Annotated in this window: 72 protein-coding genes, 1 tRNA gene and 1 pseudogene (2 of these 74 cut by a window edge); 45 read left to right on the top strand and 29 right to left on the bottom strand. The window is 41.0% G+C overall.

Features of this window, described 5'->3' with window-relative positions:
• The 4 genes from ADH67_RS00940 to ADH67_RS13385 form a co-directional block, all read left to right on the top strand.
• On the top strand, positions 1-365 hold the 3' portion of the coding sequence (locus ADH67_RS00940; RefSeq protein ID WP_066590804.1) for a thioredoxin fold domain-containing protein. The gene continues 238 nt to the left of window position 1, outside the view; 365 of the gene's 603 nt are visible here — the last part of the coding sequence; its start codon lies beyond the left edge, outside the window; it ends in the stop codon at positions 363-365.
• A gap of 276 nt (positions 366-641) precedes the next feature.
• Positions 642-1,088: a DUF3597 domain-containing protein gene (locus ADH67_RS00935; RefSeq protein WP_066590802.1), complete on the top strand. Its 447-nt coding sequence runs from the start codon at positions 642-644 to the stop codon at positions 1,086-1,088.
• A 53-nt stretch (positions 1,089-1,141) separates the two neighbouring features.
• Positions 1,142-1,429, top strand: coding sequence for a hypothetical protein (locus tag ADH67_RS00930; RefSeq protein ID WP_066590800.1), 288 nt, complete (start codon positions 1,142-1,144; stop codon positions 1,427-1,429).
• A gap of 134 nt (positions 1,430-1,563) precedes the next feature.
• On the top strand, positions 1,564-5,166 hold the full coding sequence (locus tag ADH67_RS13385; protein WP_236578433.1) for a sbcc family protein: 3,603 nt from the start codon (positions 1,564-1,566) through the stop codon (positions 5,164-5,166).
• On the opposite strand, the gene ADH67_RS00920 is transcribed toward ADH67_RS13385, so the two are convergent.
• Genes ADH67_RS00920 through ADH67_RS00895 form a run of 6 tightly spaced genes read right to left on the bottom strand, consistent with a single transcriptional unit; the run spans position 5,163 to position 10,458 of the window.
• Positions 5,163-5,807, bottom strand: coding sequence for a YigZ family protein (locus tag ADH67_RS00920; RefSeq protein WP_066590796.1), 645 nt, complete (start codon positions 5,805-5,807; stop codon positions 5,163-5,165). The genes ADH67_RS13385 and ADH67_RS00920 overlap by 4 nt on opposite strands.
• Before the next feature lie 9 nt (positions 5,808-5,816).
• The gene (locus ADH67_RS00915) at positions 5,817-6,752 is read right to left on the bottom strand and encodes a M14 family metallopeptidase (RefSeq protein ID WP_066590795.1); all 936 of its coding nucleotides are present in this window, start codon (positions 6,750-6,752) and stop codon (positions 5,817-5,819) included.
• Complete coding sequence (locus ADH67_RS00910) at positions 6,749-7,696, bottom strand: M14 family metallopeptidase (RefSeq protein ID WP_066590794.1); 948 nt, start codon at positions 7,694-7,696, stop codon at positions 6,749-6,751. The genes ADH67_RS00915 and ADH67_RS00910 overlap by 4 nt, the downstream gene beginning before the upstream one ends.
• A 2-nt stretch (positions 7,697-7,698) precedes the next feature.
• Positions 7,699-8,469 carry a transglutaminase family protein gene (locus tag ADH67_RS00905; RefSeq protein ID WP_066590792.1) on the bottom strand — a complete coding sequence of 257 codons (771 nt, stop codon included), beginning with the start codon at positions 8,467-8,469 and terminating at the stop codon, positions 7,699-7,701.
• 13 nt (positions 8,470-8,482) lie between these two features.
• Positions 8,483-9,160: an alpha-E domain-containing protein gene (locus tag ADH67_RS00900; protein ID WP_066590790.1), complete on the bottom strand. Its 678-nt coding sequence runs from the start codon at positions 9,158-9,160 to the stop codon at positions 8,483-8,485.
• Positions 9,142-10,458, bottom strand: a complete 1,317-nt coding sequence (locus tag ADH67_RS00895) for a circularly permuted type 2 ATP-grasp protein (RefSeq protein ID WP_066590788.1) — start codon at positions 10,456-10,458, stop codon at positions 9,142-9,144. Before ADH67_RS00895 ends, ADH67_RS00900 begins: the two co-directional genes overlap by 19 nt.
• A 247-nt stretch (positions 10,459-10,705) precedes the next feature.
• On the opposite strand from ADH67_RS00895, the gene ADH67_RS00890 reads away from it, so the two are divergent.
• Together ADH67_RS00890 and ADH67_RS00885 are read left to right on the top strand one after the other, a co-directional pair.
• Positions 10,706-10,792 (top strand) — tRNA-Leu (locus tag ADH67_RS00890).
• 160 nt (positions 10,793-10,952) lie between these two features.
• Complete coding sequence (locus tag ADH67_RS00885; RefSeq protein ID WP_066590785.1) at positions 10,953-12,242, top strand: tyrosine-type recombinase/integrase; 1,290 nt, start codon at positions 10,953-10,955, stop codon at positions 12,240-12,242.
• On the opposite strand, the gene ADH67_RS00880 is transcribed toward ADH67_RS00885, so the two are convergent.
• From ADH67_RS00880 to ADH67_RS00780, 20 genes are all read right to left on the bottom strand, one after another.
• Complete coding sequence (locus ADH67_RS00880) at positions 12,239-12,472, bottom strand: MerR family transcriptional regulator (RefSeq protein ID WP_066590783.1); 234 nt, start codon at positions 12,470-12,472, stop codon at positions 12,239-12,241. The two genes, ADH67_RS00885 and ADH67_RS00880, sit on opposite strands and share 4 nt — an antisense overlap.
• Positions 12,466-12,855: a DUF3310 domain-containing protein gene (locus ADH67_RS00875; protein ID WP_066590781.1), complete on the bottom strand. Its 390-nt coding sequence runs from the start codon at positions 12,853-12,855 to the stop codon at positions 12,466-12,468. Before ADH67_RS00875 ends, ADH67_RS00880 begins: the two co-directional genes overlap by 7 nt.
• Positions 12,845-13,201 (bottom strand): nucleoside triphosphate pyrophosphohydrolase family protein, encoded by a 357-nt coding sequence (locus tag ADH67_RS00870; protein ID WP_066590779.1) that lies wholly within the window; start codon positions 13,199-13,201, stop codon positions 12,845-12,847. The genes ADH67_RS00875 and ADH67_RS00870 overlap by 11 nt, the downstream gene beginning before the upstream one ends.
• Positions 13,194-13,580 (bottom strand): hypothetical protein, encoded by a 387-nt coding sequence (locus ADH67_RS00865; RefSeq protein WP_066590777.1) that lies wholly within the window; start codon positions 13,578-13,580, stop codon positions 13,194-13,196. Before ADH67_RS00865 ends, ADH67_RS00870 begins: the two co-directional genes overlap by 8 nt.
• Complete coding sequence (locus tag ADH67_RS00860; RefSeq protein ID WP_066590775.1) at positions 13,561-13,968, bottom strand: hypothetical protein; 408 nt, start codon at positions 13,966-13,968, stop codon at positions 13,561-13,563. Before ADH67_RS00860 ends, ADH67_RS00865 begins: the two co-directional genes overlap by 20 nt.
• Positions 13,969-14,083: 115 nt before the next feature.
• Positions 14,084-14,425, bottom strand: coding sequence for a hypothetical protein (locus ADH67_RS00855; RefSeq protein WP_066590773.1), 342 nt, complete (start codon positions 14,423-14,425; stop codon positions 14,084-14,086).
• A gap of 169 nt (positions 14,426-14,594) precedes the next feature.
• A complete protein-coding gene (locus tag ADH67_RS00850) occupies positions 14,595-15,026 on the bottom strand; it encodes a hypothetical protein (RefSeq protein WP_066590771.1) in 432 nt (143 codons plus the stop codon).
• 412 nt (positions 15,027-15,438) lie between these two features.
• Complete coding sequence (locus ADH67_RS13220) at positions 15,439-15,609, bottom strand: hypothetical protein (protein WP_157108084.1); 171 nt, start codon at positions 15,607-15,609, stop codon at positions 15,439-15,441.
• 107 nt (positions 15,610-15,716) lie between these two features.
• Positions 15,717-16,244, bottom strand: a complete 528-nt coding sequence (locus ADH67_RS00840) for a Rha family transcriptional regulator (RefSeq protein ID WP_066590767.1) — start codon at positions 16,242-16,244, stop codon at positions 15,717-15,719.
• An 11-nt stretch (positions 16,245-16,255) separates the two neighbouring features.
• On the bottom strand, positions 16,256-16,465 hold the full coding sequence (locus ADH67_RS00835) for a hypothetical protein (protein ID WP_066590766.1): 210 nt from the start codon (positions 16,463-16,465) through the stop codon (positions 16,256-16,258).
• A 274-nt stretch (positions 16,466-16,739) separates the two neighbouring features.
• A complete protein-coding gene (locus ADH67_RS00830; protein WP_066590765.1) occupies positions 16,740-17,102 on the bottom strand; it encodes a hypothetical protein in 363 nt (120 codons plus the stop codon).
• Positions 17,103-17,368: 266 nt separating this feature from the next.
• Entirely contained in the window at positions 17,369-18,079 is a 711-nt protein-coding gene (locus ADH67_RS00820) for a hypothetical protein (RefSeq protein ID WP_066590762.1), read from the bottom strand.
• The gene (locus tag ADH67_RS00815; RefSeq protein WP_066590761.1) at positions 18,072-18,293 is read right to left on the bottom strand and encodes a hypothetical protein; all 222 of its coding nucleotides are present in this window, start codon (positions 18,291-18,293) and stop codon (positions 18,072-18,074) included. The genes ADH67_RS00820 and ADH67_RS00815 overlap by 8 nt, the downstream gene beginning before the upstream one ends.
• A complete protein-coding gene (locus ADH67_RS00810) occupies positions 18,290-18,577 on the bottom strand; it encodes a hypothetical protein (RefSeq protein ID WP_066590759.1) in 288 nt (95 codons plus the stop codon). The genes ADH67_RS00815 and ADH67_RS00810 overlap by 4 nt, the downstream gene beginning before the upstream one ends.
• Positions 18,564-18,803, bottom strand: a complete 240-nt coding sequence (locus tag ADH67_RS00805) for a hypothetical protein (RefSeq protein ID WP_066590757.1) — start codon at positions 18,801-18,803, stop codon at positions 18,564-18,566. The genes ADH67_RS00810 and ADH67_RS00805 overlap by 14 nt, the downstream gene beginning before the upstream one ends.
• 4 nt (positions 18,804-18,807) lie before the next feature.
• Complete coding sequence (locus ADH67_RS00800) at positions 18,808-19,413, bottom strand: hypothetical protein (RefSeq protein ID WP_066590755.1); 606 nt, start codon at positions 19,411-19,413, stop codon at positions 18,808-18,810.
• A gap of 61 nt (positions 19,414-19,474) precedes the next feature.
• Positions 19,475-20,467, bottom strand: coding sequence for a DUF2303 family protein (locus ADH67_RS00795; RefSeq protein ID WP_066590753.1), 993 nt, complete (start codon positions 20,465-20,467; stop codon positions 19,475-19,477).
• 53 nt (positions 20,468-20,520) lie between these two features.
• Positions 20,521-20,895, bottom strand: a complete 375-nt coding sequence (locus ADH67_RS00790) for a hypothetical protein (protein WP_066590751.1) — start codon at positions 20,893-20,895, stop codon at positions 20,521-20,523.
• Between the two features lie 70 nt (positions 20,896-20,965).
• Positions 20,966-21,214, bottom strand: coding sequence for a hypothetical protein (locus tag ADH67_RS00785; protein WP_066590749.1), 249 nt, complete (start codon positions 21,212-21,214; stop codon positions 20,966-20,968).
• 11 nt (positions 21,215-21,225) lie between these two features.
• Positions 21,226-21,765, bottom strand: a complete 540-nt coding sequence (locus ADH67_RS00780) for a hypothetical protein (protein WP_066590747.1) — start codon at positions 21,763-21,765, stop codon at positions 21,226-21,228.
• Positions 21,766-22,180: 415 nt separating this feature from the next.
• Here ADH67_RS00780 and ADH67_RS13695 point away from each other — a divergent pair.
• From ADH67_RS13695 to ADH67_RS00605, 35 genes and pseudogenes are all read left to right on the top strand, one after another.
• Positions 22,181-22,348, top strand: a pseudogene (locus ADH67_RS13695) (DUF2213 domain-containing protein); the annotation flags it as partial.
• A gap of 30 nt (positions 22,349-22,378) precedes the next feature.
• A complete protein-coding gene (locus tag ADH67_RS00775) occupies positions 22,379-23,305 on the top strand; it encodes a hypothetical protein (RefSeq protein WP_066590745.1) in 927 nt (308 codons plus the stop codon).
• 26 nt (positions 23,306-23,331) lie between these two features.
• Positions 23,332-23,841: a structural cement protein Gp24 gene (locus ADH67_RS00770; RefSeq protein ID WP_066590743.1), complete on the top strand. Its 510-nt coding sequence runs from the start codon at positions 23,332-23,334 to the stop codon at positions 23,839-23,841.
• Positions 23,842-23,866: 25 nt separating this feature from the next.
• Positions 23,867-24,925 carry a major capsid family protein gene (locus tag ADH67_RS00765; RefSeq protein ID WP_066590742.1) on the top strand — a complete coding sequence of 353 codons (1,059 nt, stop codon included), beginning with the start codon at positions 23,867-23,869 and terminating at the stop codon, positions 24,923-24,925.
• A 101-nt stretch (positions 24,926-25,026) separates the two neighbouring features.
• The gene (locus ADH67_RS00760; RefSeq protein ID WP_066590741.1) at positions 25,027-25,509 is read left to right on the top strand and encodes a hypothetical protein; all 483 of its coding nucleotides are present in this window, start codon (positions 25,027-25,029) and stop codon (positions 25,507-25,509) included.
• Between the two features lie 25 nt (positions 25,510-25,534).
• Positions 25,535-25,963 (top strand): DUF4054 domain-containing protein, encoded by a 429-nt coding sequence (locus ADH67_RS00755; RefSeq protein ID WP_066590740.1) that lies wholly within the window; start codon positions 25,535-25,537, stop codon positions 25,961-25,963.
• Between the two features lie 90 nt (positions 25,964-26,053).
• Positions 26,054-26,617 (top strand): hypothetical protein, encoded by a 564-nt coding sequence (locus ADH67_RS00750; protein ID WP_066590739.1) that lies wholly within the window; start codon positions 26,054-26,056, stop codon positions 26,615-26,617.
• A gap of 2 nt (positions 26,618-26,619) precedes the next feature.
• Positions 26,620-27,099: a hypothetical protein gene (locus ADH67_RS00745; RefSeq protein ID WP_066590737.1), complete on the top strand. Its 480-nt coding sequence runs from the start codon at positions 26,620-26,622 to the stop codon at positions 27,097-27,099.
• Entirely contained in the window at positions 27,047-27,664 is a 618-nt protein-coding gene (locus ADH67_RS00740) for a phage neck terminator protein (RefSeq protein WP_236578432.1), read from the top strand. The genes ADH67_RS00745 and ADH67_RS00740 overlap by 53 nt, the downstream gene beginning before the upstream one ends.
• A gap of 2 nt (positions 27,665-27,666) precedes the next feature.
• Positions 27,667-28,416, top strand: coding sequence for a hypothetical protein (locus tag ADH67_RS00735; RefSeq protein ID WP_066590735.1), 750 nt, complete (start codon positions 27,667-27,669; stop codon positions 28,414-28,416).
• 238 nt (positions 28,417-28,654) lie between these two features.
• Positions 28,655-30,151, top strand: coding sequence for a DUF3383 family protein (locus ADH67_RS00730; RefSeq protein WP_066590733.1), 1,497 nt, complete (start codon positions 28,655-28,657; stop codon positions 30,149-30,151).
• Positions 30,152-30,184: 33 nt separating this feature from the next.
• The gene (locus ADH67_RS00725) at positions 30,185-30,628 is read left to right on the top strand and encodes a phage tail fiber protein (protein ID WP_066590731.1); all 444 of its coding nucleotides are present in this window, start codon (positions 30,185-30,187) and stop codon (positions 30,626-30,628) included.
• Between the two features lie 2 nt (positions 30,629-30,630).
• Positions 30,631-31,026, top strand: coding sequence for a hypothetical protein (locus tag ADH67_RS00720; protein WP_066590729.1), 396 nt, complete (start codon positions 30,631-30,633; stop codon positions 31,024-31,026).
• A 226-nt stretch (positions 31,027-31,252) separates the two neighbouring features.
• Positions 31,253-32,968, top strand: coding sequence for a hypothetical protein (locus ADH67_RS00710; RefSeq protein ID WP_066590725.1), 1,716 nt, complete (start codon positions 31,253-31,255; stop codon positions 32,966-32,968).
• Between the two features lie 3 nt (positions 32,969-32,971).
• Positions 32,972-33,493, top strand: a complete 522-nt coding sequence (locus tag ADH67_RS00705; protein ID WP_066590723.1) for a phage baseplate protein — start codon at positions 32,972-32,974, stop codon at positions 33,491-33,493.
• A 30-nt stretch (positions 33,494-33,523) separates the two neighbouring features.
• Positions 33,524-33,841: a phage baseplate plug family protein gene (locus ADH67_RS00700; protein WP_066590721.1), complete on the top strand. Its 318-nt coding sequence runs from the start codon at positions 33,524-33,526 to the stop codon at positions 33,839-33,841.
• Positions 33,831-34,691 carry a baseplate hub protein gene (locus ADH67_RS00695; protein WP_066590719.1) on the top strand — a complete coding sequence of 287 codons (861 nt, stop codon included), beginning with the start codon at positions 33,831-33,833 and terminating at the stop codon, positions 34,689-34,691. The genes ADH67_RS00700 and ADH67_RS00695 overlap by 11 nt, the downstream gene beginning before the upstream one ends.
• Before the next feature lie 2 nt (positions 34,692-34,693).
• Positions 34,694-35,428: a phage baseplate assembly protein gene (locus ADH67_RS00690; RefSeq protein WP_066590717.1), complete on the top strand. Its 735-nt coding sequence runs from the start codon at positions 34,694-34,696 to the stop codon at positions 35,426-35,428.
• A 21-nt stretch (positions 35,429-35,449) separates the two neighbouring features.
• A complete protein-coding gene (locus tag ADH67_RS00685) occupies positions 35,450-35,821 on the top strand; it encodes a contractile injection system sheath initiator (RefSeq protein ID WP_066590716.1) in 372 nt (123 codons plus the stop codon).
• Between the two features lie 37 nt (positions 35,822-35,858).
• Positions 35,859-37,067, top strand: a complete 1,209-nt coding sequence (locus tag ADH67_RS00680) for a baseplate J/gp47 family protein (protein WP_066590715.1) — start codon at positions 35,859-35,861, stop codon at positions 37,065-37,067.
• A 28-nt stretch (positions 37,068-37,095) separates the two neighbouring features.
• Positions 37,096-37,725: a baseplate wedge 1 family protein gene (locus ADH67_RS00675; RefSeq protein WP_066590714.1), complete on the top strand. Its 630-nt coding sequence runs from the start codon at positions 37,096-37,098 to the stop codon at positions 37,723-37,725.
• Positions 37,726-37,741: 16 nt separating this feature from the next.
• Complete coding sequence (locus ADH67_RS00670; RefSeq protein WP_066590712.1) at positions 37,742-38,797, top strand: short-chain fatty acid transporter; 1,056 nt, start codon at positions 37,742-37,744, stop codon at positions 38,795-38,797.
• A 48-nt stretch (positions 38,798-38,845) separates the two neighbouring features.
• Positions 38,846-39,796: an alanine-zipper protein gene (locus tag ADH67_RS00665; RefSeq protein WP_066590710.1), complete on the top strand. Its 951-nt coding sequence runs from the start codon at positions 38,846-38,848 to the stop codon at positions 39,794-39,796.
• Positions 39,797-39,813: 17 nt separating this feature from the next.
• Positions 39,814-40,113 (top strand): Gp49 family protein, encoded by a 300-nt coding sequence (locus ADH67_RS00660; RefSeq protein WP_084081391.1) that lies wholly within the window; start codon positions 39,814-39,816, stop codon positions 40,111-40,113.
• Complete coding sequence (locus ADH67_RS00655; protein ID WP_066590708.1) at positions 40,113-40,718, top strand: phage tail assembly chaperone; 606 nt, start codon at positions 40,113-40,115, stop codon at positions 40,716-40,718. The genes ADH67_RS00660 and ADH67_RS00655 overlap by 1 nt, the downstream gene beginning before the upstream one ends.
• A gap of 426 nt (positions 40,719-41,144) precedes the next feature.
• On the top strand, positions 41,145-41,951 hold the full coding sequence (locus tag ADH67_RS00650) for a hypothetical protein (RefSeq protein WP_143597695.1): 807 nt from the start codon (positions 41,145-41,147) through the stop codon (positions 41,949-41,951).
• Positions 41,945-42,346, top strand: coding sequence for a hypothetical protein (locus ADH67_RS00645; protein WP_089275686.1), 402 nt, complete (start codon positions 41,945-41,947; stop codon positions 42,344-42,346). The genes ADH67_RS00650 and ADH67_RS00645 overlap by 7 nt, the downstream gene beginning before the upstream one ends.
• On the top strand, positions 42,339-42,698 hold the full coding sequence (locus ADH67_RS00640) for a hypothetical protein (protein WP_066590704.1): 360 nt from the start codon (positions 42,339-42,341) through the stop codon (positions 42,696-42,698). The genes ADH67_RS00645 and ADH67_RS00640 overlap by 8 nt, the downstream gene beginning before the upstream one ends.
• 21 nt (positions 42,699-42,719) lie before the next feature.
• A complete protein-coding gene (locus ADH67_RS00635) occupies positions 42,720-43,079 on the top strand; it encodes a hypothetical protein (protein WP_066590703.1) in 360 nt (119 codons plus the stop codon).
• A 212-nt stretch (positions 43,080-43,291) separates the two neighbouring features.
• Entirely contained in the window at positions 43,292-43,675 is a 384-nt protein-coding gene (locus ADH67_RS00630) for a phage holin family protein (protein ID WP_066590702.1), read from the top strand.
• A complete protein-coding gene (locus ADH67_RS00625) occupies positions 43,659-43,973 on the top strand; it encodes a hypothetical protein (RefSeq protein WP_066590700.1) in 315 nt (104 codons plus the stop codon). The genes ADH67_RS00630 and ADH67_RS00625 overlap by 17 nt, the downstream gene beginning before the upstream one ends.
• Entirely contained in the window at positions 43,954-44,469 is a 516-nt protein-coding gene (locus tag ADH67_RS00620) for a lysozyme (protein WP_066590699.1), read from the top strand. The genes ADH67_RS00625 and ADH67_RS00620 overlap by 20 nt, the downstream gene beginning before the upstream one ends.
• Positions 44,466-44,846 (top strand): MbeD/MobD family mobilization/exclusion family protein, encoded by a 381-nt coding sequence (locus ADH67_RS00615; RefSeq protein ID WP_066590698.1) that lies wholly within the window; start codon positions 44,466-44,468, stop codon positions 44,844-44,846. The genes ADH67_RS00620 and ADH67_RS00615 overlap by 4 nt, the downstream gene beginning before the upstream one ends.
• Before the next feature lie 23 nt (positions 44,847-44,869).
• Entirely contained in the window at positions 44,870-45,049 is a 180-nt protein-coding gene (nrdD, locus tag ADH67_RS00610) for an anaerobic ribonucleoside-triphosphate reductase (RefSeq protein WP_089275684.1), read from the top strand.
• The gene (locus ADH67_RS00605; RefSeq protein ID WP_089275683.1) at positions 45,034-45,420 is read left to right on the top strand and encodes a hypothetical protein; all 387 of its coding nucleotides are present in this window, start codon (positions 45,034-45,036) and stop codon (positions 45,418-45,420) included. Before nrdD ends, ADH67_RS00605 begins: the two co-directional genes overlap by 16 nt.
• 440 nt (positions 45,421-45,860) lie before the next feature.
• On the opposite strand, the gene ADH67_RS00600 is transcribed toward ADH67_RS00605, so the two are convergent.
• Positions 45,861-46,073 (bottom strand): hypothetical protein, encoded by a 213-nt coding sequence (locus ADH67_RS00600; RefSeq protein WP_143597693.1) that lies wholly within the window; start codon positions 46,071-46,073, stop codon positions 45,861-45,863.
• A gap of 368 nt (positions 46,074-46,441) precedes the next feature.
• On the opposite strand from ADH67_RS00600, the gene ADH67_RS00595 reads away from it, so the two are divergent.
• The 4 genes from ADH67_RS00595 to ADH67_RS00580 all read left to right on the top strand — a co-directional run bounded on the left by ADH67_RS00595 (position 46,442) and on the right by ADH67_RS00580 (position 50,657).
• Positions 46,442-47,671 (top strand): M20 metallopeptidase family protein, encoded by a 1,230-nt coding sequence (locus ADH67_RS00595; protein WP_066590692.1) that lies wholly within the window; start codon positions 46,442-46,444, stop codon positions 47,669-47,671.
• 66 nt (positions 47,672-47,737) lie between these two features.
• Entirely contained in the window at positions 47,738-49,006 is a 1,269-nt protein-coding gene (locus tag ADH67_RS00590) for an amidohydrolase (protein WP_066590690.1), read from the top strand.
• A 40-nt stretch (positions 49,007-49,046) separates the two neighbouring features.
• The gene (gene dinB / locus ADH67_RS00585; RefSeq protein ID WP_066590688.1) at positions 49,047-50,159 is read left to right on the top strand and encodes a DNA polymerase IV; all 1,113 of its coding nucleotides are present in this window, start codon (positions 49,047-49,049) and stop codon (positions 50,157-50,159) included.
• A gap of 270 nt (positions 50,160-50,429) precedes the next feature.
• Entirely contained in the window at positions 50,430-50,657 is a 228-nt protein-coding gene (locus ADH67_RS00580; RefSeq protein WP_066590686.1) for an AbrB/MazE/SpoVT family DNA-binding domain-containing protein, read from the top strand.
• Positions 50,658-50,711: 54 nt separating this feature from the next.
• On the opposite strand, the gene ADH67_RS00575 is transcribed toward ADH67_RS00580, so the two are convergent.
• Both ADH67_RS00575 and clpB read right to left on the bottom strand, forming a co-directional pair.
• The gene (locus ADH67_RS00575; RefSeq protein ID WP_089275682.1) at positions 50,712-52,361 is read right to left on the bottom strand and encodes a transposase; all 1,650 of its coding nucleotides are present in this window, start codon (positions 52,359-52,361) and stop codon (positions 50,712-50,714) included.
• Between the two features lie 212 nt (positions 52,362-52,573).
• A protein-coding gene (gene clpB, locus ADH67_RS00570; protein WP_066590683.1) for an ATP-dependent chaperone ClpB crosses the window boundary here: on the bottom strand, positions 52,574-54,458 show its 3' portion. 707 nt of this gene lie beyond the right edge of the window; the window shows 1,885 of its 2,592 coding nt (coding positions 708-2,592); its start codon lies off the right edge, out of view — the gene reads right to left on this strand; it ends in the stop codon at positions 52,574-52,576.

Genomic DNA, 54,458 nt, shown 5'->3' with positions numbered 1-54,458 from the left:
GAATTAAGCCGCTGGAGAAATACATTCACGTTATTTACTATCCGATTTCTTACTTGAACATCCATTCCGAACCACAGGCAACAACTATCTTGACTAGCCTGGATCCTTACAAAGTTTTCGAGCAACAGCATGAACACTTTAAAGATCCTGACTTCCGAGGCATCCGTTACGACATTTCCAAACTTCCGGAAAGCGTAAGAAGTAAAGTTTGGACAAATACCAAAATTCACAGAAGAGTCGGATGCAGAGCGGTCCCTTACGGCGTGTTCAAGACACCTGACGGAAAGTATCTTCCTTTCGATGAAAACCTGACGACAGCTGAATTAGCCAAACTGTTCGGCATCAAAAACTACAAAGAAGAATAAGAATCCATTCCTCGAGGCTCTTCAAGCCTAGGTAGAAAAACGGCTGAAAAAGCTTTGGCTTTCCAGCCGTTTTTCATTTGCTTCATCGCTTATTGAACCAATGCTTACAGGCTCCCTCCTTAAGCAAAACCGGCATCGCTTACTTTTCTAGGAAAATGTTTTCCTTCATATTCAAACTATTCTCCAAGTATCTTGAAACGGGCACCGGTTCCCTTTCGACATGACCTTTTAACTTATTATGTTTCTTAATATTTATTCATTTTTTGAGGAGTAGTTATGAGTATCTTTGGCACAATCATGGAAAAACTTGGTTTCATGAAGAAGAAAGCTGCCGATGCAGTTCTTGGTTCGGAAGCCCAGGCTGCAGAAGCTCCGGCCCCTACCTCTGAAGCTACACCCGCACCGGCGCAAGAACCGGCAGTTGTAGAAGCCGCAGCAGTTACAGAAACACCAAATCAAGAAGTTGACGTTGTCGCAGTCTGCGATGCGTTAGCCGCTAAGAATCCGGAAAAATTAAACTGGAAGAGCTCCATTGTGGATTTGCTTAAATTGCTTGGCCTCGACTCTTCTTTGGCACACCGCAAGGCTCTTGCTGAAGAACTCAACTGCCCGAAAGACTTAATCGGCGGAGACTATTCTCAGATGAATGTTTGGCTTCATAAAGAAGTTATGAAACAGCTTGCCGAAAACGGCGGCAAAGTTCCTGACGATCTTAAGAATTAATCAATAAGTAAACTTAGGCTGTTTTTCAGGAAACAGCCTTTAGCTCTCAGCCTATGTTTTCTTACGCTTGTCTGCTTATTTTTCTTATCGGATCGGGTTTCCTTATCGGGTACTCTGATTCTTCTTGGCTATGGGGAATCATCCCAACCTTAATCGGCGGTTTCTGGGGGAGCTTCAACAGTAGATTTGCCAAGCTTCTTCTCAATCCTCAGACCACTCCGACACAACGAGAAAAGCTGTTGGAAACAACACGTATCCTCACCATCATGTGGACATTGCTTTCCATTATCTTTGTTGCAATGGGTTACTCCTTTATCTATTTTTTAGGGCCTTCCCTCTGACCTCGACAAAGAAGATTTTTCAATCTGGCTATAATTAATTTTCGTTTTAGAAGTCAGGCTTTTTGCGCCTCAAAGAAATGAAAATTTTATCCTTAAGATTTGAAAACCTCTTCCCCTTCTCCGGATCGTATTCAATGAATTTTGATTCGGAAGACTTTTCGCAATCTAAAACATTCTCTATTTTGGAAAAACAAGGCGGTTCAGGGAAAATTATTCTGGACGCCATTTCTCTCAGCCTCTTCGGAAAAACTTTTTTTGAGGAAGGAAAAACTTCGGAAATTTCATTCTTCTCTGACAAGACCAGTCCTGCCACCGCTGAACTTAGCTTTACTTGCAGCGGCGTAAACTACAAAGTCTCTTGGAAGGCAGTGCCCTCTGCCGGCGGTTATTCTATTTACCGCGAACTTCGAAACGAAAACAACGAAATCGTAGATGACAACCTTCAAACGGTCTCGGACTCTGTATCTTCTCTTTTAGAACTTACTCCGGAGGCTTTTAACAAGCTCGTTTTCCTGGATCTGAAAAATTTCTCCCCGCTCCTTGGGGGAGACCGCGTGGCCAGAGAAAACGCTTTATCTAAAGTTTTCGGTCAGTTTGGTTTGAACAACCTGCCGGTCTTGGCCAAAGAAATCGCAAAACAAAAAAGAATTGCAGCGGACGTTTCCCGCAGAATGCTCAATGCTTTTGAAATTCTTCCGCCGGAAAAAGAAAATCAGCTGACATCTCAACTGGCAAATCTGAAACAGTCGATAATGGTTTTAAAGAGTTCCATTAACGACAATACTCAAGCCATTTCTTGGCTGCAGAAATTAGATTCTCTGAGAGAAGAGCTCCAAAGATTGCTCAAGGAAGAAAGCCTGCTCAAAGCAGATATCGCCCGCTTTGATATTAAGAAACCAGTTCTTGAAAAAGCCGTTCGTGCAGAGAATTTAACTTCTGAATTTATTGCCGTTAAAAATCTTCGTGAGCTTGTCAGTAAACAAAAGAAAGCTTACGAAGAAGTCAAAACAAAGGTTTCTCATTGCAGCGAACGTGTTAAGAACGCCCGTCAGAACTTTCAGGAAAAAGAAAAACTGCTTAGGAATGCTGAAGCTATCTATAACTCTAAACATGCAATTGCTCAAAAGGCCTGGGAACTAGGTCAGCAGGGAGCCCAATACCAATCTCTGGCAGAAAAAGGCCGTACCCTTCTAACCGACGAGACGGAGAAGCTCAAGAATGCATTATCCGCATTGGCCTCTTTCAAGGAAAGCTTGGCGCTGGAAAAAAACAAACAACAGCAGTTAATCAAGAAGATTTCGGACTGCGGCGGAGATGAAAAGCTAAAAAGCGAACTTTTTGATTACCAGAATAAAATCGAAGTCTTTGATTCCTATTCTTTGGAAAAGGAAGAGGTCGCCAAAGCCCAGAAATCTTATCAGCGCGAGCTGGAAAAAGCTCGTTTAGATATGCAGGAAAACGAATCTCTTCTTGCCTCACTGAAAAAAGAAGAACTGGTTCTTCAAGGTGATATTGCGGCTAAAAACCGTCATATCAGCAAAGGTCTCGGCAACCTTACGGAAGATACGCTGATTCAGGATCTGCAGGTCTATGACAAAAAATTAGAAGGTCTTAATTCTCTCGAAATTCTTAATGAAGAACTTATCGACCATTTCGAAAAACTAAACGCAGAAAAAGAGACGCTTAACAAGAATACTTATGAAAGCAAAGTTGCTTCCGTGATTTTGAACGGTTCCATCCAAACTTATAAGGACAAGCAGGCCATCGTTGCGGATTCGGAGACGATTCTACTTTTTCAGCAGAAAGTTAAGATTTTAGAGCCTCAAAGAAAAGAACTGGAAAACGGGAAACCGTGCCCGCTTTGTGGAGCGATTCATCATCCGTATGCATCTTCCATCCCATTTCCTTTTAATGCTGAAGAAAAGCTCAAAGAGGCGAAAGAAGAAGCAAGAAAAGCAGCATTGTCTTTAGCTGAAGCTCAAGACAAATACGATACTTTATCTAAGGCTATCGAGAACTCTGGTCTTTTGATTCAACAGCTCAATGCTTCTGTTGAAGATCTTAAAAGCTGCATACTCGGCCTGTCCTCCCAACTGGAATTGAACGGTTTGAAGGAAAAGAAGCCGATTACTTGGACACAAATCATCAAACAGAAAAAGACTTTTATTGCGAACAAAAGAGAAGATTTTAGCAACAAAATCGAACAGATTCAGTCTTTCAAACAGGCAGGTTCTGAACTTTTGATTAAGCTTGAGAAAGTCCAAGCAAGCATCAAAGAGCTGACGGCTCGAACTGAAAAAGGAAAGATGGACATTATCAATATTTCTAATTTGCTACAGCAAAAAAATGTCCGAGAATCTCTGCTTACTTCTAAGCAAGAAGAACTCTTTAAAGAGCTAGAAAGATTCTATTTACGCTTCGGAATTAAAGTCTCTTCTATTGCTTCAATCAAGCAACAATTCATCATCTTGGTTAAACGCAGAGAAACCTATGTGGATTCAACAAATGACCTGCAAATCGTTGATGCTAAAATTGAAGAGATTTCTTTGAGCCAACAAGAATGCCAAAACGAAATCAATACACTTAAAAACAAAATTTCATCTATTGAAACTGAAATTGCACGCCACGACAGCGAAGAAAAGAAACTCCTCAAAGAAAAACAAGATCTTCTTGGAAATTCTACTTCTCAAGATTTCGAGGCTTCTGCCAGAGAAGAACTTGAGCAAGTTCAGCTCGCCTACCGAGAAGCCGAGGAATTGTTCAATCAAAGAGAAGATGAGCTTCAATTTGAAGAAAGCAACGGCCTGACAACAGAAAAGGTTTATCAAGACCTCGTTAAGGCAATCGAGAAAAAACAAGCCGAATTCGAAACGAAACTTAAGGAAGCCGGATTTGTATCGGAGGCTCAATTTACTGCTTCCAAGATCACGGCACAGCAAAAAGAAGAGCTTCAGAAGCAGAGCGATGAACTTGCGGTTCGTTCTCAAGCTCTTTACGGCAGAAAAGATGCTTTAACACAGGAAATCGATAGCCTTTCAACACAGAATTTAACTTCTCAATCTTTGCCGAAACTTCGTGAAAACTTAGAGAAGAATGAATCTGAACTGCAGGTTTCTCTGCTCAGAGAAAGCGAAATTTCCGAGGAAATTGAACACAATCTTTACACAAAACAAAGATACGAAAGAGAAAGCCAAGAGCAGAGAAAGAGAGAAGATGAGAGCCTGCGCTGGGACGACTTTTCCCTTCTGCTCGCCTCTCCTGCAAATAACCAAAACCACTCTTTCCTTTACCCTATTGCTTTTGACATCCTTCTCGACTTCTCGAACAAGCAGCTTGCTTTCTTGAATCCGAGATACAGCTTATCCATAGATCGTTCAGATCCTTTAAAACTTCTGCTTGTCGATGAATACAAGAGAGAAAAGCCAGTCTCCTTTGAGAAAATGACATCGGAAGAAACTTATTTAGTATCTCTATCTTTATCTTTGGGTTTTACTCAAATGATCGGACAGTTAAGAAACGCTGACCTTGTTTTTATCGGGAAATCAGCTATTTCCAGCGACGTTAGAAACCAACAGTATCTTTTAGCGGCGGTTTCTAAACTAAATCAGCAAGGAAAGATGGTAGGAATGTTCTCCGAGGATTTTTCCCTCAAAACCGCCGAGCCTCTGTCTATTGAATTTGACTTAAATTCCATACACCAAATTAAAGGTGCAGGAATTCGCACAAATCTGACCTAGTCGGCCGTTGGCTCTTCCTGCAACTCTATTAACACGGCACCGGAGGTCATGTTGTTGAGCATGGAGGAAAATTTTTCTATCTCCTGTTCGGGCATTTCTATCTCGAGCATAACGTCCATTCCGAACTCTTGGCACTTGATAGTTCCCCTGAATCCCGGAAGAGCTCGCAGAATGAGAGCGAGGAACTTATGCTCAACGGTAACTTTGAGAGAGCGGACGATAACCTTTTCGCAAGTAGGAAGCGTCTCTAACGCTTGCCGAACGCTCGATTGATATGCTTTAACAAGCCCTCCTGTGCCCAACAGCGTTCCTCCGAAATAACGCGTCACCACCGCAGTCAGTTCGCCGATTTCACAGTGAACTAAAACCGTAAGCATAGGCTTGCCAGCTGTCCCGTGAGGCTCTCCGTCATCACTGGCGCCGATTTGTGTGGTCGACCCTGCTGCGCTTGCATTAAAGGCCCAGCAGTTATGGGTTGCATCCGCGAACTCTTGTCTGATTTTCTCAATAAACTGCTTGGCTTCTTCCGGTGTCTTCGTATGAGCAACCGAGGTGATAAACCTGCTTTTTTTTATGATTTGTTCTGTTCTGTGAAAAGTTCCCGGTGCTAAATCCGGGACACGATACGTATCTGCCGTCATTCAAAAATCTCAACGATGAAGTTTAGGCACAATCATAAAGATTTCTTCATGCTCCATCACGAGCGGTTCAGATTTGCGGTAGAAGAGAATGCCGTCTTCCTCGGCTTTAACTGAACTCAAAACCTCCCCGGTCTGAGCATCTGTAATTTGTGCAAGCTCCTGACCGTCTAAGACTTCATCGAACACATCTACCTTCGGCAAAAAGATGCCGGGAGCTTCGGCGCGCACGGTTTTTAATTCCTCTTCGTAGAAAATCGTGGATTCAAAACCGCCATAGATACTATAATCAATGATGCCCATTCTTGATAAAAAGCGCAGAATGGATGCAACTTCAAGCTCAGAGTCTTTGACGTTGACTTTATCTGTGTAGCGGGAAATTAATGAAAAAGTTTTGGTATCCCAAACCTGCCAGTTAAAGTTAAGAGTCGTTGTATCGAAAGGAATAGGTTTTCTAAAGACGATAAACGGCAGCCCGAAGAGCTGCGCTTCTCCGGCCTCCTGATAGGGCGTCTTGACAATGCGCAGATGAGTAACGTAATCACCTGAGATGTAGCAGGAAGACAGATGAATACCGTATTTATACCCTTGAATTTTTTCGAATAAACCGGCAGCGATTCGTTGAGTTGTCTCGCCTCGATTGTATCCGGGAAACATTCTGTTGATGTCAGAATTGTCCATCGCCCAAAATCTCTTTCCGATGTTGACGGAATAAGTATTTGCTGTCGGGACGACGGTTACACCGTAATTTCTTCTGAAAAATCCCTGCTCTTCAATTCTTTTCAGCCTTTTAACCAATGCCGCGGCGGTATACATCTGCTGAATTTCATTACCGCGCAAATTTCCGATCACACAAACAGTTTTCCCGGTTCCTCCGAAATGGTAGGACTTAATTTCAAAAGGCTCGCGATAAGTAGAATTCATTCGAAACAGAATTTCTTCTCTCATTTTTGTTCCTCCAGAATTCTGGCGATAAGCGAGCCTTCATTAACAATCGGATATTCTCTCAGAGTAAATAAAAGCCCTTTTACAGCGGAGACGCACTCTTCTTTAACCTTCCCTTCAAACGGGTCAAGAATGCGACCGATAATTTCGCCTGCGACCACCTGAGAACTATGACGTGTCGCAGGAACAAAAACGCCGGAAGTCTCCGCATTAATGAAGGATACGGAGCGGTCAGCAGAAACGATCGACTTACGGACCGGATCCACAGGGCCGGTCCACATTCCTTCATTTTTAAGCAGATTCAAAATTCCGTTGACTAATCTTTCGCAGTAACCGACAGTAATCCTCATTCCCACACCTGCTTCGACGACAAGGGTTTTGACGCCGATTGAATTTAAGCTGTATGCCAAGGTCGATTCAAGAACCGTAGAGGCTTGATGAATCCAAACAAAATCCACATCAAGCATTTCTGCGTACTCAACCAAATCTTCGGCTGAATTAATATTGACGCGAACCTGCGGGATTTCGCGAAGGAAAAGATTGCTCGCGTGAATATCAATTGCAAAATCAGATGTGCTGAATTCCTTGATAAGTTCGCTAGCAACCCATTCTTCGACAGCCCCATTAGCATTGCCCGGAAAGATTCGGTTCATATCCAAATCAAAGAAGGGAACTCCGCGCTGCAAAGTATCGACACCCATTGGATTTAAGGCCGGATATACGTCCACAATACCATTGAGGTATTCCGGGTGCTCTTGCAAACGGCGATTTAATTCGTAGCAAATGTACTGACCTTCCAGCTCATCTCCATGAATTCCGGAAACGACGCAGAGCCTTTTCAACCCTTCAACATTGTTTGGCTTAAGTCCTTTCGGAAAATGTCTGTTCTTCTTGATAACCAGTCTTTCTCCAACCGGAAGACTCAATGACAAAACTTCTTCTATCATTTTTACAGTTCGATCAATCCTGACTTAGTAAGCATGACTTGTGCTCCTCCGCCGAGGAACACTCCTTTCTCCAAAGAGCAAGAAGAAAAATCAATTCCCTGGGAAATCTTCATATAACGTTCGTTGCAAATTGCGTTGTGCGTAGGATCCACACCCACCCAATACTGACCGTTAAAATACTCAACCCAAGCGTGGGTTGCGCCCTCTCCTTGCAGCAAACCTGCGACATACCGGCATGGAACGCCCTGAGCACGCAAAACACTAAGCAAAATATGTGAATAGTCTTGACAGACTCCCTCACCAATTTTCCATGCCTCTGAAGCCGTAGTTGAAGTTGAGGTAACTCCTTTCTGATACCTGAAGTCGCAGGAAATTCTTGAAACCCAATAATCCGTCACCTTATCAGCCGAACCTGTTGTCCTAAACTCCAAGAAGTACTCGGCAAGAACTCCCTCCAACCGAGTGAGCGGAGTATGAAATAAATAATAAGGAGCAGGTTCCGAATAGTCTTTCTTTGAAACATCAATCAGAACCTCACCGGTCGAACAAAAAGTGAAGGAGTCATGTCCCCGTTCCAAGTAACCTTGATGGACTAAATTACCGAAAGCGTCTTTATAGATGCCTAGTCCGCACGCAGGCGAACAAGAAAGGCTGACTCGCATCGGCTCTTGTGAAGGAACTGCCAAAGGAGAAGCCCGCAGCAAAAACGTATGGTTATTGACGGGCTCTTCAAACCTCAAGTCTGTTTTTAAAGAATAAAGAAATTTCTTCATTAAAAATCCTCGTTTAAGGTTCTACAAGTTCTCCAATTAAGCTCAGTGCTTGAAGACGGGAAATGTCATCACCTTTCTGCGATTCAATCAGGTAGGTTAAGGCCTCAAGCTTGTCTTTGTTAATATTAATTCCCGATCCTTCCAAACGGCGGATCAGTTTACCCAAAGTTATTTCTAACTCTTCCCAATCGGCTCCGAGACGCAGCTGCATATCAAGCCTTTCTAAATATCTTCCGGCTTTAATCAAGCTGCGTTTGTGCTTGGTTCCGACTTTTTCGTCGAGGATACCCCAAAAGGCCAGCAAATAATCAACAACCTGCTGGTTTAATAAAGCGTAGGCGCCCGTTTTTCCCCCTTCTTCCATTAAGTCCAAGGACATCTGGATATAGGAAAGAGCAGGCGTTGAGATGATATTTCTCAGAACTAAACCGTTGTCGTACGCTCTGGAGAGATTGCTGTACAAAGAATCCGGATTATTTTTATCCCACTGATAGTGGGTAATAAAATCCATTTCATCCGCATACACGTTCGGGATATTTAACCTATCACAAAATTGCTTATAAGCAGAGCTGTCTGAATCTAATAAGACGTCATAGAGCTCTTCGAGATAATGTAAGGTCAAGCAGACTCTTTCGACATAACGTCCGAGCCAGAATAAATGATCACCTTGTTCTACCGAGACATAACCCATGTGTCTTTAAAGCCTCCGCCTTGAGAAGAGTTAACTACGAAAGAATCCGGCACTCGAGAGAATCTTGTCAGACCGCAGTGCCAAACATCTGTTTTATCTGCTGAAGAAACCACATAGGCTCTTAAGTCAGCTTTTCTTGGAACGGTGGTTTCACCGTCAAGAACAGGAAGATCAATAAAGTTAATCACTTCCTGGAGGATGAACCTTCTCGGTTCGTCTTGGATTTTTTGACGCCACTCTGCGAGCGTCGCTTCATCCATATCTTTTCCGAAGAGAACGCCATATCCGCCTGCTTCAGCAACATCTTTGATAACCAGTTTATGAATATTATCCAAGCAGTATTCCATGTCTTCCCTATACATTGGAAGATATGTCGGCGCATTATGCAGGATCGGCTTTTCGTTCAGATAGTATTCAATCATTTTAGGGACAAAGTAATATGTTCCCTTATCGTCAGCCACGCCGTTGCCCGGTGCGTTGACAATCGCAAGATTGCCTGCAAGATATGCGCTCATGATTCCCGGAACACCAATCAAAGATTCAGGATTGAATGTCAGTGGATCGAGGTATTCATCGGAAATACGGCGGTAAATAGCACCGACTAATGCTTTTCCGCCCTGCTGGGTACGGATATAAAGCTTATTTTCCTCCACGAACAAATCATTCGGCATAACCAGAGGAAAACCTGTCACCTCGGCCAAGTAGCTGTGCTCAAAGAAAGCTGAGTTATACCGGCCCGGTGTAAGAATGACATTCAGACCGCCCGGATTGACGCTTTGCATGCTGTGAGCCAAGAGTCTGCCGTAGTCGGCGTTGTTGTCCACCTTATTATGTTTAAAGGTTTCCGGGCTAGCTCTGCGTGAGAGCTTCCTCGCAATTAAAGGGTAGGAAGCGCCGGAAGGGATGCGAAGATTGTCTTCAAGAATAAACCATTCTCCGCTGTCGGCCTGAACGAGGTCGATACCCGAAATATGAGAGAATACGCCGGCTGGGGGAACGAAATTATCGCATTCAGGCAGAAAACCGCTTGAAGAGAAAACGAAATTGTCCGGGACTACACCGTCTTTGATAATTTTTTTATCAGTGTAGATATCTTTTAGAAAAGCATTTAGAGCGTTTACACGCTGCTTCAAGCCTTGTTCGAGGATTTCAAATTCCTCCGCTGAAATTACTCTTGGGACCGGATCGAAGGGAAATAATTGTTCGATAAATTCATTATTTTTATAAATACCGAACTTCACTCCGTAACGGGCCAGGAGACGATTAATTGCCTGAGCATTGGCAACTAAAGATTCCATTATTTGACCTCCTAGGATTGATGATTGGTTTGCACCGGTAAAGGAAGTGAACCTAGCTCTGAAAAGATTTTGGTTCAGCTTTTATATTAGGACTATTTAAGAACCAATCTTTTAATCTTAACAACAAAATCTAATTACAAAGCTAGGACTTTCCCCCACCCGCATAATTACTGCAGATTTAAGAAATTTACGCAAAAAGACTTGGCAAAGAATCCAAAAATAGGATAAAATTCGACTTCTGTTGAGTGGCCCGATGGTGAAATTGGTAGACACAAGGGACTTAAAATCCCTCGGCGATTTAGCTGTGCCGGTTCAAGTCCGGCTCGGGCCACCAAATTCAACTTTCCCCTCCTTACGAAAATCAACGAAAGTCAACGAAAATCACAGCAAAAAATCCCGTGTTTACAAGGGTTCCGAGTTGTGCGATTATTTTACCCATTACGAAAATCAACGCAAATTAACGAAAATTATGTAAAACCAAGTCGGGGGCAAAGTTGGGGGCAAAAAAAATAAAGTTTACGCAGAAGTCACTGGAAGCATTAGCCGACCAAGGTAAATACTCGGACCCAATAACAAGCGGTTTGTTTTTGAAAATTCGAACCGGGGGAAGTAAATCGTGGTTTTTTAGAAGAGCGGTAGACAATAAAGATTACGAATTAGGTCTCGGTTCTTTTCGAAAAGTAAATTTAGCGCAAGCAAGATCCGTTGCCTCAGGACTGTATGCCCTTCCCCCGAAAGAATTTATTGCGTACATTGAAACCAAAAAAAACAAAAAAGCTATCGAAGAAAAAGACAAAAATTCTTCACTGACTTTCCGTCAGGCGCAGCAGAAATTTATTGACTGGAATATTGAAGTTGGCAACTGGCAGGAGCTGGATAAAGCTCACAAAGTATTTGAAGGAAGAATGAGAAACCATATCTTGCCGGTTATCGGAGATAAGCTGATTCAAGAATTAACAGCTGAAGATATTGCAGAAATAGCTAAGCCAATTTGGGACAAGCCTGCAACTGTAGAACGGTGCCTCCGGTTCATCCGGCAAGTTTTCGACTGGTCAAAAGCTAAGAGATATTGCACGCAGGACAACCCAGCAGACAGAAACGGAGTATTGAAATATCTGCTGCCTCAGCAAAGACATGTTACGAAAAACAGAGGTGCGATATCTGTTGCGGAGTTGCCCGAATTCTTTGCTTCAATAAAGAAAGATTTTGAATATATGGTTTCCGGTAAATGTTTTCTGTTTGCGGTATTGACGGCAACTAGATCGGAGACAGCAAGATATGCTCGGTGGGAGCAAATTAATTTAGAAGAAAAGGAATGGATAATCCCGCCGGAGCAATTAAAAATGTCCGGCAACGGGACATTGATTGTTCCGCTTGCGGATTGTGTTGTGGACTGGATAAAGACGTGGAAACCGGAGAACGCCGAAGGTTATCTTTTCTCAAACGACAAAGGTAAACCTCTCAGCGACTCAATAGTTTCTAGATTGATAGCAGTGAGCTGTAGATCCGGGAATAAGTGGATCGATACAGCTCAGTCTGCCAAGTTAGGAAAAGAAGTAAGGCCAACTTTGCACGGCGTGGCAAGGGCTACTTTTAGGACGTGGAGTCAGGACGACTCGTTAGGAAATGATAAAAGGTTCGACTCTCGTATTGCTGAATTGTGCCTGCACCACAAAGTTAAAGATATCTATAACGGTGCGTATGAGAGAAACGAACACTTCAAAAGAAGAAGAGAGATGATGACCGCTTGGGCTGAATATTGTTTCTCGAGAGTCAGTGACTAAGAGGCTTTTTGACCGGCGATATAGCGAGCAAGATCGGGCTGGAGGAAACCTTTTCTGGTTCCTCTTTTTTGCAACGGGCAATTGAAGTTATTCTCTTCATATGTTCGCCAAACTTTGGTGCCGTCTTTCTTGACTTCAAAGTAACCGCCGTTCACCCAGTTTTCTAAGGTTCTGTAGGAGACCCCGAGAAGTACGGCCGCCTCCTTAAACGGGATAAATTTGGCTAACATTTCTCTCTCTCCAGTTTTACGATCCGATGGCGAACATTGTCTTGTAGATAACCCCAAAACGTGAAGTAATTGCTTGAGAATCGATAAGAAATACGAAGTATCTCAGACTTAGAAAATTGAAGGCAAGAAGCTAGTTTATAAAAGTCGTCCTCATTATCTTCTTCAATGCTAACAGCTCCAGGACTTCTTTGATTTCTTTCAAGATACCAAAGTGCTTTCTTTAAGTCTTCAAGTTCGCTTGAGCCATCCTTATGCCCGGCTCTGAAGACGTACTTAAGAGCATTGCCCAGGCAAAAAGGCAGTTTTTCGTAGAGATCAATCGGCTGAATTACGATAGCTTGACTTTCGTAATGCGCCGGATGATTGACAATATCAGTGCTCATAATTTTTCTCCTTTTCAATCCGCTTCAGCTGACGGTTAACTTTTTCGGTCATTAAACGTTCAATTGTTTCTTTTAACTCTGGTGCTTCTTTTACAAGCAAATATTCAATTTGTTTTGTAAGCACTAATACGTCCGCCATTTCTTTCAAACTTTCATCCTGCGATTTATCTATTTTTTCATAACAATATTCAGCCGGATGACCGTTGTTTTTCATATCAATATAGACTGCTGTCTTTAATGAACTTGCCGCATATTCTCCGCATTCTTCGGCTAGTTTTGTCATTTGAATACCAAGGCCGTAATGGTCTGCAATAGTTTTTAATTTCGTTTCTAACTCTCTATTCATTTTTTGCTCCGGTAACTTTAATTTTTTGGTTTTCTTCTCTTTTCTCTGCTGCTTTTCTTTGTTTATATTTCCTCTGCATTTCTCTTATCTTCTCTAAGTGCTTCGCTCGGTATTTCCGAGATCGTTCACGCTCTTTTTCTCGTTTAATAGCAAGTAATTTTTTACGTTTCTTTTCTAATTCTTTAGTTTTTTCCGATTTGTTCCCGAGCGTGTTCATTAACCCTGTTTGGTTAGCCTTCAAGTACCCTCGCATTAGATCATGGTGAAAACATACATGGATTTGGTAGGGAGGGAGGTCTAATGTTTGTTCAATTTCCCGAGGTGCAACATTCGCACTGGCTAATCGAAAAATTTCTTGTTTAAGATTTTTCTGTGTCATTTTTGTTCATTTTTCTTTTGGCCAATATTTCTCTTGTTCTCTGTCTGTTTCTTTCTGCTCTTTCCGCTTTTTCTTCCTGACTCATTGTTAACTCTCTGTAAGCTGCCTCTATGTCTTTTTGAGCCTGCTCTTTAAGGTCAGCTGGTAAAGAGTCATCATCGATAAAATAGGTTGAATGCCAGAGAAGATCGAATGGATATGCGTAAGTCCCCTCTATGTAAAAGTCTTCTTTTTTGCAATACATTACATTGTGGCTTACACAGTAATCAGCTGTAATTTCGTTGAAGTACAGCGAATAGCTAGCGTTAATGCGATACTCTCCAATAATTTGTTCAAAGTCAGCTGAGACAGTTCGCAATCTTTGATTTGCCGTATTGATTTCTTCCATTTATGTGATTCCTTGTTTTCTTAGTACTGCCATTTTTTTTATGCACTCACAAAAACAAAAACGCTGGCTATCAACAAAGCGAAAACCAGCGTTAAAAACATTATTTCATCGAATCTCATTTGTTCACTTTTTCATTTTGTAGATGGTTCCAAGAGTTGACTAATTCGTTATATGTATCTTTTAACTGTTTGTTTTGTTTCCGAAAAGTCTCATTTTGTTGCCTGATTATCTTGTTCTGCTCTTCCAGTTTCGCTAAGGCTTCTCTAAATTGCTCGTGAGCCTTGGCTAACTCTTTATTTAGCTCGCAGACTTTTGAATTTGCTTCTGATAGTGCATTAACTTGTTTTATTTCAATCTCGTAATGTTGGCGGTTTCTAATTGTTTCGTTGATATGTGAATAAAGAATCAATCCGAATGCTGTAAAAATAACCGCAATAGTCCAATATTCAAATTTCATTTTTTCCTCATAAAGAAAAACCGCCAGGAGCGGTTCATGATTGAATTTTTAAGAAACATCGACACATTTTTTAGATATGTCGATTCGATAAACATAAAAAAAGACCTGATAACTAGGTCGGTCATCAGGTCAAACAGTTCTTTAAAACAAGTAAAAAGAAAAGATTTATTTAAAGAGATTGTACTGTTAAGTTAAAACGTTTCCCAAGAGATTTTAATGCCTGTTCGAGAGTATCGATTTTTGTTCTATGTTTCAGATTTAACAAACGTGTTATTTCTGACAAAGAGAAGCCCGTTTTTTCTGCTAAAGACGATCTCCCAATGTTGGCGTCCACCATTTCATTATGGAGAAGAATTTTTGCCTCCTCTGTTGGTGTAAGTTCTACAACAAACTCACCTTTTTTTGCTGGTGTTGCATAAGGAACCTTAATACCGTCCTTCATCATAAAAGAGATACAGTCTTGAACTGCATAACGTGCCCAATCCTCTTTTGTTTCTCCATCTGCTGGCCACGATAGAAGTTCGGGGATATCACGACATTTAATTATTTCCGTTCCGTCCTCAACTTTTACAAAGTGGCAAGCAAAATTAAAGTTGCACATAATTTAATCCTTTGTGTTGTTTTATTCTTCAATTATGTAAGGAAATTTAACCCCTCACATGGAGGGGATTTCATTAAAGACCTAAATCTCTGATTATGTTTTTTCGAATCTTCTCGTTAATTTCCTTAGATAGATGTCTTGGTAGAGTTTGTCTCTTACCTTGATATACCAATAAAAAATGACGAGTTCCGTTTTCTACTAAAACTCCCCTGGATTTAAGCCATCTGATAAATTCAGATGTTTTCATTATTTTTCCTTACTTTTTAAAGAACTATGGCACTATCACCATGTTTTACATATTAGCATATATTTACTAATTTGTAAAACTATACATTATATAGTTGGCTTGAGAACCAGGCATAAAAATTAAAAAGGCACCGTTTTATTGGTGCCTTGGTTGGTTCGTCATGGTTTAATCAGAATGGATCATCAATCCTAGTTCAATTGCTTTTTCGGTCGGAGCGTTATGTTCATCTAAGTATCCCATTTGTTTCATATATGAAATAAGTTTTTCCTTGTCTATCTCAAGTAAAGAAGCGGCTTCTTCAATAGAAAACAATCTATTTTCATTTTTGTTAATCATTTTCATTTCCTCTGTTTTGGTTAATCACTAAAAACAATTAAGGCGGAGCCAAGACTAAAAATCTATTTGGACTCCGCCCTGCAAAAAATTAGGTTCAGCAGAACTTACTAGTTTTCAAAAAAAGGAAGCAGAGGTTCAATCTCCGATCGCTTTATTTCTAGCTTAGATTCCAGCATTGTTTTTTTATCTCTCCATATTCTTAAATGTTTTCCTGCCAAACTTCCTAATGCTTTCTCTTCTGCCAACTCTTTAACTTGTTGCATGTACTCTGCCAGAGCACTAGTTTTTATTTGTGCTATCTGGCGCTCTTTTTCCTTGAAAGCGTTGATATAAGAAATTTTAAATTTAAGAGCTTTTTCACCAGAGAACCCCATAGCCAAAAGAGTAAATCCATCTTTTGTCATGTTGTAATACTTTTGTGGCTTTCCGTTCTGTAACTCATTGATTCTGTAGCAAACCCCAAAATTGGGTTTTGCAAAATCTGGGACTTTGCTTATTAAATTATCGATATCTCGGATGACGTGATCATGGCGTTTTCCGAAATATCTAGCAACTTCAAAGGAAGATGTAACGGCCTGACGATTGACAAGTTCGATTATTGGCTTTCTTGCAATCGTTTGATTAATTTTATTCATAAACTTTCCTCTTAGAGCGAGTTAAGACGCTTAATCGCAAGTCTTGTAAGACCCTCAATGCGTTTCGCTTCAAGTTGAGATTCGAGTAAGAAAGTACGCAACTCAACAAAAGTTTGATGATCTGTTTCTTTTAGGTTTCTAAGTTCTTGCTTAGAAATTCCGAGTAGAGATATAGCGGTGCGATCTGCTGATAAGGTAGCAGTTTTAGAGGAAGTTTTCATATCGAACTCCTGTACAAAGATTTAAAAATCTCGGTTGTCACTTTCCACGGTGATGGTGCCGAGTACTTGCGGGGTGGAAATCCGTGAGTACAGGGACACGGCCACGCCTAAGCGTGCCCGCAAGCCTCGACATTAAAGGAGTCGATAGCAATAAAAAAACCGCATGGTGCGGTTAATCTACTGCACCTGTACTAAATTTGAAGGGATTTCCACATCCCTTTTTAGTATAGGCCAATCTATCGGAAAAAGTAAAGACTTGTTTTTACTGCTCTATCTATCTGGGATTAGCTATTAGATTTTTTCTAATAACTTCTTGATTTGGTTGTTTTCTTGGTATGGAACTAACTACTAGACCAGTTTTAAAACTTTTAGGACTTTTTGGTTTTTCTCCTGTTCTATATATTCTGCTCTCAAGTCTGACATATGAAGAACAAAGACGATCAAAGGCTTCATCAAGATCTTTCATATCTCTTTCCAACGAGTTGATCTTTCTTTCCAGAGAATTGATTTTGTCCAAAATCATTCCTCGATCTTTGTAAAGTTGTTGAGTATCAGAACAAAGCCCCATTGTTATATAAACAAGAACTAGAACAACTAATAACAACAAACAACAAAACAGTAATAAAGCTATTTTCATCGCAAAACCTCCTTAGCACCCGCAATTTAAAACGTGCTCAATCATCGCTTTGCTAGGAAGAATGACGATTAAAACTAATGCGCCCAACGAGTAGAAAAAAGAATAAATACCGACTTTGTTAGGTTTTTCTGCATTTTCTTCATTAACTAAATACAAAGCTAAAAAGCAGGTTAAAGAGATGATTATCGCTATAAAAAAAGAAATTTCAAGAAATATCCTGAACTTAAAAAATGTATCGAATAAGTAAAGAGACGTGTTAGAACAATTCATTTAATATTCCTTCCGGTTATCCTCTTGCCTTCGGAATTCATGAAAATTCTTATAGGCCATTCGTATTTCATCGGAGGCATATAAGAACGCAAGATTTTTTGCCAACCTTTATGTTCGATAAATTCATATACGGCTTCCATCTCTTCGATTCCAGAAATAACAAAAACCTTATCTATAACATTATTAAAAGCCGCCGATTCACACATTAAAACCGGGTCATCCTCTCGATATTTTTTTAATTCAACAAGATCTTCTCCGGCTTGAACAAGAGTAATTTTTTTGTCTTTGCTCTTTGGGTTGTATTCGATTACTGTACCGTCAGAAGAAACTACTAAACAATTTTCATTTGTTGGAAGTGGGATGTCCCCGCAATAACAACCGTCTCTTCCTTGTGAGTCAATATATTTAAGTGCTAACGATGACGAACCTAAATAATTAAACAAAATTCTAAAATCTATCTTCTCTGGCTCTGCTTCGGCCTCGATTTTTTCCCAAGCGATAACACAACATTCATCATCCAATTCTTGGAAATTGCTTTTTCCATTTGAAAATTCATAGTTGAAATATTCGAAAACTTCTAAGTGTTCTTGACCAAGATCATCAAAATACAAAACTAAAATCTTATCGCCTGTATGCCACTTGTAATATGAAACTTCGTCTTTATGAGTAAGCAACAAGCTAGTTGTTTCATTTAATCTTTCACACATCAATTCTTACCCACCCTAAAATTAACGCCCCTTGTTTTTCAAGTTGCGTAAATGATTTTTTGTCGTTTTTAAAGCTCTTTTTTGAATAGGTATAAGTGCATATTTCGTAACCTTTACCCAAAGAAAAGACGACAAGAATCTTGTCGCCTGTTGTCCAACTATGCGCTAGTGGTGAGTCGTTACGTATCGGAATCTCTATTACTAAACTTGTCATTTTTTCTCCTTTTTTGGAGAACTAAAAACCTTGATTTTTTCCCAAGATTCGAGTTTCATGTCATACCAATCTTCTAGATCATCCATGCAGCAGTTAGCTATTTCCAGCTCTGAATAAATTGGCACTCCAAGCAACCCGCCACCTTCTTTAGAAAAAATTAATATATGTTTCCGGCGTGTTGGTTTGTAAATCATACAAGCCAAAATCATGTCGCCGTTTTTTAGGTCTTTGGCTATTGTTGGATCGTCTGTCCGGGTAAGTCGGAATATTTTATTTGAACCCATTTTCTACTCTCAACCATTCAATCATCGGCCAGCCCTTCTCCAGCATATAAGACAATCTACAAACCGGATAATCAACCATGTAAAAATCATTAATACAATATTCAAACAGATAACCATATCTTTCGTAAGTTTCACAAAAGATAACTACTATCCTGTCTCCATTCATGAAATCGTCATGATCAAGCGGTGAATCATAGTGAAGTTCATATCCGTCTTTCAGATTCATAGTGTTACCTCGTTAACGTAAGGGACAACTTACGAACCTGACCATTTAATAATTTGGCTTCATTGGTTTCTTTTAAGAGGTTTTTAATAGTGTCAATAGGTGCCTTACAAGCTAATTCATCTTTTTTAAAAGTGTTCGCTGTATCGGTCAAATGTTGAGCTATAACCAGTTCTCTAAATGTTCGCTCTGGAGTATTTGTAACGCATTCTCGTAAGAAGGGAAAGATTAAATCTGCGTAAGTTCTAATAGCCTTAAGCTCTTCTCCGGTCGTTACAAGGTTTTCTTTCTTTAACTGTAATTGTCTCTTCTTTAGTTGAGATAACGCCAGAACTGCGCCATTCTGCGCTTCGTGAATCGTTCTTACTGATTCGTCATCTAATAAATCAGCCCGGTTATATCTAACCACCAGCCCCCAATTCACTAGACTTGCCATTTTGTCAAAAAAATCTTGCTGACAATAACCTTTTGGTAGTCCGATTTCGTGCTGTAATTCCAGATTGTCAACAAACTCGAGAATTGAATCAAGTTCATGTTGCGGGAAATAATTTCTTAGCGGATTCGCTAAGTATCGCTGCTTATATTTTTTCCTTGGTTTCTTAGATTTAGCCATGTAATAAAGCTCTTTAAACAAAGAAAAAGGGCGTATTTCAGCCCCTGTAAAATGTTAGTTGTTAATCAGGTAATGCGCCCGTGTAAATCGGCAACTGTCCTTTTAGTTCCTTCTTAATACTATCTGCAACAGTATCAATAGCCCGCTTAAATACTTTTTGGATTTGCATTAATTCGAACCAAAGAGTCAATTCACCAGTGTTGCGATTTATGCGGTATCTGAGCTTTACTCGGATTGAATGTAATTGACCGCTGGCAAAAATCGGAATGGCAATAAGGAACTCGGTAGGAACTTCTAACTTCTTCTCGCCTCCGGTTTTTTCAGTGTATGCAAATGAAGCCATACCATTAGAAACATTTACACGAGAACTAAATGTTACGTTCCGGCAATCGTGAAGATTTGATACCGCTTCATAAACTTCGGCAGCACTAACTCCTTTGTCTCTATCGCTGTAAATATCTTCAATGTGATTCTCGATAAATTCAGCCATTTCAACTTGGTTTAATTTAGTGGCGTTATTTTGGTTCCACTCTTTCCATTCTGGAGAGAAGCAAGGGACGTAATACGCTCTCTGGTCACACCAGTTTGAAGTCTCTCTCTTGTTGTCATTGAAAACCGCCAAAACCTTAAATGTTAGTTTGTCTAGATCGGCTTTCATGTACAAACTTGAGTCTTTAGTTAGATAGTCTTTAACGAAAGAACAGAATGATTCCGGTTCGTTAAATTCTGTTATTCCGGTAATTCGTTTAGGTCTATCTAATAATTTAGAGAAGTCTCTAATTTCCCAATTATTGTTATTGCTTACCGGAACGGCTAAAAGCGGTACACCTTCAATGTCAACTTTAAACGGTGCAGTAGCTTTAGTAATAGCTTTTATACCTTTAATCTTTTGTTGATACTCTTGATTTTGCATATAACCTGAGTAAAACTGCTCAAACTTATCTGCTCTATCTTTCCAGTATTCAACCTCTTCTTCATTTTCGGATTCGGTTTCGTTTTCGTTTTCTGTTTCAGGTTCTAAAACATCATCTTGTTTCTTTTGTTCTTCACTCATTGAGTAGTCTCCTATATCAGTGAAAAGTTAATAAAAAAATTCTCTTAGTTCTCTTAGTTTTCGTGGTGGATTATTTCGCCGTCCTCGTCTACCACCTCACACAACGGGGGGCGTTTTTCAATTTCAGGGAATAAAGTACTTTGGTTAAAATTGTTCGCTACAAGCTCACATTGAGAGTTAACAAACAACACGGATTCACCAGCAATGACCGGAGGTTTAGCGGTGATTTTGTCTTGCAACTTAACGGCTTCAACTTCGCCGTTGTTCATCGCATTAGGTTTAATCGTCAATTCGATAACGATTTTTCCAGACTTTCCGGTTTCTTGAACTGCTTTAACCACGTCTTTTAATTTTTCCGAGGCTTCAATAGCTGCCGCACCTCGTCTCAAGCTAGAAAATGTAACTACAAAATTATTTTGCTGACTCATGTTTTTACTCCATAAAAAAAGCCCCCAAACTTTCGGAGGCCGTGATTAATTTGATCCTTTAAATTGTTTTTTAATCTTCGTATTCTTCAATCTCTTCTTTAGGAAAAGCGATAGCACCGCTTAGGTTTTCTATATAAAAAATGTTTTTATTAAGGTCTGTACCGGAGGTGGTATATCGAGCGTTTTCTAAAACGATATTTATTGCTCGATCTTGCATTTGTTCGGCGATAGTTGCCATTGCCGAATCTTTATCAAACAAAGCAAATACAACTTTTTCAAGCTCTGGATTTTTAAATCTGTACTGCATTATTTCACCCATAAAAAAATCCCCTATTTGGGGATAGTACGTTCATATTTTTTCAACCTCCAAGAAAAATATTCATTCCAGTTAGTACAATCTGATTCGTGAAGGGACGTGAAATCTAGGACTAAATCTAAGCTGCTACTTCTACTTAAAATCTGCGAACATTTAATACCGGCAACTTTATAGACACCGTCTGTCAAGTCTAATCTAAAATCGTGTAAATATCCTGAATCTAAAGCGTCTTCGATTAGCCCTAATAAAACAGCTCTATTCAAATTGAACTTACGTTCTAAAAAGTCAAATTCCGACAAAAACTCTGGAGTAAATTCAAGTTTTATTTCTTTCTCTGCATGAAATTGCTTCCATTCAACATTTTTGTATCGAGAATAGTAATCAAATAAGCACTTTTCTATTTGCTCTTGGGTATATTTAGTTTTGTAAGCAAAAACAAAGTTATCATTGAGATAATTTAATGTGAAACTACACTTATATCCTTCTTCGTCATCGTACTTTACAAGAAGGATGTCTCCCTCTTTCCATTCATGATCAAACGGAGAATCCGGCATAAGTTCTTTTAATCGCTTTTTGTCTTGTTCATTAATTCTTGCGCCTCCGGTTTGTAAAGTTCTGGCAGTTCACGGAATGCGACAAAATTGAATCCGTCATCTTTGTCAACCAAACAACACCACCATTGATTGGAAACCGACCATTCAAGGACCTACAATTTATTTTTTTCTATGTTGCTATCGAAAACTTGGACTAAATAACTTTTTCCCTCCGGTGGCAGAACCTTCGGGTAAGGATTCCAGTCATTGGGATCATATTCAGGGATAACTTCAAGCTCGGATTTGTCAAAATCTATACGCCCAACAATTTGTAAATTTTGTTGTAGGTCTTTATGTAATCGAGTTCTGTAATCATTTGTGTAATATTCTGCTAAAGAGATAATCTTCGATTTTTCTTTAATTTGATTATCTATAGATTTTTTTATCGAATCTTCATCAAATAAGGCAAATACCGCTTTTTCTAGTTGCGGACTTTACCCCGGGCGTTACCGAAGCGGGGGAAAAATACGATTATGTACAGCGTCAAATTCGAGCGAACCATTTGGCGTTAGTTGAAACTGGGCGGGCTGGCCCGGAAGTTAAGGTTCGTGATTCAAAACAGGAACTTTTGAAAATGGACGAAGAAACAAAAAACGATGCCACAGAAAAGGCAGAAGTGACCCTCGCTCAAGCAATTATCGACCTGCACAAAACTACTCCAGACGGAGAAGTTACAGACGTGCAGGATGAAGATAAGAACGCCAAGATCGAGAAAATCATTGAGTCTTTAAAGGCTAAAGGCTTAAGCGATGACGAAGCCGAACAACTCAAAACAACTTTAACCGACCTCGCCTATCCAAAAGCAACCGGAGACTCAGACGAAAAAGTTAAAGACGAAGCACAACCCGCTAATGATGAAGAAGAGGAAGTAAATATGGACGAAGAAGTCAAAGACGATGACAAAGAACTTGATGAAAAGATGAAAGACCCGGCATTTAAAGCGGGGTTTGAGGCTGGCACCCGTTACGGTGAAAAAGTCGAAAAACAAGACCCGAAAGGCGTTGACGCAGACCATGAAAGAGAAGGCATGGAAGATAAGCTAACCCAAGACGCATTAAAGGCTTGCGGTTTAGACGAAGCCCCGGAGGAAGTTCAGAACGCATTTAAAGCTGGTTTGAATTACGGTGATAAAGATCAAGCAGAAGATTCCGATGAAGAACTTGAGGCTAAAGACGAAGAGGAAGAGAAAAAAGAAGTTACCGCTTCCGATTCTATGAAAGTTCTCAAGAAAGCAATGTATGCAGAAATGAAAGCTATTGATGACGTTAAACCAGTTCTCGGGAACATTCGCCTTGGTGCTTACGACTCCGCCGGAGCGGTTTACGTTGCCGCCTTGAACAAGTTGGGCGTTAAAGGTGTTTCCGCTCGTGACGCTAGATCTGCTTACTTCGCTTACATGAAGGGTCGTAATGCAGGAAGTTCTAAATCCTCTTTTGCTAAGGATTCCGCTCCGTCCAAACCTTCCGCTTTAGGTTCAATTCTCGACAAAGTACATAGCTAATCAATTTTTTTAATGGAGATTAAACAATGCTTCAAAATAAAGTAAATCTTTATCCGTCTAACGGTATTCCAGGACAGCAGGTTGCGTTCGGACAGGCGGTTTACACACCAGAAAACTACGTTAGTGACGGTACAGTTAAATGCGGTTGCTTCGCTTTTGCTAAGGCTAACACCACCAACGCTACAGCTGTAACCTTCCCGCTTGCTTCTGTTAAGGCCTCTGCCGGAGCGGTTGCTATTGGTTTAGTAGAACGCACCTTTAGTGCAACTGTTGGATTAGATGGTATCGATACTGACGTTTATCCACAGGGTGCCGAGTTAACAATTGCTATCCGTGGTGATTACTACATCGAGGCTCCGGCCACAGCAACAGTAGATCAATCCGTTCTATGCGATCCGGCAACAGGTGCCGTTACGTTCGGAACTGCCGGATCCGCCAATGATACCGGTTGGGTTGTTAAAACAGCAGGCGCAAAGGGCGATCTGATCGTGATTTCTAATCACGGTGTAAATGCAATTCCGGCTAAATCTGCCTAAGAAAATTTTTTTGGAGAATAAATAAATGAATGATTTCGAAAAAGCCAAACTTAAAGGTATTGGCGGTGTTAATGTTCAGGGCTTCATGTCCTACACCGAAGACAGCGGATCCATAGTTGTTGACTACGAACAAACTGAAAAACGCCTCGCACGAGACGCAGCACTTCAAACTTCTGTCAGTGTAGGCGTCCCCTCCGTTTTTACAATCTATATTGATCCTCAGGTTGTGCCTATTCTTTTCGGTGCTCTCAACGCTTCTAAGGTGATGTCCGACGAAAAGCAGGGAGACCGTTACGACAAATTCATGACATTTACAGTAGAAGAATACGCAGGTAAAGTTACCCCCTATAGCGACTTTACCGGAAACGTCTCTACTGATGTAAATTACGAATATCCGGTACGTGAAAATTTCCTATTCCAAACTGTTATTAAATACGGTGACTTGGAGGCCGGAATTGCAGCCAAGGCTAAACTAAATTTAGTTTCCTCTAAACAAAGGGCAGCTGCTTATATTATCGGCATGGCGCATAATAAATTTGCGCTGTACGGTGTAGACGGCAAGAAAATTTACGGGATGTTAAACGATCCTAACCTGCCGACTTCCATCGCTCCGATTTCAATTAACAGTAAATCTACTTGGGCAGACAAAATCACATCCGATCCGGAAAAGGGCGCCAACATCATTTTTAACGATATTAACAAGCTCTGGGCACAGATTGCCTCTAACAACGGCGGCCACGCCGATCAAAACGGCCGTATCGTTTTAGCTATCAGCAATACAATGAGTTCTTACCTCTCTACTCCGAACTCATTCGGTCTCTCTGCCATTGCTATGTTAAAAAAAGCTTTTCCACTGTTAGAGGTTATTCAGCTCCCTGAACTCTCAACCGCAGCAGGTGAAATGCTCTTTATGGTCGTACCCGAGGCAATGGGCACCGAAACCGGTAATACTTGCTACTCTGAAAAATACTTCATGGGTCGAGTCATTCCGCAACTTTCTCACTACGAACAGAAAGTATTCGGTGGCACGTGGGGAACAGTAATTAAACGCCCCTCCATGATTGCGACTATGGTAGGTATCTAACTAACCCCCTTTAAGGGGATTTTTTTTACCCAAAACAAAGAGAGCACAGGAATCGTATTCCTAGTGCTCTTTTCAATTATTACGATACAGAAACATTAAAAATGCCAAGAAAACAAACAACAAAACAGACAGTACAAACCGCAAAGGTTATTGCAACTTCTTTTGAGGAAAACAAGAAAGCTAAGAACTCGGCTACATCTGGTGAAACCGTTGTAATCGCTTGCTCTTTGCCTCACGGATTGAAATTTGATGATGTACCAACCGCAAACGGTGGAACAAAAACTGTAATTTTCCCCGGCTTAAATGACCATTTAAAGGGAGCTAAAGAAGGAATTTTGTTAGGCCGAGGCAACAGTGTTGCCGTGGTAATTAATAAAGATGATTGGCTCAATATTCTGCGTATGCACGGGCAAGAGAGAGTCTTTAAAGGAGTTAACGGCTCTTTGCCGTGCTTAATGGAAATGAAGAGCGAGGACGAATATAAATCTCGTCAATCTCAGGGAGAGTTAGAAGAACTCGATAACGGCTTACATCCTGTGGATCCTGAATCAGTGGGAGTAGCAGAGGTAACTCAAGAAGTTTAAAAAAATTCCTTTTTTATGGTGCACTATGGCAGTAGTTATTTTTGACCCCGACAAATTTAGAGAAATTTATCCGGCTTATTCGGATGAAGTTAAATTTTCGGATGAATACTTGCAGTATTACTTTGATTTAGCCGTTGAGTTTGTAGGCAATACTGACGCTGATAGTTTTGCACCTTACGACCCCGAAAATAAAATCTTTTTGCGTGAACGGCTGCTTTATCTTGCTACCTGCCACTTGCTAACTTTAGACCAACGACCGGAAGGTCAGCCCGGAAGAGTTACTAGTGCTACTCAAGGATCAGTAAGTACTTCTTTTGACCTGCTAAAAGCTAATACCTTTGTTGGTGACTGGTGGGCGCAAACTAAGTGTGGTGCTATGTTTTGGACTATGACCGCAAGATACAGAGTTGGAGGAAGATTTTACGGTGGAGGTAATTTTCACCCGTGGGGATAACGATTTTTAGATAAAAGAAAACCGCCCGAACTGAATAGTTCCGAACGGTTTTAAATGAAGCCTTAAGAAAAACACTAAGCAAATTTTATCATGGCTATTCGAGTCCTATCTAATAACCTAACAGGTAAGTTACTAGAAAACATTAAAGCTAATGCGAGTAAAAAGTTACTTGTTGGAATAAGGGATCCAGAGGTTGCCACTTATGGGATGTATCTCGAGTATGGCTGGGTTCAACGAGTAACACCTAAGCAAAATGCTTGGCTTAATGCACAGTTAGGAACTAACTATAAGTTTTCAACTTTAAGCAATCCACCCCGGCCTTTTATGCGTGCTACGTTCGCACAAAAAAATAGAGAATGGGCGGAACTGTTTAAAGCTCAATTAATACAAACCCAAGACGTTACTAAGGCATTTACCACGTTAGGAGAGATAGTTAAAGCAGATATTAGAGAAACGATAAAGCAAGGCGGTTGCCCGGCCGGTTCTTTTCCTAAACGTTCGCCATTGACTATGGCAATGTTTGAAGCCCTTGGGGAAAATCAAAAAGTAAGGAAAATTCAAGGTGGTGAATCATTGCCTAATAACACGACTACAACCCAAGCACTGATACTAAACGGGAAATTGTTTGCGTCAATAGACATGAAGGTAATTTAATAATGAGCTTGAATCTACATTCAATCGTGCGTCATGCGATTAACGCTAACTATCAAGATGATTCTTTTACCTACTATCGTTCCTTAGGACAAGAGAACGTAAACGGCTTGATTAAAGCGTTATATGCACCAGCTGAAACAATTACCGGAAACTTTCAAAGTGAGGGGGATAGTACTCTAGACCATGCAAATTTGGCGGGTCAAAACTCAACAGTCAGAAAGCTATACATTCATGCGTCTAATGACCGTGAATCGAGGCCGTGGAGCTTATATAGACCTCTCGCCCGTTCGGGTGATTACATTGTTGATAAGTTTGGCGGGTATTGGCTTATCACAGCGGTATTAGAGGATTTTTCGGACGCTGGTTGGGTTTGTGTTCGGTGTACTTTTCAAACCGATACGCCACAATTAACGATTAAAGAAAATGACGATGAAGAAAACACTGAAAACGAAAACGGCACAGGAACCGACACAAACAATTAAAGCGGAAAACTTAACCCCTAACATTGTTAAAGCGGTTTATGAGTTCTTATCTGTTTTTGCCGTACCTGAGATTAAGAAAGAAAATATCTTTTACGGTAATCAAAACAATATCGCATTACCTGCTGAAAGTAACGATTACGTTATCTTCTCGTATATATCCAGTGTGCGCCACGGCACAGGATTTGAACAGTATGATGACAAAGGTTTAGATGATGAAATTTATTTATCTAACACTGTAGAGGTTTTAGTGCAGGTTGACTGCTACGCCTCCACGAAAAACGGAGAAGACGGCATTAATGCCATGCTAAGAGCGCAGGCACTTGATACTGTAGCCCGCTCCTCCGTTGGCGTTCAATTCTTTAAAGATAGGGGCTTAAGTCTTCTATACGCAGATGACCCGAAGGATACAACTCTAGTAGGTGATTCTGATTCTTATGTAAAACGTTCAACATTAACGCTTCACTTAAGTATGCAATCGGTTGTTAAAGCGACTATGGGATTCTTTAGTGCAGTGAATGTTGATTTAAAAAATGTTGATGTTAGCTATCCGCCAAAGGAAGGTTAAAAATGGAAAATGCTAAGGAAATAGGTAGAGAGTTTTCCCTCGGATATGCCTTTCATGCGGGGTTCTTATTTCGTTGCAATCACACAATAGCCAAAGATACTAAAGAGTGGATAACGATAAAAGGTGCTCATGTTCCAGTTGATGACAAAGGAAATCTTGAGGGTAATGTAGGAAAGAAAATAGAAACAGAGAAACCTCAACAAAAAGGAAATTTTAATCTTGAAAGTTTTAATGAGAAGCTAGAGCAAGGAAGTGAGCCTAGAAAGGTACTTAAAGAAGCAGCACAAAGTTTGATAGGAACTTACCATGTCAACCTTCCAGGGTACGGGGCTACATCAGTTAAATTAGGTTCGGGATTTGTCAAAGAAAGTGCCAAATACTTATATTCTAGAGAAGGTAATAAGAATCCGAAAAAGAGAAAAGAAATTGCGAAAAGACAACTATTTGCAATGTCGAAGCTCGAAACCATACTGTCGGAGGGGATTAAAACTAAATGGAGAAATACTCCCAACCATCATCCTGATTATGACTTCTTGACTGCTTACAAAAGAATGAATTATCAAAACGAAAATATTTTATTTAGCGTGGATATAAGAAGGAAGAGGGAAGGAGAAAGGAAGGAAATATACAACTCAGGCAATTCCAAGAATTTAGGTTTTTCAAAGAAACTTAAATCCTCAGTTATTCCTATCAAACCAGCAAGAGACAGTGAATTTGGAAATGGTTTTGAAATTATTAGTATTAGGTGCTAAAGCAGAGAACCTGACTTATCTAGGTGATGTCCTTCACAGAGCTAGAGGTCGTCAGGTTCTTAATTTCAGGCTCTCTCGGAAGCTCAAGGGACGACTCCCATAAGACCACCTGAAAAGTCCGTACAAGAATCATACTCTAGTCTCCGACATGACTCAAGGAAGAATACAAAATTTTTAATATTTGCATATCAATCAACCAAAGACCGTTTAGAGCGGTCTTTTTTTATGGGATTTAACTATGTCAATCAATAGTAACTACCTAGTTTCCATTACCCCAAGAGTAATCGGGGCGGGTTCGGCTGACCTCGAAACTAACGGCCTCTTGCTTACCGATAATGCACTTATTCCAACTTCTAAACCAGCGGTTGAGTTCATTACCGCTCAATCAGTTGCCAACTACTTTGGAGCTGAATCAAAAGAAGCTGATTTTGCTAATCAGTACTTTTCAGGCGTAAACAACCAACAGAAATCAGTACAGAGATTATTTGTTGCCCGCCGTGTTTCAGCTGATTGCGCCGCTTGGATTCGTTCCGCTCCGGTTAATACTCAATTATCCGAACTTGTGAAGATTGAAGACGGTTCCTTAAAAATTACCGTTGGGGCTGAGACCAAAACAGTATCCGACTTGGATTTATCTACAGCTAAATCATTAAGTGAAGTTGCCACTTTATTGGCTACAGCTATTACAGGCGTTACAGGCGTTTATAACTCTGACCAGAAAGCCATTATTCTTACAACCACCGCAACAGGTGACACTGCGACAATCGGATACGCCGAGGCCACAGGTTCTGGCACTGATTTGTCCGCTTTGTTAGGTTTGAGTGAAGAAACCGGGGCGGTTTTATCCCAAGGTTCTAAAGCTTTAACCCCTTCTCAAAACATGAACCTGATCACTTCTGTTTCTCGCAATTGGGTAGGCTTCACTACTCTTTACGAAACAGAATTAGACGAGGCTATGGAATTAGCTAAGTGGGCAGATATCGATGATGATTATGTCTATTTCGATTGGGATAATGACGTAAAGATGACCAATCAAGCGACACAATCTCAAACTAAAGCCTACAAGCTGAAAGAAAATAACTTTAATTGTCTTGTTGAGGTTTACGGCGGTGCGCAGGAAACCGCTACATTTTTGGCCGTGGGTGCCTCCATTGACTGGACGGCAAACCAAGGAATTAAAACATGGTTCGCTAAATCCGCTTCTGGCATTAAAGCAAGCGTTCTAAGCGATGAAGTAGCCGAAGCCTTAGATGATTTAAGAGTGAATTACGTGGGAGCATTTGCAACCCGTAACGCAGAATTTGATTTTATTAATAGAGGTTGTTTGCTATCCGGTATCTATGAGTTCATTGATGTTCTCTACGGAATGATTTGGTTTAAAGCTCGCATTCAACGCCAAATTATGGACGGCTTTGCTTCAATTAATAGAGCACCTTATAACGCCCTTGGATTTGCATTTATTGAAGCGTGGTTACTTGACCCTATCAACGAAGCTAAACACAACGGCGTGATCGATACAGGCTTAGAACTTTCTAACTCTCAAGTTCAACAGTTACTCACAGAAACCGCCAACACGAACATTAAACAAGATTTGTACTCTAAGGGTTATTGGTACTTGATTGAGTCCCCGTCTGCAAACGTAAGAACTGAGAGAGGAACGCCACGTTTAGGCCTCTGGTTTACTTATGCCGGAAGTATCCAAAGAGTAGAGATGCCTCTATCTGAAATCCTTTAATGCTTAGATTTAATTAGTTTTGGAGCTTAAAAAATGGCTTTACCAACACAAAATTTAGATATCACCGCTGCTAATGCCACAGCGGTTATGACAGTAGAAGATTTATATCCGAATGGCATTCAATTACAAAATTTCTCAACAGACGCTGCAATTGTTGCCGATTCAATGCAAATTGCCGAAACCCGCATGGGCGTGGACGGTCATATGGCTGCTGGTGTTACCCCCAATATTTATCCGGTAACAATCACGTTAGAAGCCAATTCTCCTACGGCTTTCGCATTTGCAAATATTTATGAAGCAATGAGTTCAAACAAGAAAATCTATGTTTGTAACTTAACTGTTCGCTTACCGAGTATTGGCAAGTCTTATCAGTTTTCCAAAGGAGTACTTCAAACCGCAAACCCATTGCCAGCAGTTAATAAAGTTTTGGCACCGACAACTTGGGTATTCCACTTTGAAAGAATGGAGAAAATTTAATAATGAAAGAACCGAAAATTATCAAGCTGGATGACGGCGGAAATAAGCTCACATTCAAGATTTATCCTTTTCCTGCAACTAAAGCGGAAGATTTAATTATCCGTGTTGCAATGTTGGCCGGGAAAAATATGAATTTTGATTCTATTAATTACAATGAAGCTATTAAAGCGGTATTAAGTGCTCCATATCCAGAAGCTAAAGCAATTCTTGATGAAGTGCTTAAATGCGTGTATCGAGTTTGTGAAGGTAAGGAAACACAATTTTCCTATGATGACGCAGACGGCTATATTTCCTCCCCGCTAACGCTTCTTAGATTAAGAAAAGAATCCGTTGAGGCAAATTTTGGTTTTTTTCCCAACTTTCTGAAACATACCTCCCAAGGCGGGGTGAGTTTCTAGCTGATTGTGCAAAAGTGCGGGGAATTGCGACACCTTCTAACTTTTCCCCGCTTTTTTCTCGCTTAATTGCTAACAACTTAGCGACACTACAAGAACTTCAAACAACTATGACGCTAGAAGAAGCGTATCAGTTGGATGAAGTTCTTTTAGTAGAAAACTACAACAAATGGCTCGCACAAAAGAGCCAAAACTAAATTACTACTTCTAACTTTTTTGGCTGAAAATCATGGCAACTACAACAGATCAACTATTAATCGACATTGGCTTGAAAGCGGACGGGATTATTGAGTTCTTTGATTTATTAGCCAAAAAGTTAGATTATTTAATTAAAAAATCTGCTGGTGCGGATGAAGATATCAATCATCTGTTAGGTAATGCGACAGACATTACAGCTCAAAAAGTAAATGAGACCGGAGACGCTATAGCCAAAGTAGGAACAGGCCTAGTTCAGGCCTCCGATAAAGCAGAACAAACCGGAAAAGATTTAGATAAAGCAGGTAAACAAGGCCAAAAAGCGTTTGAACAATTAGACAGTACGGCTAAAAGAGTATTTTCCGCTATCAAGTCTTACGCCGGGCCTTTGGTTGCAATGTTCGGCGCAAAGCTCATGTTTACTAACTTTCTTGATGAAGGAGCTAAGTTAGATGATTTATCTAAGTCCGTACGGATGAACGTATCGGAAATAGACGCATGGCGCAAGGCTAATGTTGCGGCCGGTGGTAGTGCTGAGGCATTTACTAACGCTATGAAATCGTTTACCGAACGTACAGGCGCAAGCGGTGAAGTTTTCCTCCGAATGGGAAAACAACTTAACGGCATGAGCGGTGCTCAAGCTGACTATGCCCTTAAATACATGGGTTTGACTCGTGAAAGCGCAGCCGTTTTCTTGCAAAACAACAAGCAAATGAATACGCTTGTTGAAACCTATCGGAAAATGGCATTAACGCCTAAAGACGCAGAAAATGCACGGCGTTTTAAGATAGCGTGGCAAACCACCGGAATGGCAGTTCAAAACATTGGCAACCAGTTTGCCAAGTTCTTTATCCCGTATGTTGAAAAAGCGGTTAAAGCATTTGCAGAATTAGCCAATTTCATTGGAGAACATTCAGAATTTATCAAGATTGCCTTGGGTGCGATTACAGTGGCAGCAGCTGCTGCCTTCGGCCCTCGTGCAATTCTGACTAATGCCCCTAAGGTTTTGGGAGCGCTCTTTAGCCCGCTAGGGGTTGCAATCAGTTTAATTGTCTTATTGGCTGGTGCTATAGATGATTTAATTACGTTCGTTGAGGGCGGAGATAGCGTATTTGGTGAGTTCCTAGAAACTCTCGGATACTCAAGTGAAGATATCGAGGGCGTAAGACAATCATTTAAAGACGCTTGGAAGGCAATTTGCGAGCTTGGTGACGCATTAAAACCTGTAAAAGACCTGTTCATGGATGTTTTCGGGTCGGTTGTTAAATCTGCAATTCTTACGATTGTTGGTTCTATTGGATCAGTTGCCAAAGGAATTGCCGATTTAATTAATAAACTTCCTGAAATCAAAAAGACATTCATTGAAACATGGGAAAGTATTAAAGAAAGTGTTGCTTCGATTTTCGATTGGATAACAGAAAAACTTAATTTCTTCTCTGATTGGAAATTGCCGGACGCTTTAACTAATCCCATGGACAGCGTTAAAAATTTCTTGGGTTTTGGAGACGATAAGGAAAAGAAGATAGTTCCACCTGCCGGAAATATAGCGGGTAACGGTGCACCTTACGCCGGAAAAGCGGTAAAACAAAACACAGTAAACAATCAAGTTAAAACTGATGTAGTTATTAACGTGAACGGTGACGCAGACCCTCAAGCGATTAAACAAGCCACTATGCAGGGCGTATCCGAAGGTTTAAATAAAAACGATTTGTTAGCTAATAGCTCATCTGGTTTAATGGAGAGTTATTAAAAAATGGCTTCAATAAATTCAGTTATGGGTTTCGCTTGGACAGTAGTTAGCGATAACCTCTTACCTTTTGTTCCGTATACTTCTATCGGTTCTATTGACTCTGATAGAAGTTCTAAGATACCTACCGAGCCGATTGAAAACGGACAACTTGCGGCCTATAACATTGTCCGAGAACCTGAGCGGGTTAATGTTGAGTTCTTATTCAATGGTAGTTATCCCGTGCAGGTTTTGGCCTTAGCCATGCTAGATAAGAAAATCCAGAGTACAGAAACTTGTACGATTTTTTCCCCGGCCAAAATCTGGCGCAATATGGCACTAGATCATTACGATTTTACGAGAACTCAATCGACCGGAGCTTGTTTCTTATCAGTACATTGTTCTTTTGTAGAAATTATTAGCGTTGATTTAAGTACTCAAAAAACAAAGTACTCGCCTAAGCGTGCAACCTCTGCAAATAAAGTAAATACCGGACAGGCGCAAACCAGAACTTCATTCTTTAAGAGTGTTTCGAATAAGTTTAAATAAGTTTAGATAAGTTTAAATAAGGGATAAAACATGATTGAACAGATTGAAATATCCCCTCTTCCGTGGCAAGAGTTTTCAGTTGTTCTTGACTCTCAAAACTGCGTGATTCAGCTTAGACAGGTTGCGGAATCACTCTATTGTGATTTGACCTGCAACGAGATTGAGATATTCAAGGGGCGTAAGGTTTGCGTTGGGACAGATATTAATTGTTACCCCTCCCCTAACTTTAATGGAAGATTGTACTTTATAGATACTTTAGGGCAGTCCGATCCACAGTACGAAGAGTTAAATACAAGGTGGTTATTGCTTTATGAGAGCACCGATAGCGAGGCTTCTAATGAACAATAATGAAACTACCTACACTCAAAAAGATATCGCCGTTACGGTTACTTTAGACGGGCAGGAAGCCTTAACAATCCGAGACCTTGCGATGAAAGTAAGCATTACTAAGTCAGGATGTCCGGCATTCCCTAAAGCCACGGTAAGTATTAAAGGATTATCTTTAAACACAATGGAACGATTAACCCACTTAGGATTTAAATCGTTTTCATTGAAAAGAAATAAGATAAATATTTCTGCGGGTCAAAAAGGTAAAACCTTATCGGTTGTTTTCAAGGGTGAGATTGTCAACGCTTGGGCGGACTTTAACGCCTCGCCTTCACCTGACTTTAAGATTGAAGCCAACTGCGGACTGTTTCCGGCTTTAATTCCTCAAGCTCCAATTTCCGTTAATGGTAATCAAACAGTGGCCGGATTGATTGACCAATTAAGTAAAGAAGTTGGATACGTATTTGAGAATAACGAAGTAACCGCCTCAATCAAAGACTGCATTATTAACGGTGACCCGGTCACAAAAATGCGCCGTATAGCCGAGGCCGTTGGTGCCGATCTTTTATTTGATGATGAAAAAGTTGTATTAATGCCCAAGAATGCAAGCCGTAAAGACCAAGGCGGTATTCCACTTATTAATGCGCAAAACGGAATGATCGGCTATCCGACTTTTTCCAATAATGGCATTAACGTATCTTGTTTTTTCCGACCTGAGCTAAGAATCGGTGCGAACTTCAAACTAGAATCTATCGTACCTCACGCCTCCGGCACTTGGAAAATAGTAGGACTTAATCATCAACTGAGCGCAAATGATCCGGGCGGGAACGCTTGGAAAACACAAATTAATGCGATTTTCCCAAGGTGGTAAGTATGGCAGACGAGAAAGAACTTAGTGCAGGATATAACGATTTTGCAAGCTCAAATGAAACTAACGCCCTTAATTTCTTTGTTTCCTCGCTTATCTCTAAAATCGTTAGCACCTCATTACCTGTTGTCGTTACAGCAGTAGAGAGAAACGGGAAAGATAAAGGAGCGGGTTACGTATCAGTAAAACCGCTTTTACAGCCAAGAAATAATAAAGGTCAAGGCTTACAAGTTACCAACATTCCTAAGTTGCCATATTTCCGATTACAACATGGTAAGGCAGCCGTAATTTGTGACCCTAAGGTCGGAGATATAGGCCTTGCGGTTGTTGCCAAAAATGATATTTCCAACATTAACGGAGACAATACGCCTAAGGTTCCGGCAACTTTTAGACAATTTGACCCGTCCGACTCTTTCTATATTGGTGGTTTTTGGGGCAGTGCGCCCGAGGTATTTATTCATTTAGAAGATGAAGGAACTATTGCTATTGAAGCCCCTCAAGAAGTCACGATAAAGACCAAGAGCGCAAAAGTTGAGGCGCAGACTATGGAAGTAACGGCCTCTTCTTCGTTTACTGTTACAGCCCCGCAAATTAATTTGAATGGAGCTATTTCTGGCGGTGGTGCTGGCGGTGAAAATGCAACGTTTAGCGGGGATGTATCAGCTCAAGGAATTAGCCTTACTACTCACACTCATACGGGCGTACAAAGCGGTGATTCAAGCACCGGACAACCGGAATAAATTAATCAGGACTTTTAGATTATGGCGCACGAAAATAAAACGGCGTTACTTGACCCAAACAGTTGGGATTTACAGCTTACGCCAGAGGGGAATATTTTATTAACCAGCGGTAATCTTGCTATAGCTCAAAACTTAGCTAATGAGATAAGACTATGGACGAATGACGCTTACTTCCAACAGGAAAACGGCATTAATTGGAAAGAGGCTCAATTAGCTAAGAGCTTAGATACAACCGTGTTATCGCAAGTTATCAGAGAAGCCGGGAATCGGACTCAAGGGGTGCAATCTGTAGACAGCGTAACAGTAACCGAATTTGACGAAGAGAATCGAATACTACACGGTGAGATAACAATCACTACAGAATTACAAGAAACACTTACTTTTAATTTTTAAAGTTTTAATTTATTTTCTTTAATTAGGTTTAAACGCAATGGCACAAGTAATTTTTAATCCGCAAACAGGCGTAACTTTGCCTAGCACACAAGAAATTAGACAAGACATAGGAGAAAAGATACAGCAAGCATTTCAAACCTCACCCGATGAACCACTCTTAAATATTGAGCCTTCTTCGCCAATGGGACAGGTTTTAGATTTAATTGTTTCCGAAATTGAGGCTAAGAATGCAGAAATTATTTTTTTATCAAACATGGTTAATCCTGTAACTGCAACAGGAAAATTCCTAGACGCTTTGGCTTCGCTTTACGGCTTAGATAGAAAGATATCCGAACCGACAGTAGTTAACTGTAAATTGACAGGTTTAAAAGGTACAGTAATCCCTTATGGAGCTATTGCCCAAGACTCACAAGGTAATCAATACCGACACTCCAACGCCTCCGGTGCAAAAATCGCAGATAACGGAACAGTACTTACAACGTTTACAGCTATTGAACATGGCCCGTTAGAAGTTGCAAGTAATGCGGTAAATAAAATAGTCACTACTATCGCAGGTTGGGATTCAATTACAAATCCAACGGCGGGAATTATTGGGCGTGATGAAGAGACCGATTCCGAATTAAGAAACCGCATGATTGAAAGTTATGCGATTAATGCAACCGGTTACGTTGAGGCAATTCAAGCGAATCTTGCTGCCTTGGACGGTGTTTTAGATGTCCGAGTTCTTGAAAATCCAAACAATACTAGCATTGAAAAATTTGGAGTAACGATTAATCCGCATTCAATCCTTATCTCTATCGTTGGCGGTGAAGATGAAGAAATAGCCAAAACGATTTACCAGCGGAAAGACGCAGGATGTGGAACGACCGGAGACTATCAAGTTAGCTATACAGATGAGAATTTTTATAACGCTACGTACACTTATAACATTGTGCGCCCTGAATCTCAAGCATTAAAGATTAAAGTAACTTTTTTTGGTTCGTCTATGAATCCAACCGAAAAGAACTTAGTAATTCAATCTTTAATTACTGACGTAACGGGCGGTGGTGCTAATGATAGAGTTTCGCTAGCGTCAACCGTTTACGCTTCTCGTTTTTACTCTGTAATTCAAAATTCAACAACCGCCCCTATTGCTTCAATTGAGGTTGCATTAGGTACCGGAACACTTGCTAGTAGTGTACAGATACCCGCAGATATTGAACCAACAATCAGTGAGTCAGATATCACTATTGCATTTACTTCTTAGTTATATAAGTTTTTTGGAGGTGCAAAAAATGTCTGATTCGACCACATGGCGCAATATCTTAAGTGTTTCCGATTTTCGGAAACTATCTAACGTTCGATGTCTAATTTCTATCGCTTTGCAATCTCAATATTCACATTCGCAAAAGTATCAGCAATTAGCGATGTTGTTTAATGAAGAATTAGACGCTAGCCCGCAACTAGATTACTTCTTTCAAAAAATCCTAAACCCTGCAACTTCGCAGGGTGTTTTTTTGGACTGGTGGGGACGGCGGGTAGGCGTAAATAGAAACTTAGTTATTGATAACGTTGACACTCGCTTAGATGATGAACTTTTCAGGTTTTTAATCTTCTATCGAGCGGTTGTAAACGTATCTAATTCAACTAGCGCAACGATTAACAAACTACTTACAAAGTTAATCGGCTTACCTGCATTCGTTAACGATTATCAAGATATGAGTATCAATATCCGCATTGTTGGTGAACCTACCAGCGTACAGATAGCGATTTTAAAAAATTACGGGTTACTAAATAGGCCAGCGGGCGTATTAGCAAATGTTGAAACCGTAACGCCTTCTAACCTTGTTTTTGGGTTCTTTGGTCAAAAACTTTTGCCGTTTAATCAGGGTGTATTTAACCCCTCGAAAACAATTGAAATTTAATTGAGATATATCAATCATGAGCAATTATCCACAGTTTCAAATTCAATCAACCATTGCGAAAGACGGGGATTACACAATTCCGCCATTAACCCCGACCGAAGCAGGAACGGGGCGTTTATCGCAACAAAACGGTTGGGGTCATGAGAATGCAATCCCTATTGAACAAGGCGGAATCCCACCGCACAAAAACGATTTCAACGGGATTTTACTTTTACTTTCTCAATTCACTGTTTGGTATCAACAAGGCGGGATTATGAATTATTCCGCTTTATTAAATTATGAAGTTGGGAATGAAGTATTACAAAACGGAACTAAGTACAGGTGCGTAAAAGTTAATGGCCCGGCTTCAACTGTTGTTGCTCCCGGCTCAAACCGCACCTATTGGAAAAATATAGATGTAACCGTTCCGGCCGGCGCAATTATGGCTTTTCATAATGTGCAAATGGGCGGAACTGACAACAGAAATCCGATTTTCTGGGGCACTACTCAACCGGATACGGGCTGGGTTCTTTGTGACGGAGGTTCGGACGGAAAAGGTGGCGTAACGCCAAACCTTATTGATAAATTCGTTAAAGGTTCTACTGTTGAGAATGCAGGTAAAACAGGCGGATCGGCTACGTTAGATATTCCTAATATTGCAGTAAATGGAGTAATCGGTGGAACTACTTTAACTATTGAACAATTGCCTTCTCACACACATTCAGGCAGCACAAATACAACGGGTAATCATGCTCATACAAGAGGAAGCATGAATATCACGGGACAAATTGGTTGCGATGACCGAGCAGGAAATATAGCGACTGGATGTTTTTCTAGCGGAAAACAGAGTACACATAACACTTCGGCTTCCGGTGGTGATAATGCTCCATGGGGTTATTTCCAAATGAACGCTGCTAATTCATGGACTGGAGAAACCTCCTCAAATGGCAATCACTCACACACATTTACGCTTAATTCTGTTGGGGGTGGACAAACACATACGCATACATTAACTGCAAATACAAGTATTTCAGGCGTATCTAATGAGCCTCCGTTTTACACCGAGGCTTACTTTATGAAACTTCCTGAATAACGGGCATGAATGAAAAACAAAAAATAAATTTTAAAGAGGTAATTCAAAATGACTCTAAAGAAATTTGAATTTCATTACACGCCCACGGGAACGGGCGTAATTAGCGGGCCGGAGGTTCTAAAACAAACCGAAGACGCTATTAATGAGATTGGAGAATATGCAGATAATGCCTCGGATAACTCCGAAGAGGCGTTAAATATCGCTAAGGAAGCTAGGACAACGGCTCAAACCGCAAATTCGACAAGTTCTAATGCTTTGGCCGTTGCAAATAGTGCTAATGAGAAGGTTGAAACTTTAAAGCAAGTAGTTGACGATTGGGACGCAGATATACAGTTGTCTATTTCTAACTCAACTTCTGCACTCACGGCCTCAAGCCAAGCGATTCAAACGGCTAATACTGCGGTAACTTCTTCTAATGAAGCTAAGACTAGCGCACTAACCAGCGCACAAACCGCACAATCAGCATTAAATAGTGCGTTACAGGCTCAAAATTCCGCAGAAAGTGCACAAAATTCAGCTGAAACAGCTCAAAACTTAGCAGAAACAGCGCAACAACAGGCGCAAAGTGCAAAAGAAGCAGCCGAAACAGCCCAAGCCAATGCATACGCAGTAAGAACTATAGATAGTGATTTGAGTATTTCTCAAACAATCAATATTGCGGATTTAAAACCGCAGGGAAATATTAAGGTTGGTGATACGGTTGTTGGTACTGACGGACGAATGTTTACTTTAGTATCAATTGATACCACGGCAGGAACGGCGGTTACCTCGTCTACATGGGTCGATTTAACGCCTAATGTTTCATACTCATCTACTCAATCATTAACCGAAACAGAACAAACCACAGCAAGAAATAACATTGGTTTTAACACGGGAATCGACAATTACCTATGCCCGATTCTTGAAGAGTTAATACTTGAGAACGGCGGGACTCAAGAAGAAATTGACAAAATAATCAACGGAACGGATACCGAATCAGAAACAGAAACAGGAACCTAAACGGAGAAATATTAAAAATGAACACAAGTGAAATTAAAGAAGAAGCAAGAAAATCTTGCAAGTTTCCCTTTATCAATAATGAAACAGTAGACGCATTAATTGAGCGGGCAGACTATCACCACGTTAAAGGAACCGGAACAATGGTATGCACTCTTGTATTGAAAAATCGCTTTACTGTTACTGAGATATCCTCGTGCGTTGATATCCGCAATTTTTCAGAGGAAACCGCCAAAAAAATCTCTTATTCGAAAGCAAGAGATAAAGTTTTCCAATTTGTCGCTTTTGGTTTTTGTTCGGAGCATTACGGAGATAATTAATGAAAACACTTGATGAAGTTAAGCAAGAGTATTTACAAGAGGCCTTAAAACGGCCTCTTTCTCGTTATAGCCTGAAAAATGCAAATGGCAAGATTGTTGTTGAGTCTAACTCTCAAGGACAACACGCTTTTACAGACGAACAAGATGAAGACTACGCACGACAACATTACAAAGTATCCGAAAACTTTAAAACTTCGGAAGGGAAAGTAATCACATTTTGGAAAATGGAATTATCCCCGAGCGGTTTATTTAGAAGTGCTGACGGCAACTACTACACAGAAAATGAGTTACCGGAAAACGATGACGACTTCATTAAAAGCAAGTATTCTGATGTAATCAAGGTAGAACGTAACGCCCGTATCTGCGACACTGACGATTACATCAAGTTACCGGACATCACAGTGCAGAAAATGGCTAAAGCTAAGAGAACCGCTTTAAGTGATGAAGACAGAGCGTACTTAGAAGCCTATCGACAAGCATTAAGAAATATGCCAGAGACGGCAGGTTTTCCATTCGTTGACTGGCCGGAATTCCCAAGTGCATTGGCCTATGAATTACAGCAAAAAGTAGAAAGTAGAGATCGAATGAAACAAGGAGGGTTTTAAATGCTCAAACAATTAGCAAGTTTGCTATGTAGCCTATTTGTTCCTAAGCGAAATATGGGAGGGGGGGGGTAGATAGTAAAACCGTATACGGATACCGTTTGTCCGAGTTATCTGTTCCTCTTTGGCCAAACACAGTTCTTCTAAGTAACGAAAAAGATAATGTTCAGTACACAGCACCAGCAGACGGGGTTGTTTATTGCCGTGCTCTTGGTTTAGCACAAGGAGCAACAACTATTACGGCGGCAATAACTATAAACGGAATGCCAATAGTAACTCGAACAATAGAAGCTGATACTAGTGTTTGGGCTCCAATAAGGAAAGGGGAAACGGCAACTTTATATACAAATGGGGAAACCAATAGACAACGGTACTTCATTAAATTTAATTAACCGCTCGTACTCTCTGGAGTTCGGGCAGGGAGACAAAATGTTAAAACAATTAATCCAGCGACTACTAGACAGTCGCACAACGCCCGAACAGGCGGCGCATAGCGCTATGCCTAAGCCTGAGCTCTCAACGATTATTTCAGAAGTGGTTGCAGACAAGGGGTGGCATTCTTTAATTGCGCCATTCGATGGGTATTTTTCTGCAAAAGCAATTACAAATCACCTCCTTATAGAAAACTCTTCAAGTCAGTGGCAAGGTGTTACTGCTTTGACTAATGCCGGCTATATGGGATTCACTTTGCCGATGACCAAAGGATCAGAAGTTCGATATCAGTTAGATCCTATAAGCACTGGAGTCATATTGAGTTTTTCGAGAGCTATTGGGGGGGGGTATAACTGCCTTATTAAGGAGGTTCAATTATGCTTAAGAACCTCCTACAGCTCCTGCTTGAAACTTTTATCAAGAGTAAAAAGGCTTGGATTAGCGAACAGTCCAACTTATCGAATCAGGCAACTAACTACACAATCTCCGGCTTCACCGCACAGTCAAACGGAGAAAGTACATTTGACAAAACATATACGGCACCAAATGACGGCTGGTTTATTAGCGGATATTGGTTTGTATCGGCATTATCTTTGTCAAACCTTTCAAAATCTGAAATTGGTTGTGGAAAAACTTGGGGAGAAGATACCAACGAAGACTTGCGAGTTTTCGTCCCTTGTTGTAAAGGGGATAGTGTACGGTTGCGGATTAGAACTGTTACGCCAGAAAGAGCAGCCGGATTTTTTAGGTTCATTCCCAAGGCTGGAATTATTTAACTTAGCAAAGGGAGGCTTGCCATGCTAAAACAAACATTAAGCCTCCTGCTTTCTAAGTTTTACAGTAAGCAGGAATCGGCAGATGTTGGTCATCAGGCTATGCCTTCTGCTTCATCTGTTTCTATTACTCTTCCTGCAAGTAATGGGACTACTGAAAAGGAATATTCTTACACTGCACCAAGTGACGGATATATAGTCCTAAGAGATAAAGGCTATCCAAAAACCGCTTCTTATGTCATATCAAATCAATACGCCGAAGGAATAACAAGGCCTCAATCAGCTATTGATATAAATATCTGTACACCCGTAACAAAAGGAAGTGTTACTTATTTACGTTATTGCGGGAATAACCCAACAGCTCAATTTATTAAGTTAATCGGGGGGGGGTACTTAGCTATCTTCAAGGGGGTGCAATATGCTTAAATCACTTATTGCACTCTTTGCGGAAACATTCCTTAGGAATAAAAAATCGTGGATTCAGGCAATTAATACGCCGCATTGGCATGGGGATGTCAAGATTGACGTTCAATCATTACCGGATTACGAACCTAACAATTATTTCAAAAGGTATGTACCGCCTGCTAATGGCTTTGTTGTCTATGCAAGTACCGGAGAGTCTGAGCAGTTTTGTTTACAAACCCAAGGATTTTTCTCTATGTATGTTAGCGGATACAACTCTTTGGTTATCCGAGTGTACAAGGGAGAAACAGTATTTTTACAAGCGAAAGATACTAAAGAACTTTGTAGATTCGTACCGCTTAGAGAGAACGAATAAAGTTAAGTTAGGAGGTGCGTTATGAGTTTAAAGGCGTACCTCCAAACTCTCATTTCAAAATTAGGCGTTATCAACACAACAGGCTTGATAACAGAAACTGGTGAGGTGACAGGGATAGAAAGCACTCCGCACGAAAGACGAGTTTCTTTTATTGCTCCTCGTTCTGGATATGTCGTAGTTCTTATTAAGTTTGATGTATCTATTGTTAACCTTATGGTTAACGAGAAGAGTTTTACACAGATATCCAAAGGAGAACGTGACGGCACTTACCAAGCGGTCTATGCCCCGTGCGCTAAAGGTGACACTGTAGAAGTTGCGGTTTTAGCTCATGCGAATGGAGTAGTTCAATTTAATTTCTTCCCGATAAACAACGGTAAGTAATTAATCAACCATTGCGCCCCTACCTCGTTTTTTTATCCGCCCTTTCAAACCTATTTTATTTCAATAAGTTAGCTTTAGTTTTTTTAATATTTTAGGTTTAAAGGGCGGACGTTTATCTGCCCTTTAAAAGGAGGTAAGTAGAAAAAAATTTATTTCAAAACAACAAAAACCAACAAACCTCAATCACCAAATTTTTTAATTAGAGGGAGATTATGCCAACAAAAAATCCGGCGGTATGGTCTGATTTTCTTACAGCTATAGGTCAAATTACCGCAATTTTAATTCTTGTATGTGCTCTGGCTGGCCCGGCACAACAGTATTCGAAAGGTGAAAAAATGTTCAATTTATTTCACTATCTTGCTGAGGTCGTTACCTCGATGGTTGCCGGCTTTATCGTGTATCTACTCCTAAGAGTAACTGAAATACATGAAGAATGGATTGCTGCCTTTTCCGGCTTAGGTGCATATTTTGGAAACAGAATTATGAACCTTCTATACCGCTTCATGGTCGGTAAGTTAAAAATCGCTTTTTATGAAAATACAGATAAAAAGCTCGAATCTTTAGAAGTGGGAGGGAAAGATGATAGAAAGAATTAACCTAAGGCAATGTTTCAATGGTGTTCTAAAAGCCTTGTTGTTCGTGGCGTTTTATGTTGCGGGAGTGATGACAAACTCGCAACTATCAGAGTACACAATCGTGACGCAAAAAGAACGAATTGAATATCTTGAAAATGAAACGGCTATCCAGCGATTACAGATTAATGAGCTGAATAAAAAAGCAGCAGAAAACAGTGAAAATCTAAAGAAACTAGAGAATATTCAATCCGTTATCGAAACAATAAAAAAAGATATTTCTTATCTAAAGGGACAACATAATGAATCATTCAACAAGTAACCAAGAAGAAAAATTACCTTTTTCGCAATGGAACCCGTTAGTTGCGGAAAATTTTGTTAAAGAGTGGGAAGGATTAAGGCTTAAGGCTTATAAATGCTCTGCTAATACTTTAACCATTGGTTATGGACATACAAAGAACGTAAAACCGGGTCAAACAATCACTAAACAACAAGCCGATAAATATTTAAAAGATGATTTGACTGAGCACGCCGAGGCGTTATCTAAATACGTAACTTGCAAGTTAACAGAGGGTCAATACATAGCTTTACTGGATTTGGCTTTTAATGTCGGTGTTGGTGCGGTTGCAAAATCTAAAACATTAGAACTGCTTAATGCCGGAAAGATTGAAGAAGCAAAAAAAGGATTTTTATCTTTCGCAAAACAAAAAATGAAAGATAAGAATGGAAATATTCTGAGAGACGAGCACAGGCGCATTATGTATGAAGTTGTTAACGGCTTAATGAATAGAAGAAAAGCGGAGGTTGCCTTAATGTGAATATCTTATCTTTAGTTAAAGCAAGCGCAGGAATTTTATTAGTTCTCTGCGCTTATTTTTTGGGTTTGAATCAAGGTAAAAATTCGGAAGAGTTAAAAAATGCTCGCTCGCAAGTATCGCAACTTACACAAACAATACAAGAGTACGAAACAAGACAAAAAGACTGGAATATTGCCATGGCTGATCTTCGTAAGTCTGAGTCTATTGCTCGTTCTGACTCTGAGCGGTTGCGCCAACGAGTCAATAGTCTTGAAAAACGAGCCAAAACCTCCGAATCTCGAATCGCAATTCAATGTTTCCGATTGGAATCAGAGAGTAGAAAGTTACTTCTTGAGGCAAGAGGAATTATTGAGTATTGCCGAAAAGCACTTCAATGAGAATTTCCAAGGAGATAAATAAAATGGATAAAGACTTACAAACTTACGATATTAAAAATTCAGAAAGAACTAAATGCGAAGTCTGGACTCGTGTTATGGGTTACCACCGTCCGATTGATAGTTTCAATATTGGAAAGAAGGGAGAATTTGCAGACAGAAAATATTTCACTGAAGAAAAAGCCTGTCCATGCTCACGAAATTAAAAATATTTATGGTTGTAGCCGGCGGTATTGTTTCGCTCGTTACAGCTTATTCTGCTGGCTACTATCAAGCAAAAGAAACCGAGGAACTGAAGAATGCCCGTTCTCAAATCGCAACGCTCCAGAGCGTTGTTCAAGAGTTCAAAGCCAAGCAAAAAAGCGATGCAATTGCTCTGGCTCAACTACGCATTGATGAGTCTGCTCGCCGTACTGAGCTTGACCGGATGCGCCAGCAACTCGCAAACATTGAGAGAATGTCCGGAGCTAACGCCAATCGAGGGCTTAATAGATGTCTCCGAGGCAGAATCGAAACTCAAGAGCTTGCGGAAAGACTTGCAAGATCAGTTAAATTCTGCGCAGAGAATCACCGGTAGACAAAAGCCCCAATAAAACTTTGGGGCCGTCCGTTTATTTTTCTTTAAATGTTTTTTTAGGATTGACACAGATAAAGGAGACATAAAAAACTCCTTTATTTTTTTTTCAGCTCGGGGTCAAAGTCGGGGGCAAAATAAACTTTACTTTTAAATACCTTGAGTATCAATACCATTCAGTTCTGGCTCGGGCCACCACAAAACTCTTTCTCCTTTCCTGCATATCTGCAAAAAAATCAATCCTCCTAAGTAAAACAAAAAAGCCCTTATTTGTTGGATTTTTCAGCCATTTTCGTTTTTAAAGCTAAGAGTTAAAAACACTTACATAAAAGGTTGAAAAACAGTTGGAAGGAGATTGCCTATCACATCTATTTCGCATCATCTCGAATCATTAAAAGGCGCTGGCGTCACGGAATGGATGAGTGAGCCAATTGTTGATAGGTTTAAGCAAAGTTCGGCTGTAGCTGAACGCTATAAACAAGTAAAAAATAAATGTTCATCCTTACGGGCAAAAGAACAACCAGTAAACCATAAAGCATAGCCAGAGAAGAAAAAAAGCCACCCACAAATAAAACATAGAGAAGATTATTAAAAAGCGACAGAAATGGATGTTCTGCTCTGAAAATTTCATCGTATTTGCGATTTGCACGTGCCATCTTCTCTAACTCTTCAGGCGACGGCGGAAGTCCCACACACATGATGCTCGCTCCTAATAATTCATTTCATTTTAGCTCTTTCGCTAAGATCTCCCGTACCACAAGCTTAGATTAGAGGCGGTTTGTTTTATCTTGATTTTGTACATATTTTTCTAACTTATCGAATGTAAACGAAAGATACATTTCAAATATAGTTTGACATCTGCTCTGGTAAAACTGATGCCTTCCACTGAACTCCTCCTGGACACTAGCCATTTCTATTTACCTCCCCGCTCCAAAGAAAACATTCCATTAATGACCTTCGAGCTTTATCATTAGAAGATCAACAGTTAAAAATCTCATCCGTTTATTTTATTTGGGTGTTATAAATGTCAAACCAGCTTTACGATTCTTCCATCTTCCAAGAAATAAAGAAACAACAACAAGAACTAACCTCTTATCGACGTCGAATCCATTCTCAGCCGGAAATAGATTTTGAAACCTCTAATACCGTCCAAGCTATCAAAGAATTTCTCAATGCAAAAAATATTTTCTCTGTTGATACTGAAGTATCTCGGGGAAGTCTTATCGCCGTTATAGACGGAAACCGACCTGGTCCTACTATTGCTTTGCGCGCAGACATCGATGCTCTTCCCTTGCAGGATGCAAGCACAAACGCATGGAAAAGCCAAATTACTGAAAGATGTCACGCTTGCGGCCATGACGGACATCAAACATGGTTATTAGCAGCTGCCGATTATCTCCACTCTCACAACGATTTTCCGGGAAGAGTGGTTTGTATTTTCCAAGCCGCCGAAGAATCGGTCTCCGGTGCCAAGAGCGTAGTTGAGTCCGGAATTTTTCAAAAATATGATATCCAAGAAGTCTACGGTGCACATAACGAGCCTTTCTTGGATTTAGGAAGCATAGGCTTTAAAATCGGCGCTCTAATGGCTTCAGCCGATTACTTCAAAATTTCTCTGTTCGGCAAAGGAACTCACGGCGCACGCCCTCATTTAGGAATTGATACTTTCCCGGCGGTAACCGAAATTTATCAGGCTCTCCAAACCATCGTTTCTCGCAATGTCGATCCTTTGGAATCTATCGTTCTGTCCGTCTGTTCCGTAGTTTCCGGCAACGGCACTTCTTATAACATCATCCCGGCTAAATCTGAAATGGTCGGTACCGTCAGAACCTTTTCTCCGGCCGTAAGAGACTTTGCGGAAAAGCGTTTGCATGAAATCGTAAAAGGCATTTCTTATGCCCATAACTTGGACTTCGAGGTTTCGTATAACAGACTGACGGGCCCGGTGATTAACGACAAAGAATGTACTGAATTTGCCGTTAAGACCGCTGAAGAACTTCTTGGAAAAGAAAATGTGCTCCCGGCTTTAAGTCCGACCATGATTAGTGAAGACTTCAGCGAATATGAGGAAGTTGTTCCGGGAACAATGTTCTTAATCGGTGTCAGAGATAAAGAACATACTCAGCCTCTTCATCATCCTTCTTATGACTTCAACGATAAGGTAATCCCGCTGGCTGCTGCCTTCTTTATTGAATTGACCGTAAAAAGACTGGCCTATCTTGCAACAAAAGAAGATAAGACTGGAAGAAATTAAACACCTTCTTTAGACTTATTAAATTCCTTAATCTTTCTTAAAACTATTAAGTAAGGAGAACTCTAAATGTATAGCTTAAATGACATGGTTGCCCTAAGAAGAGAAATCCACTCTTTCCCGGAACCTGGTTGGTGTGAATTTGTCACAACATCAAAAATCGTTGAAAGACTTAAAGCTATGGGTGTCGAACCGCTGGTCGGCAAACAAATCATCAACCCCGAATTCATTGCAGGCAGAAATCCTGCTGCAGTTCAAGCCGCACTTGCCGCTGCTCAAGCTAAAGGAGTCTCTCAAGAACTTCTAGACAAAATGGAAGGTTATACCGGTACCGTCGCCGTATTCAAAACAGGACGTCCGGGACCTGTCATTGCCGTTAGATTCGACATCGACTGTGTTGAAGTTTCTGAAGCTCAAGAGCCTCAGCATAGACCCTTCGCTGAAGGATGGAGCAGCCAGAATCCGGGCAGAATGCATTCCTGCGGCCATGACGGCCATCTGACAATGGGAGTTGGCCTTTGCAGCTGGATTGCAGAGAACCTGGACAAACTTTGCGGAACAATCAAAGTACTCTTCCAGCCGGCAGAAGAAGGCGTCCGCGGTGCAAGACCAATCGCTGAAAGCGGCGTCCTGGACGATGTTGATTTCTTGTTCGGCAACCATCTCGGCCTTGGTGTTGATACCGGAATTATCTCTGCCGTCCCGGGCGAATTCCTCGCTACAACAAAACTGGATGCTACTTTCACAGGCGTTGCGGCTCACGCTGGTGCCAACCCGGAAAAAGGCAAGAATGCTCTGTTGGCAGCAGCTACCGCTGCTCTTGCTATTCATGCTCTTCCAAGACCGATCGGTCCGGTATCCGCGTTGAATGTCGGTACTCTAAGAGCTGGAGAAGGCAGAAACGTTTTAGCTCCTAATGCTTTCATGCAGCTGGAAGTCAGAGGTGAATCCGAAGAAGTTAACGCTTTGATGAGAGAAGAAGCTATTCGCCGCCTGCAAGGCGCAGCAGATATGTACGGCTGCGAATTGAAAATCGACAAGGCCGGCGAAGCCACTGAATTTAATCCTGATCCGGAAGCCATCGCCATCGCTGAAGAAGCTGCTGTTAAAACTGTCGGAGCCGAAAATGTACAGCATCTGGATCTCAAGCTTGGCAGCGAAGATGCAACGATCCTCCTGCGCAGAGTCCAGTCTCATGGCGGCAAGGGAACATTCATCGTGTTCGGTTCTACTCTGAAAGCCGGTCACCACCAGCGCCTCTTCGACTTCGACGAAGAAGTTCTTTCCATTGCTGTTAATTTCTACAAGAACCTGTTAACCAAAACTAACGGCATCTAATCTCGGAAAGGACTGAGAAAAAGCGGCATCCTCGTTAAATATGAAGAAGTCTTCGGATACGAAAATCGATCCTTACTCACCGGTTTGGAATAAGTACAGAAAGATTCTTCACATTGACTTGGATGCCTTTTTTGCGTCCGTAGAACAGCGAGATAATCCTTCTCTTGTGGGTCTGCCGATTGCCGTAGGCCTTAATAAAGCACGAGGAGTCGTTGCTTCCTGCAGCTACGAAGCCAGAAAATTCGGTGTTCACTCGGCACAGCCTTCTCATCTTGCCGCCAAACTTTGCCCAAACCTTATCTTTGTTGAAGGACGGATGGAAGCCTACAAAGAGGCCTCTGAAAATATTCTCGAGATATTTCGCAGATACACCGAGCTGATAGAACCTGTCTCCATTGACGAAGCTTTCTTAGATGTCACGCAGAACAGGTTGGGCCTTCGTTTCGGCGTTGACTGTGCAAAAGCAATCAAAAAAGATATCAGAAAAGAAGTTGGCCTCGTAGCCTCGGCCGGCGTCTCCTACAACAAGTTCTTGGCTAAGATTGCAAGCGATTGGAAAAAACCCGGCGGCTTATTCGTTATTCATCCGGCTAAAGCACAAAATTTCATTGACAAGCTCCCCGTTAAAGCTATATGGGGTGTAGGACCTGTCACTCAGAAAAAGATGGACTCTCTGAATATTCACACCTGTTCGGACCTCAGAAAACAATCCTTATTTTTTCTAACCGAACAATTTGGCAAAGCCGGTCTTAGCTACTACAACTATGCCCGCGGAATCGATGAGCGTCCTCTTAGAGTCAATCGCATCCGCAAACAAGTCAGCGCTGAAATCACGTTCTCCAAAGACCTTTCTGACCTGTCAGACATACAGGAAGGAATTTCCAGAGTCGTCTGTCAGCTCAAAGAAAGAATGACCAGACGTCAATTCAGAGGTTTCTCACTGACATTAAAAGTGAGAATGAGTGACTTCAAAACATTTTCCCGTTCTCACACCTTCGACCACATCTTAGAGGACCCTCAAGAAATTTATGAAGAGTCCTTAGAGTTGCTCTCTAAACTCGATTTGAGCAAAAAAGTTCGATTAATTGGAATAGGAATCGGCTCTCCTCTGGAAGTTGAGCAAGAGGAGCTACTGCCATTCTTGGAGTTCTGACGCTCAACGTTTTATCCGTAGCACACCTCAAAATCCAAACGACCCACCCTTGACAAAGCACCTTTTTCATCGAAAAAAGCTATCACTCAAATTGGTACTTTTATTTGTTCATATTCGGGGATATCCCTTAATATCAAGACAGGTAAAGGAGAAATTCAAGATTTTCGCATTAGTAATTTAACTTTGTCTTTCTCTCCTCTCTCAGCCCGAGAGACACCCTACCTCATAGCTGTTTAGGTTGAGGTAGTTACCAAAATCAAGGAGGGCGTTATGTCTAACTCTTTTGCCGCTACGTCGTTAGTATGGGTCAATGGACAAGTAACGATTCCCAAATACGTATTAGACGTTCTCGGTGTTCATAGCGGTCACCATGAAAGTGTGACATTCATCATTGAAGGCGATACAGTGCGCCTCGTTAACTCCGCTGTTTTTTCCATGCAGCATCTGCAGAACAGCCTGAAAACCGGCGATCCGGATAACGAAAAAGAAACTGCCTAGCTTACTGAACCATCTCAAAGAAAGGGGATGTTGCAAAATTCGATGTTTTTCGAGTTAGTACTTCCCTTTTCTCCTATACCCCTTTTTAGCTATCTCGTTAGGTTGTAGTTTTCGCTTCTTTTCCATTCGGTTTTTTATTCTTTTTGCTGATGGAGTTTTGAAAGTTTCTGCCTTTAAACTTTCAGGAGCAACCCAATAAAACGGGAGCACGCCGGACATTGCAAACCTAAGATATTTTCTTATATTCATCCCTAGGCAAGTCAAGGCGAACTCGACTGTTACCCTTCCCATCGAGCGTCGTCTGAACCTTTTGTAGTCCATATTCTGCTTAATTACTCCGAAGGCACCTTCAACCTGACAACTCCTATTAACTCTGATTTCTATGCCTTCGGGAGACAGAAGTCTGTCTCTAGCTTGTTGCTTCAACTGGACCCAACGTGGTTGAATTTCAAAAATCCGGCTTCTTTTCGATTTGCTTTTTAAGAAGCGTTTGCAATAGCCCTCAAAGTCACATTTAGCGCAGCTTTTGACCAGGAAGAAAGCATAGTCCGCCTTGGAATAATAGCCCTCGGGACACTGTATTCTTTCTCCCACGCGCCCTCCCAAACACCGGATAGTTTGTGTATCGATGTACTCATAAGTGGCAGGATTTCTTCCAGTCTTTTCACCGTTCCAGGCTGTGTATTTGATGAAGGCTTGGATTCCTTTCTGTTCACAATATTCATAATTGTTAACACTTCCATAGCCTGCGTCTGCGCAAACTCTTTTGGGATAAATTCCGTACCATTGGAAGAATTGGTCTAATGTTGGCGCAAGAGTACGCGCATCGGTTCTGTCTTGTGACACGTAGTACGTAACGATAAAACCGTTACTCACTAAGATTTGGGTGTTATACGCAGCATGCATTTGGCTACCTAACCCACTGTAGTAATCTTCCTTCAGGCACATGGCAGTAGCATCGTGGTCGGTTTTGTAGTAAGAATTCCTAGATTCTCCGCAGATAGCTTTTTTCTCTTCGTACTCAATTGATTTTATTAGGTACTGAGAAAGCTGAGATTTCATTTTTAAAAGAGCCTTTTCACCACCACCTATGAGGGTTGAAGATATTTTTTCTGCATCTTCTATTTTTTTCATAATAGTTTTTGCCGGAATAACTCCTTCGTTGGGCAGACCTTCCTCTAGATGCATTAATTTCAATAGGTTAGCCACTTTCTCACTTAGTCGAAGATGAAGAGTCGTGGGTTTCCAAACAAATTTGTACTTGTTAGCGTTGGCTTCAAATTTGCTTCCGTCCAAATAGAGCGTGTCCATATCTTTCCCGCATTCGGAAAAGATGCGCTTCATTATTGTCGCAAAAATAGCAGGCATATTTGGAATTAAACTTGTGACGAACCGAGAGAAACTCGCTGCACTTGGCTGGACGTCCCCGATTAAGTAAATGATTCTTAGATCCGTGAAGCAGGCCGTCTCCATTTCTCGGAGAGAGGCTTTACCAAGGGCAAAGCAATATAGAACCGCAGCAAAGAGTCGGCACTGGTCGATTTTTGGTCTGCCAGGCTCAGAATCGAAGTTTATCTGCTTTAAGTATTTTCCAGCAGATGATTTCTCTAAAAGTAACAAATATGCGTCAAGTTTTTTACGCTCAGATAGCGGAAGGGGACAGGCATAAAAAAGCAAGTCCTCAGAAACGGTAAAATAGGCCATGGTAAGTGTCTTTGGTATAGAACACTTCACCATAGCATGCAGGGGGTTCGATTCCCTCTGTTTGCTTTTAAATCAACGGGATAATTCTTATATAGAATACTTTTTGTCAATAGAAGAAGGGCTGTGAAAATCCCTCTTAGGAAGAGGGAATTTTGCAACAGCCCCTTTCTTTGATTAGGATAGGGAGGAGTGCCCTCCCGAGCTTCTACCGCCTATACGGCTTTCTTCGAAAAGATAAATTTGCCGTCTTGGTAATCGACATCTACGATATCACCAGGAGCGTATTGTCCCTTCAGAAGATTGATAGCAATCTTGTTTTCCAAGTATTCCTGAACAGCTCTTCTTAACGGACGTGCGCCGAACAGCGGATCAAAGCCGACCTTGCCGATTTCATCCAATGCAGCATCGCTGACTTCAAGACCGATATTCTGAGCTTCCATACGTTTAGCCAGTTTGCGGATCTGAATTCTTGCGATTTCTCTAATGGCTTTTTCATCAAGGGCATTAAAGACAACGATTTCATCAATTCTGTTGATAAATTCGGGTCTGAAATGTTTCTTGACTTGTTCCATTACGGCCTCTTTGATTTCAACCGGATCCTCGCCTTGGCGGTTCATGATTTCCTGAGAACCAAGGTTTGAAGTCATGACGATAACGGTATTCTTGAAGTCAACCGTTCTGCCTTGACCGTCTGTCATTCGGCCGTCATCAAGGGCTTGCAGAAGAATATTGAAGACATCCGGATGGGCCTTTTCTACTTCATCGAGAAGAATAACGCTGTATGGTTTTCTTCTGACGGCTTCTGTTAAATAGCCGCCTTCTTCATAACCTACATATCCCGGAGGCGCACCAATCAAACGAGCAACGGAATGCTTCTCCATAAACTCGCTCATATCGATACGAATCATTGCCTCATCAGTATCAAAGAGGAATTCGGCTAGGGCTTTCGTCAATTCTGTCTTACCAACGCCTGTCGGTCCTAAGAACAAGAAAGAACCGTACGGTCTGTTAGGATCAGCCAAACCGGCACGAGAACGCAGAATAGCGTCGACAACCTTCTGTACTGCTTCTTTTTGGCCGACGACTCTCTTGCCGATATGTTCGGCCATATCAAGCAATTTCTGTCTTTCGCCTTCCATCATCTTGGAAACAGGAATTCCGGTGGCACGAGAAACAACATCAGCAATTTCTTCTGCACCAACCTGTGTTCTCAAAAGTTTGGGCTTTTCTTCATAAGCCTTATGTTCTGCGTCTTCTTCTTTCAGCAGACGTTTTTCAAGTTCCGGAAGCTGGCCATACTGAATAGAAGCCAATTCTTCGTACTTACCTTGACGACGGAGTTCTTCCATCTTGGTCTTCAATTTGTCAATTTCATCTCTGATGTTCTGAGAACCAAGGGCTGCACTCTTTTCAGCTTTCCAAATTTCTTCCAAGTCAGAGTATTCGCGTCCGAGCTTCTTAATTTCTTCTTCAAGAGCTTCTAAACGCTTCAAGCTAGCTTCGTCCTTTTCTTTCTTGACGGCTTCTCTTTCAATCTTCAGCTGAATCAGTCTGCGGTCAAGTTTGTCGAGTTCTTCTGGCTTAGAGTCAATTTCCATCTTGATGCGGGCTGCCGCCTCATCAATCAAGTCAATGGCTTTATCCGGTAGAAATCTGTCGGTGATGTAGCGAGCTGAAAGTTCCGCAGCGGCAACAATAGCCGGATCCGTAATTTCTACGCCATGGTGAACTTCATATTTTTCCTGCAAACCGCGGAGAATAGCGATGGTATCTTCAACGCTTGGCTCATCAACGATAACCTTCTGGAATCTTCTTTCCAAAGCAGGATCTTTTTCAATGTATTTACGGTATTCATCAAGGGTTGTTGCGCCGATAACGTGCAGTTCGCCTCTCGACAGAGCCGGTTTAAGCATATTGCCGGCATCCATAGCGCCGTCTGTCTTCCCGGCGCCGACTACGGTATGAATTTCATCGATGAAGAGAATAATGCGGCCCTCTTCGGCTACAACTTCCTTCAGAAGAGCTTTGAGTCTTTCTTCGAATTCACCACGGTACTTTGCACCGGCTAACAAACCGGCCATATCCAAGCTCAGAACT

Origin of the sequence: Turicimonas muris (assembly GCF_002221595.1) — a bacterium.
In the GTDB taxonomy this organism is placed as follows: Bacteria; Pseudomonadota; Gammaproteobacteria; order Burkholderiales; family Burkholderiaceae_F; genus Turicimonas; species Turicimonas muris.
This window is presented reverse-complemented; position numbering and strand designations above follow the sequence as displayed.

Coding starts and splice junctions, on each gene's coding strand:
- ADH67_RS00855 (WP_066590773.1), bottom strand. CDS start 14,425: ATGAAATTTGAATATTGGACTATTGCGGTTATTTTTACAGCATTCGGA.
- ADH67_RS00685 (WP_066590716.1), top strand. CDS start 35,450: ATGGCGCACGAAAATAAAACGGCGTTACTTGACCCAAACAGTTGGGAT.
- ADH67_RS00710 (WP_066590725.1), top strand. CDS start 31,253: ATGGCAACTACAACAGATCAACTATTAATCGACATTGGCTTGAAAGCG.
- ADH67_RS00750 (WP_066590739.1), top strand. CDS start 26,054: ATGGCTATTCGAGTCCTATCTAATAACCTAACAGGTAAGTTACTAGAA.
- ADH67_RS00790 (WP_066590751.1), bottom strand. CDS start 20,895: ATGAGTCAGCAAAATAATTTTGTAGTTACATTTTCTAGCTTGAGACGA.
- ADH67_RS13220 (WP_157108084.1), bottom strand. CDS start 15,609: ATGATTAACAAAAATGAAAATAGATTGTTTTCTATTGAAGAAGCCGCT.
- ADH67_RS00860 (WP_066590775.1), bottom strand. CDS start 13,968: ATGGAAGAAATCAATACGGCAAATCAAAGATTGCGAACTGTCTCAGCT.
- ADH67_RS00895 (WP_066590788.1), bottom strand. CDS start 10,458: ATGGAATCTTTAGTTGCCAATGCTCAGGCAATTAATCGTCTCCTGGCC.
- ADH67_RS00730 (WP_066590733.1), top strand. CDS start 28,655: ATGTCAATCAATAGTAACTACCTAGTTTCCATTACCCCAAGAGTAATC.
- ADH67_RS00635 (WP_066590703.1), top strand. CDS start 42,720: ATGAGTTTAAAGGCGTACCTCCAAACTCTCATTTCAAAATTAGGCGTT.
- ADH67_RS00815 (WP_066590761.1), bottom strand. CDS start 18,293: ATGACAAGTTTAGTAATAGAGATTCCGATACGTAACGACTCACCACTA.
- ADH67_RS00900 (WP_066590790.1), bottom strand. CDS start 9,160: ATGGGTTATGTCTCGGTAGAACAAGGTGATCATTTATTCTGGCTCGGA.
- ADH67_RS00785 (WP_066590749.1), bottom strand. CDS start 21,214: ATGGGTGAAATAATGCAGTACAGATTTAAAAATCCAGAGCTTGAAAAA.
- ADH67_RS00745 (WP_066590737.1), top strand. CDS start 26,620: ATGAGCTTGAATCTACATTCAATCGTGCGTCATGCGATTAACGCTAAC.
- ADH67_RS00915 (WP_066590795.1), bottom strand. CDS start 6,752: ATGAGAGAAGAAATTCTGTTTCGAATGAATTCTACTTATCGCGAGCCT.
- ADH67_RS00675 (WP_066590714.1), top strand. CDS start 37,096: ATGTCTGATTCGACCACATGGCGCAATATCTTAAGTGTTTCCGATTTT.
- ADH67_RS00760 (WP_066590741.1), top strand. CDS start 25,027: ATGCCAAGAAAACAAACAACAAAACAGACAGTACAAACCGCAAAGGTT.
- ADH67_RS00650 (WP_143597695.1), top strand. CDS start 41,145: ATGTTAAAACAATTAATCCAGCGACTACTAGACAGTCGCACAACGCCC.
- ADH67_RS00590 (WP_066590690.1), top strand. CDS start 47,738: ATGTATAGCTTAAATGACATGGTTGCCCTAAGAAGAGAAATCCACTCT.
- ADH67_RS13385 (WP_236578433.1), top strand. CDS start 1,564: ATGAATTTTGATTCGGAAGACTTTTCGCAATCTAAAACATTCTCTATT.
- ADH67_RS00690 (WP_066590717.1), top strand. CDS start 34,694: ATGGCAGACGAGAAAGAACTTAGTGCAGGATATAACGATTTTGCAAGC.
- ADH67_RS00680 (WP_066590715.1), top strand. CDS start 35,859: ATGGCACAAGTAATTTTTAATCCGCAAACAGGCGTAACTTTGCCTAGC.
- ADH67_RS00835 (WP_066590766.1), bottom strand. CDS start 16,465: ATGAAAACTTCCTCTAAAACTGCTACCTTATCAGCAGATCGCACCGCT.
- ADH67_RS00735 (WP_066590735.1), top strand. CDS start 27,667: ATGGAAAATGCTAAGGAAATAGGTAGAGAGTTTTCCCTCGGATATGCC.
- ADH67_RS00720 (WP_066590729.1), top strand. CDS start 30,631: ATGAAAGAACCGAAAATTATCAAGCTGGATGACGGCGGAAATAAGCTC.
- ADH67_RS00700 (WP_066590721.1), top strand. CDS start 33,524: ATGATTGAACAGATTGAAATATCCCCTCTTCCGTGGCAAGAGTTTTCA.
- ADH67_RS00930 (WP_066590800.1), top strand. CDS start 1,142: ATGTTTTCTTACGCTTGTCTGCTTATTTTTCTTATCGGATCGGGTTTC.
- ADH67_RS00865 (WP_066590777.1), bottom strand. CDS start 13,580: ATGACACAGAAAAATCTTAAACAAGAAATTTTTCGATTAGCCAGTGCG.
- ADH67_RS00775 (WP_066590745.1), top strand. CDS start 22,379: ATGGACGAAGAAACAAAAAACGATGCCACAGAAAAGGCAGAAGTGACC.
- ADH67_RS00805 (WP_066590757.1), bottom strand. CDS start 18,803: ATGAATCTGAAAGACGGATATGAACTTCACTATGATTCACCGCTTGAT.
- ADH67_RS00620 (WP_066590699.1), top strand. CDS start 43,954: ATGAATCATTCAACAAGTAACCAAGAAGAAAAATTACCTTTTTCGCAA.
- ADH67_RS00765 (WP_066590742.1), top strand. CDS start 23,867: ATGAATGATTTCGAAAAAGCCAAACTTAAAGGTATTGGCGGTGTTAAT.
- ADH67_RS00850 (WP_066590771.1), bottom strand. CDS start 15,026: ATGTGCAACTTTAATTTTGCTTGCCACTTTGTAAAAGTTGAGGACGGA.
- ADH67_RS00600 (WP_143597693.1), bottom strand. CDS start 46,073: ATGGCACGTGCAAATCGCAAATACGATGAAATTTTCAGAGCAGAACAT.
- ADH67_RS00580 (WP_066590686.1), top strand. CDS start 50,430: ATGTCTAACTCTTTTGCCGCTACGTCGTTAGTATGGGTCAATGGACAA.
- ADH67_RS00800 (WP_066590755.1), bottom strand. CDS start 19,413: ATGGCTAAATCTAAGAAACCAAGGAAAAAATATAAGCAGCGATACTTA.
- ADH67_RS00575 (WP_089275682.1), bottom strand. CDS start 52,361: ATGGCCTATTTTACCGTTTCTGAGGACTTGCTTTTTTATGCCTGTCCC.
- ADH67_RS00655 (WP_066590708.1), top strand. CDS start 40,113: ATGAAAACACTTGATGAAGTTAAGCAAGAGTATTTACAAGAGGCCTTA.
- ADH67_RS00640 (WP_066590704.1), top strand. CDS start 42,339: ATGCTTAAATCACTTATTGCACTCTTTGCGGAAACATTCCTTAGGAAT.
- ADH67_RS00740 (WP_236578432.1), top strand. CDS start 27,047: ATGAAGAAAACACTGAAAACGAAAACGGCACAGGAACCGACACAAACA.
- ADH67_RS00780 (WP_066590747.1), bottom strand. CDS start 21,765: ATGCCGGATTCTCCGTTTGATCATGAATGGAAAGAGGGAGACATCCTT.
- ADH67_RS00605 (WP_089275683.1), top strand. CDS start 45,034: ATGCTCACGAAATTAAAAATATTTATGGTTGTAGCCGGCGGTATTGTT.
- ADH67_RS00705 (WP_066590723.1), top strand. CDS start 32,972: ATGGCTTCAATAAATTCAGTTATGGGTTTCGCTTGGACAGTAGTTAGC.
- ADH67_RS00670 (WP_066590712.1), top strand. CDS start 37,742: ATGAGCAATTATCCACAGTTTCAAATTCAATCAACCATTGCGAAAGAC.
- ADH67_RS00905 (WP_066590792.1), bottom strand. CDS start 8,469: ATGAAGAAATTTCTTTATTCTTTAAAAACAGACTTGAGGTTTGAAGAG.
- ADH67_RS00630 (WP_066590702.1), top strand. CDS start 43,292: ATGCCAACAAAAAATCCGGCGGTATGGTCTGATTTTCTTACAGCTATA.
- ADH67_RS00725 (WP_066590731.1), top strand. CDS start 30,185: ATGGCTTTACCAACACAAAATTTAGATATCACCGCTGCTAATGCCACA.
- ADH67_RS00810 (WP_066590759.1), bottom strand. CDS start 18,577: ATGGGTTCAAATAAAATATTCCGACTTACCCGGACAGACGATCCAACA.
- nrdD (WP_089275684.1), top strand. CDS start 44,870: ATGGATAAAGACTTACAAACTTACGATATTAAAAATTCAGAAAGAACT.
- ADH67_RS00870 (WP_066590779.1), bottom strand. CDS start 13,201: ATGAATAGAGAGTTAGAAACGAAATTAAAAACTATTGCAGACCATTAC.
- ADH67_RS00770 (WP_066590743.1), top strand. CDS start 23,332: ATGCTTCAAAATAAAGTAAATCTTTATCCGTCTAACGGTATTCCAGGA.
- ADH67_RS00660 (WP_084081391.1), top strand. CDS start 39,814: ATGAACACAAGTGAAATTAAAGAAGAAGCAAGAAAATCTTGCAAGTTT.
- ADH67_RS00645 (WP_089275686.1), top strand. CDS start 41,945: ATGCTAAAACAAACATTAAGCCTCCTGCTTTCTAAGTTTTACAGTAAG.
- ADH67_RS00840 (WP_066590767.1), bottom strand. CDS start 16,244: ATGAATAAAATTAATCAAACGATTGCAAGAAAGCCAATAATCGAACTT.
- ADH67_RS00625 (WP_066590700.1), top strand. CDS start 43,659: ATGATAGAAAGAATTAACCTAAGGCAATGTTTCAATGGTGTTCTAAAA.
- ADH67_RS00795 (WP_066590753.1), bottom strand. CDS start 20,467: ATGAGTGAAGAACAAAAGAAACAAGATGATGTTTTAGAACCTGAAACA.
- ADH67_RS00695 (WP_066590719.1), top strand. CDS start 33,831: ATGAACAATAATGAAACTACCTACACTCAAAAAGATATCGCCGTTACG.
- ADH67_RS00880 (WP_066590783.1), bottom strand. CDS start 12,472: ATGTTAGCCAAATTTATCCCGTTTAAGGAGGCGGCCGTACTTCTCGGG.
- ADH67_RS00910 (WP_066590794.1), bottom strand. CDS start 7,696: ATGATAGAAGAAGTTTTGTCATTGAGTCTTCCGGTTGGAGAAAGACTG.
- ADH67_RS00920 (WP_066590796.1), bottom strand. CDS start 5,807: ATGACGGCAGATACGTATCGTGTCCCGGATTTAGCACCGGGAACTTTT.
- ADH67_RS00875 (WP_066590781.1), bottom strand. CDS start 12,855: ATGAGCACTGATATTGTCAATCATCCGGCGCATTACGAAAGTCAAGCT.
- ADH67_RS00665 (WP_066590710.1), top strand. CDS start 38,846: ATGACTCTAAAGAAATTTGAATTTCATTACACGCCCACGGGAACGGGC.
- ADH67_RS00830 (WP_066590765.1), bottom strand. CDS start 17,102: ATGAAAATAGCTTTATTACTGTTTTGTTGTTTGTTGTTATTAGTTGTT.
- ADH67_RS00820 (WP_066590762.1), bottom strand. CDS start 18,079: ATGTGTGAAAGATTAAATGAAACAACTAGCTTGTTGCTTACTCATAAA.
- ADH67_RS00755 (WP_066590740.1), top strand. CDS start 25,535: ATGGCAGTAGTTATTTTTGACCCCGACAAATTTAGAGAAATTTATCCG.
- dinB (WP_066590688.1), top strand. CDS start 49,047: ATGAAGAAGTCTTCGGATACGAAAATCGATCCTTACTCACCGGTTTGG.
- ADH67_RS00935 (WP_066590802.1), top strand. CDS start 642: ATGAGTATCTTTGGCACAATCATGGAAAAACTTGGTTTCATGAAGAAG.
- ADH67_RS00595 (WP_066590692.1), top strand. CDS start 46,442: ATGTCAAACCAGCTTTACGATTCTTCCATCTTCCAAGAAATAAAGAAA.